Raw genomic sequence first — 57,671 nt, 5'->3', positions numbered from 1 at the left:
ACGCTCTACCGCCACTTCCCCAACCGCGACGCGCTCATCGAGGCCGTCTATCGCTCCAGCATCGAGACGCTGGCCGCGCGCGCTCACGAACTCATCGAAACCCTCTCCCCCGCAGAGGCTTTGGCGGAATGGTTCCGCATGCAGGTCGAGTTCGTCATGGACAAGCGCAGTCTCGCGGCCACCCTGAAGGCCGCGATCGACCGCGGCTCGGAGACCTTCCTGCTCTGCTCGACGCTGATCACCGAGGCGGCGGCGGCCGTGCTGGAGACCGCGCGGGGCGCGGGACTGGCCGGCGCGGATATCGAACCGCGGGACCTGCTGCGCCTGGGCCACGGCATCGGCGTCGCGTGCGAGAAGGCGCCGGACGCCGCCCCGCGCCTGATCGCGGTGGCCTTGGCCGGTCTGCGCGCCACACCCACCTGAGGCCCGACACGAACGCGCTCCTGCCGCGGGCATGGGGCCTGCTCTGAGCGGCGGCCCGCGCCGCTCGACAAGCATGCGCACTCGGCAGCATGGCAGTATCGAGTTGCTGATCGTTAACCCTTCCAGTCCGCCGAGCAACTCGCACAGGATGGTGACAGTGGAGCCCATCGACCAGCCGCGCTCGGACGCCGCCGAGATGTGGGGCATGCCCGACCTGCTGATCTGCGCTATCTGCGCGGCCGCCTTCGGGATCACCCTGGCCTGGTTTCTGCTCTGGGCGGCGCACCTGGTGGTGATGATCGCGGCCACCTTCCTGTGGGTGTGGCGATCGCGGCGGCGGCAACCCGCCCGACCTACGGTCGCGTGATGACCTCCGACACCGACGACGAGAACACCGAGATCGACTATCGCTTCACCCTGGCCGACGAGCGGACGTTCCTGGCCTGGATACGCACCGCGCTGGGGCTGCTCGCGGGCGGCGTCGCGGTGCACACGCTGGTGCAGCCGTTCCATCACACCGGACTGCGGCGGGCCCTGGCACTGAGCTGCATCGTGCTCGCGGTGGTGCTGTCGGTCGGCGCCTACACGCACTGGCGCGACGTCCAGCGCCGGATGCGGCGCGGCGAGCCCCTCGCCAACACCGTGATGGTGCCCTTGCTCGCCGTGGGCATCGCGGCCGTGTCCGTGCTGGCCGCGGTGGCGGTGCTGTACCGATGACCGCGCCGACACTCGCCGCCGAGCGTACGGCCCTGGCGTGGCGCCGCACCGCCGTCGGCGCAATGGGCACGGCCGCCCTGTTCATCCACGCGGCCGTCGAGAACGGCTGGCGGGCCGGGGCGGTGGCGCCGATGGCAGCGGCGGTCACGCTGCTCGTGGTCGCCGCGGTGAGCTTTCTGCGCAATCGTTCACTGCAACACGGACATGGGGCCCACGGCCGCCAGGTGGTCACGATCACGACGGCGGCCGTCATCGCCGTCGCACTGGTGGCGACGGCGATCGCGAGCACCGATCCCATTATCTGACAGGCGATTCCAGGTTTTCCGGCACACGGTTCGCCGCCCCAGGTAGAAGGTAGTAAGTGGGTACGACGACAGACCCAGCAGCTACTTCGTCGAACAGCAGCAGCGGGTGACCGCCGAGCGGCCGTTCTCCGACACCACCGATCGGGCCGACGCGGACCGCGGGTCTATCGCGGCGCTGGAGCCGGGCGTGGTGACCGACGCCGACGGAAACATGTTGTGGGACAGCGATTCCTACTCGTTCCGGGGGGCGGTTGTCCGGCGACGGTGAATCCCAGCCGGTGGCGGTATCCGGGGCGATCACCATCGACGGCGACGCGCAGAGCTTCACGCGCCTGGTGGGCCTGTTCGACGAGCCGGACCCGGACTTCGCCATCGTCACGCCCTGATCACGCCCGCGCACCCCCGCACGAGCTACAGCGGGTGCGTGAACATGCAGGGGTGCGTGGGCTGGGGGTGACGGGCCACGAAGTCCGCGCACTCGCCGCACTCGGCGATTATGGGGTGGGCGCAGGTGAGGATGTGGGCCAGGAAGCGGTCGGTGGCCCGCAGGAGGTCCATGTGCTCGTGGATCTCGGAACGTTTGCGGGCGATCAGCGCGACGCGGACGTCGTGGCCGCTCTGTGCGAGGTCGCGGATCTGGCTCAGCGACAGCCCGGTGTGCTGCAGGGTCCGGATCATTCGCGCGAAATTCAAGGTCTGCTCGTCGTAGGTGCGGTGGCCCGAGGGGCTGCGGGGCGGGGCGAGCAGGCCCACCGATTCCCAGTGCCGCAGCACGTGCGCGGCGATGCCCAAGGCGGCTGCGGCGTCGCCGATCTTCAGGCCTGCCACGGTTGTCACGAATCTCCCCTTTACTTCACGTGGACATGAAGTTCTACGGTGCCACCGATGCTAGCGGCGCACGGGCCGCCGGGCGAATCGGGAACGGAGTACTACGTGTCAGATCCGGTGCGGACACCGAGCGTGTTCGAATGCTGCTCCGCGGCAGTGGGTTTCGTGTACGGCCTGGCTCGCCCGCGGCGGCGTGACGAGCGGCTGCTGCGGTCGATCACGGATGCGGGCCTACCCACCCCGTGCCGCACGGTGACCGTGACCGCGCTGCCGCAGGTCCCGCGGCCGGTGCCGACCGTGGCGATCGTGGAGGGCGCCTTCGCGCCCCGGCGGATCGCCAGTGCCATGACGTCGTTCGTGGTCGAACATCCGGAGGCGACGTTCCTCGTCGACCCGAGCGTCTGCGCCGATGTCGAACACCGCGCGATCGCGCAGCTCCCCGCGGTGCTGCGGGCCGCCGTGCGCCCGTCCGCGGCCACCCTCGCCACGATCGACGCGCTGCGGGCGGGGCCGGACCTGCCGCGCCCGGACTTCGCGCTGCCCACGCACGCGCACTGGGACCACGTGTGCGGACTGCTTGACATGCCCGGCATGCCGGTGCACCTGCATCGCGTCGAGCGCCAGTGGGTGACCGCCGGACCGATCGCGCCCGTGGGCGGGGTCCGGGATTCGCTGCGCGACCGCCCGACCGTCGAATACGAGCTGGACGGACCGCCAGTACTCACCTTCACCCGCAGCCGCGACCTGTTCGGCGACGGCTCGGTGATACTGGTGGATCTCGCTGGGCACACCCCGGGCAGCGTCGGGATTCTCCTGCATACGCGGCAGGGCTGGGTGCTGCTGGCCGGTGACGCCGCCTGGCATCATCGCCAGATCGACACCATTCGCCAGAAGGCAAGCTTCCCAGGTAATTTCGCCGATACCGACCGCGACGCCACCTTCCGGACGCTGCACCGCCTGCACCTGGCCCGGCACACCGTGAGGATCGTCCCGACCCACGATCACGACGCGAGCAGCCGGTTGGGTGCGAGCCACGAGCGGATCACTCCTGAGACGCCCGAAGCCTATTGAGAAAAGCCTGGGGCACAGCGCCGTTCACCGCGTGGTCGCCGAGTACCGCGGCCTTGTAGACCGCCGGGTTGTGCGAGGAGACGGTGCGGGCGTTGCGCCAGTGGCGATCCAGGCCGAGTCGTGTCCGCAAGGCGCTGGCGCTGCCCGCGTCGAAGAACCGCCAGGCGGCCGCGCCGACCAGTTCGGTATTCGCCACCTGTGTCGCGGCCGAGTCCAACAACGCCCGTTCCGCGCGCTCCGGCGAGGACTCGTCGTGGAACGCGTCGAGGGCGTCGGCCAGCAGCAGCACGTTCGCCCGCGTCGAGTACGCCTTGCTCCGCACCTCCCCCACGATCTGCAACACCTGGGGGTCCGCGGTCGGCTCCGGCGTGGACGCCAGCGGATACGAGCGGGTGCGTCCCCGGACCAGCTCGGCGACGTCGTGGGCGACGGCGCGGGCGATCCCGGCCTGGGTGGCCGAGTGCACGAACTGATAGAAGGCCTCCATGTAGTCGTTGGTCAGCGAATTGCGATGGTGCAGTAGGTAATCCGGATCGACGCGCACGGATTCGAAGATCGCGGTGCCGCTCGCGGTCAGCCGCTGCCCGAAGCCGTCCCAGTCATCGATGACCGTCACGCCCTCGCTGCGCCGGGGAACGATCGCCGAGACGGGTTCGCCGTCCACGGACACCAGCACATTGAGCCAATCCGCGTAGAGGCTGCCGGTGGTGTAGTACTTGCGGCCCGACAGCAGATAGTGGTCACCTTCGCGCGCGAGCGAGGTGGCCAGTGTCGTCAGGTTCGGGGTGGTCAGCTCGGCCCCGGCCGGGCCGAAGAAAGCCCCGGCCGCGGCCGCGCGCAGCAGGGCGTCGCGGGCGGTGCCCGGCGCCGCGAACCGCAGGATCTCGGTGAGCCCGAGGTGGCCTCGGAATATCTGCGCCAGATTGGAATCACCGGCCGCGATGTCGATGAGGGCCTCGGCCAGGGTGCGCACCGACGCGCCGGAACCACCGTACTCGACCGGCACCCGCAGCGCACCGACCCCGGCGGACAGCAGTTGCGACCGCGGCGATGGCCTCCCGGCGGCCCCGGATATCGTCCACTGCGACCATCGGCACTCCGTTCCTCGGCGACGCTGTACTCGAACCGCTGTATTCGAAACCGCCGCCCCACGGCACAACAGGTATCCGCTCGCGCTGGTCGAAATTGTTTACAGCCCAGCCACTCTCCCGCACCATGGCCTGCGGACCACGGGGGTCTTTCGCCCATTTTTCTCCTCTACGAACGGATGTCGTTCGAATGTCTGATGTCGTTGCACCGGCCGCGTCGCTGTTTCGCCGCTCCGACGAGGTGCGTGATGCGCTCGCCCGGGGACGGCCGGTCGTCGCGCTCGAATCCAATGTGGTGGCGCACGGATTCCGCCGACCCGACAACGTCGCGATCGCCCACGAGGTCGAGCGCGCGGTGCGCGCCGGTGGCGCGGTGCCCGCCACCATCGCCATCCTGGACGGCCGGATCGTGGTCGGCACCGACGACCACGGTATCGAAGACTGGGTACCGCAACCGATGTCGCGAAGGTGACGGCGCGCGACATCGCGGTGGCGCTGGCGCGCGGCGGGCACAGGGCGACCTGACCGTCGGCGGTGTCCCGAAAAAGACTGTGAACAAGCGATTCTCGGCCGACAACGGGAGGCATACCCTATGACGACGAAGGTTCTCGAGAACGTATCGGACCTGCTCGACGATCGCACCCACCACATCGAGTTCAACGGCCACCTGACCAACCACGTCAAACACGCGGTGGTGGCACTGGCCGCGATCGGGGCCTCCGAGCAGTGGCCGGAATCCACTGTGGATCCCGGCCAAGAACGCGCCGGGATGACGAGGGCCGGTGCGCCGGGATGACGGGAGAGCCGATGTGCCGATTCGAGCGAGAACAGGATTCCTTGTGACCGAAGTGATTTCGAACGTACTGCAGGAGCAGTTGGACAAGCGGTACGGCGCCGGTGCGCTGTCCGCCGACGGCGTGGGCAACCCGACGCTCGAGGTGCTGCTGCGGCATCGCACTGTCCGCCATTACCTGCCGGGGACGGTGAGCGACACCGAGCTGCGGCTGATCCTCGCCGCGGCGCAGTCCGCCTCGACCTCGGCCAATTTCCAGTTCACCAGCGTGGTCGTCGTCGATGATCCGGCACTGCGAGACAGACTGGCCGAGCTGGCCGGTGGGCAGCAGCTGATCCGGGACGCCGCGGTGTTCCTGGTCTGGATCGCCGACTGGTCGCGCAATGTCGCGATCGCCACCGAACACGGCCACACCATCGAGGCCACCTCGTATCTCGACAGTGCGATCTCCAGCATCGTCGACGTCACCCTGTCGGCGCAGAACGCCGCCGTCGCCGCCGAATCGCTGGGCTACGGAATAACTTTCGTCGGCGCGCTGCGCAACAAAATCGACGCGGTCATCGAGGCGCTGGAGCTGCCCGAGTGGACCTTCCCCGTCTACGGGCTGGCCATCGGCGTCCCCGATCCGGCCGACCCCGCCGATATCAAGCCTCGCTACGGCCAGAGCGTGGTCGTGCATCGCAACACCTACACCCCGCCCACCGCCGCGGACGTCGACGACTACCTGGCCCGCATCAACACCTACTACCGCGAACAGGAACTCCCCGCCGACTGGGTGAAGAACCGCCTGGCGGGCCGCATCTCCACCAAGGAAAGCCTGCACGGACGGCAGCACATCCGAAAGACGTTCAACAACCAGGGCTTCCAGCTGCGGTAGGCGCGCGAGCCCCTACTTCCGCAGCCAGGTGTCGTGGAACTGCAGTCGGCCCGACGCCTCGAACTTCAAGTCCTGCACCGTATTCGATACGCCGATAGCCTGGGACAGCTCGATGGTCGGGATGTACAAACCGTTGTCGATGACCAGCTGCTGGGCCCGGCCGATCAGCTGCGCCCGGACCGCCGGATCAACCGCCTGCAGCTGGTCCGAGAGGGCCTGGTCCAGCGCGGGGATGGGGCCGCGCGCATTGAGATTGCGGTCGGCGAGCCCGAACTGGGTGCGCAGGATGTCGCCGTCGGCGCGGGTGAGATTGTAGTACAGCGAGTCGTAGTCCTTGCTGTTCTGCCGGGCCGTGTACTCCGCGTCGGCCGCCACTTCGAGCCGGGCGTCGACCCCGACCTTGCGCAGCTGCTGCTGAATCAACTCCAGGATCGCCTGATTTCCGGCGAACGCCCGCGAGAACAGCACCCCGAACGACAACCGGACACCGTCCTTGGCCCGAATGCCGTCGCTCCCCGGCGCCCATCCGGCTTGATCCAGGAGTCGGTTCGCCGCATCAGCGTCGTATCCGAGTTTGCCCGAGAGATCCACGTGCGCAGGAGTTTTCGACGACAGCGCGCTGTCGGCCGCCCGGAACTGCGGCCCGAGAACGGTATCCACCAGTTCCTGGCGGTCGACCGCCGTCTCCAGGGCGGCCCGCACGACCGGGTCCCGGAGCGGCCCGCGCGTGACATTGGGCTGAATCCCGAACGGCAGCCCCGGATTCGACGTGACCTGGACGGACCCGCCGGTGGCCTCGATCTGCGGGACATCCTGCGGCAGTGCGTCACTGATCGCGTCCAGCTGATCCGACGACAGGGTCCCGGACCGCACGCCGGACTCCGGAACCACCCGGAACTCGATTCGGTCCAGGTACGCCTCGCCCGGCTGCGCGAAAACAGCTGAGCCCCACGAGTATCCGGCACGTTTCGCCAGCGTGGCGGAGGCTCCCTGCCGGTATTCGGCGTAGGTGAACGGGCCGCTTCCGATATTGTCGCCCAGGCAGCGCTCGTCGGCCGATTTCGCCGTCGTGGCAGCGGCGAGGATGCCCAGTTGCGGGGTCGAGGTGGCCTGCAGGAACTGGGCGTTCGGGCGGTCGAACTCCACCCGCGCGGTCAGCGGGTCCGGTGTCGCCGTGCCGAGGTATCCCGCCAGGTAGCTGGCCGCCAGCGGCGACTTCGCCCCCGTGAGCGTGCGGACGATCGCGTCGAAATTCTGCCGCACCGACACGGCGGTCAGCGGCGTGCCGTCGCTGAAGGTCACGCCCGGCCGCAGGTGGAAGGTGAATGCCTTCGCGTCCGGACTCACCTCCCAGCTCTGCGCCAGCCACGGCGTGATCTCGCCGGTGTCCGGATGCTGATCGGTCAGCGAGTCGACGATCTGCCTTGTGACATACAGAGTCTGGTTGGTTCCCGCCTGGGCCGGATCGGAGCAGGTCGGTGCGAGCGACAGGCCGTAGCGCAGCGTGCCGCCCGGCCGCGGCGGTCCGGCCGGGCCCTCGGCGCCCGTGCCGGAGCCGCACGCGGCGAGCGTCGCGGCCGCCGCGACGGCGCCGAGCAGGGCCACTGGTCGTTTCATCGTGTTCTCCCGGTAGGTCACGGCTGTTTCTTCGGCAGGCCCGGCGGATTGATCTGCGGCGCCCGCACCGCCTCGCCCTGCAGGCCCCAGCGCGCGAGCAACTTCTGGTAGAGGCCCTGCTCGACGGCGTGCAGCAGCGCCTCGTGGACGGGCCCGATCAAGCCGTTGCCCTTGCGGGTCAGCACCGCGATCTCGGCCTGCAGCGCGTCACCGGCGCCGGAGTAGGTGGTGAGGATCTTCGTCTGCCCCGCGGTCGCGACGTGGTACACCGCGACCGGGTTGGGACCGAGGAAGCCGTCGATGCGGTGCGACGAGAGCGCCAGGTAGTAGTCGGTGGTCTGCTGGTAGTAGGCGATGTCGATCTTCGGCAGGCCCTCGGCGGCGTTCAGCTCGTTCCAATGCACCAGCAGCTGTTCCTGATTGGTACCGCTGCCGACGCCGATCCGCTTGCCCGCCAGCGATTTCCGGTCCTTGTATGCCCAATCGCTGTCCTTGGGCACCTCCAGCGCGACATTGTCGAGCCGGTAGGTGGCGAAGTCGTACTTCTCCTTGCGCTCCTCGGTGACGGTGACATTGGAGATGAACGCGTCCACCGCGCCGGAGTCGACGGCGACGAAGTTCTGCGCCCAGTCGGCGGAGCGCAGTTCCAGCCGCAGCCCGAGGATATCGGCGATCAGGGCGGCGAAGTCGACCTCGGAACCGATGTAGGTCCGGTCGTCGGAGGCGGTGAACCGCAATGGCGGCCCGGTGGTCGCGGACCCCGTGACGACCAGCGTGCCGCGGTCCCGGACGGCCTGCGGCAGCTTGGCCGCGATGGCGTCCACCTTCTCTGCGTGCACCCGGCCGGTCTGCTCGGGCGACAGGTCGAAGCTCCGGCCGTCGGCGGTGCGCACCTCGTTCTCGGGATCGTCGGTGCCGCACGCGCCCGCGAGCAGTGTGACGGTGAGCAGCGCGGCGGTCACCGCGCGGACACGTCCGCGACGACCGTTGCGGGCGAACAACATTGGATTTCCTTACTTCCGAACCGAGAGGCGCGAGCGGATACGCTCCGAGCGCACGAGCCAGGAGGCTGTGGTGACCGTAGGCGGAATCGATTGCGGTGTCTGCCCTCTCGATCGGGCTGAGCGCAATGCTTGCCGGAAGCGGACCGCCGCCGAACAATGAGTTTCGCTCACGCTGATCCTGTCCGATGGCACCGACGCCGCGGTGACGGACAATCCGATCATGACCACATCACTCCCGGTGAACTTCAAGCATGCCAAGGACATTCACGCCGGTGTCGATGTGCCGTTACTGCACGAGGCCGTGCACCCGGAGCGAACGCTGTGGTCCCCCGCCGAACTGCGCGAGCTGACCGGCACGGTCGCCGTCGAGCTGGCCACACCGCTGCTGGACCTCGTCCGGTTCGACACCGGGCAGCGCTGGTGGGCCCGGCTGGCCCTGACCATGGGCGTGGAACTCTGGCTGCTGTCGTGGGGGCCGGGGCAGGGCACCGAACCGCACGACCACGGCGGGGCGTCGGGCTCGTTCACCGTCACCATCGGCGAGCTGGACGAGGAGTTCCGGCATGCGGGCGGCCCGGTACGGCAGGCGCACTGGACGGCGGGCGACACGGTCGCGTTCGGCCCGCAGCGCGCACACTACCTGCGCAATCGCAGCAACCGCCCGGCCGCGTCGGTCCACGCCTACTCCCCACCGCTGCGCCCGGTCCGCGAATACCGGGACCTCACGGACTTCGCGGGCATATGAGAGGATGCACACGTCATGAGCGCCATCGATGACCGGCTGGCACAGGCCCGGTCCCAACTGATCCGCATCGACCCCCAGGACGCGGCGACGCTGCAGGCCGACGGCGCGCTCATCGTGGACATCCGCCCGCATGCCAACCGGGCGGACGAGGGCGAGATCCCCGGCTCGGTGGTGATGGAACGCATCCACCTGGACTGGCGACTGGACCCTACCGGCGACCACCGACTACCCGGCCTCACCCCGGAAACCCAGGTGATCATCGTCTGCAACGAGGGCTACGCATCCAGCCTGGCCGCCGCCGACGCCCACGGCCTCGGCCTCGCACACGCGACCGACCTCGTCGGCGGCTTCCGAGCATGGAAGGCAGCGGGCCTCCCCGTAGCCCCGGGCGGTTCCCCAGCCGTGCCGTAGATGACGAAACCCGTTGTTATATAAACGAACTACTAGTCGGTCGGCACAATGCCGAGGATGTGATCGTGAGATTCGTTGCCGCACTGAGGCAACGGGAGCCGTGCTGCCGCATCGTCGCGGTGATCATATGGACGAGACGGCGAGTGTTGAAATGACGGTCCACCCGGGCGGTTGTCGAATTATGTTCGATACTGTGGGTGTTGTGCGAAGATCCGACAGGGCAGATCAGTCGGGGCGATCGGTGCCGGAACCGGTCGTTCCGCTTGACGACGTCGATCGGGTGCTGCTGGACGAGTTGGCGCGGGACGGGCGGATGACGAACAATGCGCTGGCCGCCGCGGCGGGGATCGCGCCGTCGACCTGCTTGGGGCGGGTGCGAGCGCTGGTGGAGCGCGGGGTTATCCGGGGCTTTCACGCGGATATCGATCCGGCGGCGCTGGGCCGGAGCCTGCAGGCGATGGTGTCGGTGCGGGTGCAGGCCAATGCGCGCAAGCACCTCGCCGAGTTCGGCGAACAGCTGGCCGCCCTGGGCGAGGTGCTCAACGTATATTTCATCGCCGGGGCCGACGATTTTCTCGTGCACGTCGCCACCGCCGACACCGAGGGCCTGCGCATGTTCGTGCTGGAGAACCTGAGCGCCCATCCCGCCGTCGCCCGCACCGAGACGATCCTCATCTTCGAGCACGTGCGGCCCCGCATTCGTACCTCCGACCGAGGGCGCCCCGGGCCGCCGAGGCGGGCGGAGCGACAGGCGTAGGACGCCGATCGCCCGCGCCGCCCTTCGGCACGCTGCGATCAGAAGGCGCTGCCGGTACCGGGCAACCGGAAGCCGTTCCAGCCAGGGCCTCGGTCCCAGCCACGGTCCCGGTCCCAGCCACGGTCCCGATCCCAGTCACGGCCACGGTCACGGCCACGGTCGTTGCCCTTCCCGCGATCTCGCCCATGCCCCTTGCCGTGCACCTGTTCCACCTGCACGGAACCGGACTGCGCGACCGGCGCGACGTCCGCGGACGCGGGCCCGGCGAAGACAACGGCCGCACCGGCCGCCACCGCGACCGCCGTAACCGCACGTACCGCGACTCGCCGCGACCAGAACTCGGATTTCGTCATGGTGCACGCCCTTTCGATCTTTCTACTGTCTACGTACGTAGATAGTAGATAAGTCGACCGCGAGGAGCAACCGCGAGGGCGCCCGGATCTATGCCGCGGTCAACGCGCGGGCCGTGTAGCCGTGTGCGGCAGCGACGCTTTCGCTGAGCAGCATGCCCTGGTGGGTGCTGAGACCTTGCGCCAGGCCGGTATCGGCGGCCACGGCCTCCCGCCAGCCGCGGTCGGCCAGCGAAATCGCGTACGGCAGTGTGGCATTGGTGAGGGCGACGGTCGAGGTGTAGGGCACCGCGCCGGGCATGTTGGCGACGCAGTAGAACACCGACTCGTGCACCCGGTAGGTGGGTTCGGCGTGCGTGGTGGGACGCGAGTCGGCGAAACACCCGCCCTGGTCGATCGCGATGTCGACCAGCACCGAACCCGGCTTCATCTGTGCCACGAGGTCGTTGGAGATCAGCTTGGGCGCCTTCGCTCCCGGCACCAGGACCGCGCCGACCACCAGGTCGGCCTCCCGCACCGAGTTCTCCACCTCGTGCGCATTGGAGATGACCGTGCGCACCCGGCCCTGGTACTGCGCGTCCAGTTCGCGCAGCGGGGCGACGTTCAGATCCAGCACCGTGACGTCGGCGTGCATCCCGACCGCGATCGCGGCGGCGTTGCGGCCCGCCACCCCCGCGCCGATCACGACCACCTTCGCCGGGCGGGTGCCGGGCACCCCGCCCATCAGCACGCCGCGCCCGCCGCCGCTGCGCATCAGGTGATACGCCCCGGCCTGCGGCGCCAACCGGCCCGCGACCTCACTCATCGGCGCCAGCAGCGGCAGCGAGCCGTCGCGCCCGGTGACGGTCTCGTAGGCGATCGAGGTGATGCCCGAGCGCAGCAGCGCGTCGGTGCACTCCGCCGACGCGGCCAGGTGCAGATAGGTGAACAGCACCTGGTCCGCCCGCAGGCGCGAATACTCCTCGGCCACCGGCTCTTTCACCTTCAGCACGAGGTCGGCCACGCCCCAGACCTCGTCGGCCGAATCCAGCACGCGCGCACCGGCGAGGGTGTAGGCGTCGTCGTCGAAGGCCGATCCGGCGCCCGCGCCCGCCTCGACGAACACCTCGTGGCCGCGCGACACCAGCTCGCGCACCCCGGCGGGGGTGCCCGCCACCCGGTACTCGTGGTTCTTGACCTCGCGGGGAATTCCGATCTTCACCTGCACTCCTGTGGTTGCTGGTCGCGGTCGCGTCTGCTGGTCGCGGCCGTGGTTGCCGGTAGTGGCGATCCATGCCGATCGGGCCGGATCACTGGATGTAGAAAGTATGAAGAAACTTCGACCACTATTCTATTCCATTGAATATAATTCTCTATTGCGCCGGTATTTCCCTCGTATGGTCGAGATTCAGCGCCGAGAGCGTAGCGGCGCCGAAGGATCTTCGAACCGCGACGGCACGGCGTCGCTGGGCGCCAGCACGCGCCTACGCTTGGATGGTGCACCTCGACGGCCTGCGCGAGCGCCACAGTCACTACGGGAGACGATCCGCGCCGCCGGCGGCCGCGCCGAAGCAGCCAGCTACCGTCCGGCGATCGGCGTTTCGGACCCGGCGCCGGTCCTGTCCCGGGTAGCTTTGCGCGGTGCGGCGCATCCACATCGGGGTGGACACGATCACGGCCTTCCTGGCGACCATGGTCGCCGGGCTGTCGCTGGCGCTGCCGATCGACTTCCGCTGGACCAGCGAATCCACACCGCTGCAGTTGCACCTGCTCGCCTACAGCCAGCCGCGAGCGGTGGCGGCGGGCGCGATCGTGGCGGTGGTGGTGGCGACCGTCGTCGCGGCCGCCGACAGCGAACTGGTCGCCTGGTGCACCGCGCTGTGCGGCATCGCGGTGATGACGCTCAATCACGTATTCGGGCATTCGGCCGCGCCCTCGGCCTCGCTCACGACGATGAACTTCCTCGACGCGACCGCCGGTGGGGTGGTGCTGGGGGCCGTGGGCGCCGCGATCGCGCGACACCTGGCGCCCACCGTCGGCTGGATCCTCGGAACCGTGGCCAGCATCTGCATCGCCGAGGCGCTGCCCGTCCCGCACTGGTCCGATACGTCCGCCCAGCACTTCCAATCGAATTGGACCGCCACCGATTCGCCGCCGACCTGGTTGATCGGCGCGGCACTCGTCCTGGTCTCGGTGAGCACCTACCTGAACCGGCGGCGCTCACCGACCCAGCGGATGTCGGTGGAACTGCCGATGATGCCGATCGTGGCGGTGCTGGTGCTGGTCTCGGCGTGGCTGGTGATCGCGGGCTGGCTGACGCGCAGCGGTGACCGGATCGTGGTGGTCGTCGTCGCCGTCGGCGTCGCGGCGCTGATCACCGGCTTCGTCGCCCTGCTGCTGCCCGGGCGCGACGGCATCTTCGTGCTGCTGTGCGTGGCCGTCGCCGCGACCGGCAACGCGACGGTCTCGGCCGATCTGCCCATGGTGGCCGTGCCGATCTTCGCGGTAGGTGCCGGGGTCGGGCTACTGGCCGGAATCCGATGGGCGACACCGAATCTCGGTCTCGCCGCGCTCGGGGCCCTCGCGGTGGCCGCGGCGCTGCTCGGCCACGTGCACGGTCAGCCGCTGGTCGAGGACGTCGCCGACTTCGTGCTGGCGGCGATCACCGGCTACTGCCTCGGCACCGCCCTGCCGCGGCGCGCCTCGACCCGGGTGCTCGGCATCGTGCTGCTGCTCGCCCCGTCGGCCGTGCTGGCGCTGCGCACCCGAATGAGCTACGGCACCTGCACCCCGGAGGTAGGCGCGGGTGGCGAGGTGCTGTGCGAGTTCGACGATCGCGACACCGCGTCCCCGGGGTGGGCCGCCGTCGCCACCATCGTGTGCTGCGCGGTGTACGTCCATTTCCTGCGCCGACGACCGGCCGAAAGCGCCTCGGAGACCGAGTGAACCCGGTAGCGAGGCCGCGGGCGAACGCGCGGACCCGCGCATTCGTTGACAAGGTCTCGACGGGCGCTTAGGTTTGCCGGACCACGGGGCCAAGATCATGTCGCACAGGGAGCCGCCCATGCCCGCCGTCTTGACGCGCAGAGGGTTGCTGCGTTCGGCTGGTCTGGGCGCGGCCGCGTTCACCGCCGCCTGCACCGGCTTCACCACCAGCGGCGCGGGCGGAATGGTGTTCCTGTCCACCCAGTTCCGGCCCGCCGACGAGGCCGAGCGATTCCGGTCGCTGCTGGGCCGGACGGCGCCCGGCGTCGGTTACGTGACCATCGAGGAGAGCCCGTTCGCGGGTCAGGTGCGCACCCAGGTCGATGCCGGGGCCACGAAGATCGGCCTGCTCGGCGGGCTGCACGGCGATCTCGCGCCGCTGGCCGACGGGTATCTCGAGGACCTGACCGGACTGCTCGCCGACCTCGGCGCGCGCGGCTGGTCCGCCGACTATCTGCGACTCGCTCGGTTGGGGACCGAGCGCACCTGGTACATCCCTTGGGCGACAGCGAGTTACGTGCTCGCCGCGCACGCCGAGGCGCTCGCGCACCTGCCCTCCGGCGCGGACGCGCACGCGCTGAGCTACGACCAGTTCCTCGACTGGGCGGTCGCCGCCCGCCGCGCCAACGGCAACCGTCCGATGCTCGGCTTCCCGGCCGGGCCGAAGGGACTGCTGCACCGGTTCGTGCAGGGATTTCTGCTGCCCTCGTTCACCGGCGGTCAGATCACCACGTTCCGCTCCCCCGAGGCCGTGACGGCCTGGCAGTACTTCCGCGAGCTGTGGGCCAACTGCGTGCCGTCGAGCACCGGCTACGACTTCATGCAGGACGCGCTGGAGAGCGGCGAGGTGCGAATGGCGTGGGACCATGTGGTCCGACTCGCCCAGGCGCCCGCTCGGGATCCGCAGGACTGGCGCATGGTGCCCGCACCCCGCGGCCCGCGCGGACTCGGCTACATGGCCGTGGTGACGGGGCTCGCCGTGCCCAGGCACGGCCCGGATCCCGAACTGGCCCAGCGCACCATCTCGACGCTCACCGACCCGGCCACGCAGATCGAGTTGCTGCGCTCCAACGGATTCTTCCCGTCGATCGATACGGCGATACCCGACGACCTGCCCCCGGCGGCGCGGCTCGAGGCCGAGGCGCTGCGCCGCCAGCAGCGGGCGCCGGACGCCCTGCTGTCGCTGCCACCGGTGGGGCTCGGCAAGCGCGAAGGCGAGGTGAGCAAGGTGTTCCAGGACAGTTTCCGTGCGATCGTGCTGGGCGGGGCCGACATTCGGGCCACACTGGACCAGCAGGCCCGGGGGCTGCAGGGCATCCTCGACGAACTGCGGGTGCCGTGCTGGGCCCCGGACCCCGCCGCCGAGTTGTGCCGGGTGGGGTGACGATGACCGTGACACGCCGATCTCCGTGGGTGCTGCTGCTGCCCTCCCTCGTGCTGCTGGCCGCGTTGTTCGGCTGGCCGCTGGTGCAGGCCGTGCTGGCGGCGTTCCGCGACGACCACGGCTTCACCCTCGCGCATTGGCACCGGCTGTTCGATGACCCGTATTTCTTTACGGCACTGCGCAATACGCTGCTGCTGATCGTCATCGTGGTGCCGATACAGCTGGTGCTGGCCATCGGCATGGCGCTGCTGCTGCAGGCGCGGCCGCGGTTCGCCGGTGCGCACTTCTATCTGTGGTGTGTGCCGCTCGCGGTGTCCGAGCTGGCCGCCGGGTTGGTCTGGCTGTCGGTGTTCGGCAATCGCGGCTATCTGAATTCGCTGCTGGTGTGGCTCGGGCTGACGGAGGACGGGGTGCAGTGGCTGGGGTATCAGCACACCGGCACCATGCTGCTGGCCGTGGTGGTCGCCGAGATCTGGCGCGCCACCTCCCTGGTGTTCGTGATTGTCATCGCCGGGGTGCAGCTGATCCCGCGCGACTTCGACGAGGCCGCACAGGTATTCGGGGCGAACCTGTGGCAGCGGCTGCGGCACGTCACGCTGCCGCTGCTCGGGCCCAGCCTGCAGGTGGCGCTGATCCTGCGCACCATCCTGGCGCTGCAGGCCTTCGCCGTCGCGCAGGCGCTCACCGGCCGCGACTTCCCGCTGCTGGTCGGCGAGACCTACCAGTGGTATTCGAACCTGCAGAATCCCGCGGTGGCGAGCTGCGTATCGCTGGTGGTGCTGGCGATCTCGCTGGGCACGGCGGTGTTGTACCTGCGAACCGTTCGGGAGCCGGAGGGCGCACGATGAGCGAGCCCGTGCGCACCGACCTTCCTCCGATCGACCGAGCCCCGCTGCGTCGACGCCGATGGCGTTCAGCCGGTGTGCAATTCGCCTGTGTCGTCGTCACTCTCTTCATGGCGGTGCCCATAGTGCTCATCGCCTCGGCCGCCGTCTCCTCTCGCGATGATCTCAACCGCTTTCCGAAGCCGCTGCTGCCCGGCGAATTCTCCACCGAGACGCTGTCGTCGTTCTTCCGTGCCACCGGAACCATTCCCGCCCTGGGTAATTCGGTGCTGGTCGGGCTCTACACCGTGTTCTGGTCGCTGGTCGTCGGCGCGCCCGCGGGATATGCCCTGGCGCGCTACGCCTTTCGCGGACAGGACGCCTACCGGGTGTTCATCCTGCTCGTGCGCGCGCTGCCGATCGTGGTGCTTTCCGTGCCGCTGGCGACGATGTTCCTGCATCTGCGCATCGACGACACGGTGCTGGCGGTGACCCTCGTGCATACGGTGCTGGCGCTGCCGACCACCGTGCTCATCACCGCCAGCATCTTCGTCGCGGTGCCCGCCGACCTCGAGGAGGCAGCCCGGGTATTCGGCTGCACCCGCTGGCAGGCCGCGCGCAGAGTCGTTGTGCCGCTCGCGCTTCCGGGTCTCGCGGCGTCGTCGATCTTCACCTTCGCGCTCTCGTGGAACGAGATCCTGGGCGCGACCATCGTGACGCTCGGCCATCGCACGCTACCCGCCCAGGTGCTCACCGCCCTCGCCGAGGCGTCCACGCCGTACCGGTTCGCGGGCGGGTTCGCGCTGATCCTTCCGGCGCTGCTGTTCATCCTCGTGATGCGGCGCTATCTGGTGAACATGTGGGGAACGACGCTGCGATGACAGAGGTGTGCGATGGCTGAGGTGATCCTGCGCGAGCTGGTGAAGACCTATCCCGGTGGCACCGTGCGCACCACCGACGAGGTCTCGCTGACCGTCGACGACGGCGAATTCCTGGTGCTGCTGGGACCTTCCGGCTGCGGCAAGACGACCCTGCTGCGCATGATCGCCGGGCTGGACCTGCCCGACTCCGGGCAGATCGTGATCGGCGGGCGCGACGTCACCTATCTCGAACCCCGCAGGCGCAACCTGTCGATGGTGTTCCAGTCCTACGCGGTCTTCCCCAACAAGAAGGTCGCCGAGAACATCGGTTTCGGCCTGCGCGTGCACGGCGTGCCCGCCGACGAGATCCGGCACAAGGTCGCGTGGGCCGCGGACCTGCTGCAGCTGACGCCCTACCTCGACCGCTATCCCGCGAAGCTGTCCGGCGGACAGCGCCAGCGGGTCGCGGTGGCCCGGGCCATCGTCATGGACGCCGACGTGCTGCTCATGGACGAGCCGCTGTCCAATCTGGATGCGCTGCTGCGCCTCTCGTTCCGGGCCGAGCTGAAGAAGCTGGTCGGCGAGCTCGGCACCACCACCATCTACGTTACCCACGACCAGGTGGAGGCGCTGTCGCTGGGCCATCGCGTGGCGGTGCTGCGGGACGGGCGAATCGCGCAGGTGGGGGCTCCGGGCGACGTCTACGACAACCCCGCGACCGAATTCGTCGGCGGCTTCCTCGGCAGCCCGCCGATGAACTTCCTCACCGGCACCGTCGAGGACGGACGACTCGATCTGGGCGGGCAGACCCTGGCCGTGCCCGCCGCACTGTCGTCGTTCGACGGACGCACACTTCGACTCGGCGTTCGACCCGAAGCCGTCGCGGTGGACGGTGATTCGACGCCCGAGGGACTCCGCGCCGAACTCCAGGTCCTGGAACCGCTCGGTTCCGCCACCCTGCTCACCACCGATATCGGCGGGCAGACGGTGAAAATCCAAGCGGCAGCGGGCTTCCGGGCCGAGCCGGGCGAAACGCTGACCGTCCGAATCCCCACCGAATCGACCCGCTGGTACGACCCCGACACCGGACTGCTCCTGGAGTCGGCAACCCACTGACGGGACTCCACCCTCTCCACGCGCTCGGGGCGGTTCACCATCACCCCGCGCTCGGCACGTCCACCACGGCCCCAACCGTTGCGGGCGCCCTGGCGGCGGCCGCGGCCGTCGCCGCCGGGGTAGCGTGGATGCCTGGCAACCGTCCTATGAGATTCAGCAAGGAGCCGCGCGTGGCCGTCGATCGCCTGCTGCCCACCGCCGAAGCGCGTGATCTGATTCAGCTCACGCGCGATATCTCCGACAAGGTGCTCGCGCCGATCGTGGACGCGCACGAGAAGTCCGAGACCTATCCGGAGGGTGTGTTCGCCACGCTCGGCGAGGCCGGGCTGCTGAGCCTGCCGTATCCGGTGGAGCAGGGCGGCGGCGGGCAACCGTACGAGGTGTATCTGCAGGTGCTCGAGGAGATCGCGGCCCGGTGGGCGGCGGTGGCCGTGGCGGTCAGCGTGCACAGCCTGTCGTGCTACCCGCTGCTCGCCTTCGGCACCGAGGAGCAGCGACAGCGGTGGCTACCGGAGATGTTGGGCGGCAGCACGATCGGCGCCTACAGCCTGTCCGAACCGCAGGCCGGATCCGACGCCGCCGCCCTGGCGTGCAAAGCCGCCGCCACCGCGGACGGCTACCGGATCACCGGCACCAAGGCGTGGATCACCCACGGCGGCCGCGCCGATTTCTACACCCTGTTCGCCCGGACCGGCGAGGGCTCGCGCGGCATCTCGTGCTTCCTCGTCGACTCCGCCACTCCCGGATTGAGTTTCGGCAAGCCCGAGGAGAAGATGGGCCTGGCCGCCATCCCGACCACCACCGCCCACTACGACGACGCCCTCGTCCCCGCCGAGCGCCGCATCGGCGCCGAGGGCCAGGGGTTGCAGATCGCGTTCAGCGCACTGGATTCCGGACGACTCGGCATCGCGGCGGTCGCGGTCGGGCTGGCGCAGGCCGCCTTGGACGAGGCCGTCACCTACGCGCAGCAGCGCACGGCATTCGGCCGCAAGATCATCGACCACCAGGGCCTGGGTTTCCTGCTCGCCGATATGGCCGCCGCCGTGGACTCCGCCCGCGCCGCCTACCTCGACGCCGCCCGCCGCCGCGACGCCGGACTTCCCTACTCCCGCAACGCTTCCGTCGCCAAGCTGGTCGCGACCGACTCCGCCATGAAGGTCACCACCGATGCCGTCCAGGTGCTCGGCGGCTACGGCTACACCCGCGACTTCCGCGTCGAACGCTATATGCGCGAAGCCAAGATCACGCAGATCTTCGAGGGCACCAACCAGATCCAGCGGCTGGTCATCGCGCGTTCACTGGCGGGCAACTGAGCGCGTCGGCCCGGGCCTGGTCAGCACCCGCGACGGCGCCCTGTTCTCGATCATGAGCTTCACCGTCGCCGACGCCCGCATCACCGCCATCGACATCCTCGCGGACCCTCGTCGCATGGCCGGGATCGACGCGACGACCATCATCGGCGGGGCGACCCCGGCCTGAACTCCCGCCCCTTCGGCCAGCCCGCACCCACGGCCCCGGGACCGCCCAGCTTCAAGGAGGCCAGCTCACGGCGCTCGCATCGACACGCACCCCGAACCCCCGTAACATCCGGCGCGGCAGCCGACTCGCCGACAGTTGCAGGGGAGCCATTGGGAACCAGCGTCGTCTATCGCAGCGCGACCGTCTACGAACTGCTCATGCGGGGTTTGTACGGGCGGCACTACGGTGCGCGGTATCGGGCGGTGGCGGAACAGATTCCCGAGGGAGCCGATGTCGTGGACGTGTGCTGCGGTCCGGCGACGCTGTATACGCGTTATCTCCGTGGGCGGGCGGGCTCCTATACCGGGCTGGATCTCAATGCCGGTTTCGTCGCCCGGCTCAACGACGCGGGCGGGCGCGGAACGGTGTGGAATGTGCATTCCGATGCGGCGCTGCCACCGGCGGACTATCTGGTCATGCAGGCGAGCCTGTATCACTTTCTGCCCGAACCGGCGCCCGTGGTCGAGCGGATGCTGGCCGCGGCGCGTAAGCAGGTGATCATCTCCGAACCGGTCCGGAACCTGGCGACCAGCGACAACCGCTTGCTCGCGGCAATCGCCCGCCGATATACGAACGCCGGTGAGGGTGCGCAGCAGCATCGGTTCACGGAGGAATCCCTGGACGACCTGTTCCGGCCCTACGAATCTCGCGTCCTGGAGCGATCGTTGATCGCCGGTGGGCGCGAGAAGCTCTACGTGATCGCCGCGTGAGCGAGAACAGGCGACAGCGATCCACAGAAAGGCCCTGTAGGGTGAGGAACTCGTGACGGACAGTGCGGTGTCGGAGGTGGCGCTGGCCGAGCCTGCGCGGCGAGACGTGTATCGGTGGGGAGCGCTCACGGCGGCCGGTGTGGCCCTCGGATATGTCGCGGTTCTGCTGGCGAATATCCGCCATTTCTTCACCGACGACACCGAGTCCCAGTACACCGGCCTGTGGGTCGCCCTGGGCCGCGCCATGCGCAACGGGGAGTTCCCGGTGCTGTGGCCGGACCGGTGGATGTCGGGCAACAACACCATCGACGACGCGGGACTGTTCAATCCGCCGCAGTTGCTGATCGACCTGATCGCGCCCTCGGTCGACAACATGGCGCTGTACGCGACCATCGTCAAGCTGATCTTCGCGATCATCGCCGCGCTCGGCGTCTACCGGATCTGCCTGGCCTACGGCGGACGCCCGGCGTGGTCGGCGGTGGCCGGTATCGCGTTCCCGTTCTCGGGCTTCTTCCTGTTCTTCGACGAGGCCAGCTGGATGACCGCGCTCACCGGCACGGCCTGGCTGGTGCACGCGTGGGCCGCGTCGGTGCGCTACACGCGCGGCAAGGCGGGGCCCGTCCCCGTCTTCGTCTACCTGTACCTCACCATCTCGACGCAGTACATCTTCCCGGCGGTCGAGGCGGCGCTGATGCTGCTCGCGGTCGCGATCGGCGAGATCGTGTACCGCCGCGCGTGGAAACCGGTGCTGCGCCTCACGATCGCGGCGGCCTGTGCCGGTCTCGCCGGACTGCTCACCTTCCTGCCGAGCATGCTGGCGGCGAAGGTGACCTGGCGCGGCACCTCGCAGATCATGAACGACCAGTTCCTCACGGTGCCCTGGTCGGAATCGCTGAACGCCAGCCTGCCGAGCACACTGCCCGCGTTCACCTCCTGGTGGGGCTACATCCAGCCGATGCCGGTCACCTATATCGCCTGGTTCCTGATCCCCGCCCTGGCGTTCATCGATTGGCGCCGGGCGCGCGAGGCGTGGCGGGAGCTGTCCGCGGTCGCGCTGTTCACGATCATCATGCTGATGTGGACCGCCGGGCCGGGCACGATCGGCCCGCTGCGCTGGCCGGTACGCGTACTGCCGATGCTGGCGATCGGCCTGCTGGTGTTGGTGGCCGTGCTGCTCGGACGCTATGGCACCGTCCGGAATTGGCGCCATCGCGCCATCGCCGCCGGGGTGCTGGTGCTGGCACTGTGGGTGCGGTCGTTCTCCGCGGATCCGCACAATGTGTTCCGGCACATCGCCGCGGCGCTGGCGATCGCCGCGCTCGGCGCGGGCGTGGTGTGGCTGGGCCTGCGCAAGGGCGCGGCCGCCGCGGCCGTGCTGACCATCGTCGCGACGTTCCCGATCGCCTACTACCAGGTCAACGCCGCCCAGCCGACGCCCATGGGATGGAACCTGCCAGCGAATCGCGCCCAGGCCCGGGCCGCCTTCCCCGATTTCACCGGCACCACGCTGCAACTCGGCGAGCGCGGGCTGCTGCAGCCGGGCGACAAGAACCTCGAAGGCGCCTACGGCTCATTGGTTTTCGGTAATTACGCCGAGGGCATGGAGCTGAAGTACGTCAACGGCTACACCCCGACCGGTCACTTCTATTTCGGCGAAATGCTCTGCATGCGCTGGGATTCCAGCGTCTGCCCCGATGCCTACCGCCGCATGTTCGCCCCCGAGCCCAGCACCGGGCGCCCACTGGTCGACCTGATGCTCATCGATCGCGTGGTCCTGCAGCGCGCACTGTTCCCCGACGTTCCCAGCCAACCGGCGCCCGAGGGCTGGAAGTGGGTCGACTATCCGGGCCACGAACGCTACATCGCGGTCCTGGAACGGACCGGCGGACCGGTCTCCACGGTGAACGGCCGCGTCGCCGACACCCGGAACGCCACCGCCACTTCGGTTTCCGAGTCCGATACCGGCAGCCGCGTGCGGGTCTCGTCGGAGAGCGGCGGCCGCGTGGTGTTCGCCCGCCTGGGCTGGCCCGGCTATCGCGTCACCCTCGACGGCAAGCCGGTCCCGTTCACGACCGTGGCGAAATCCTTTGTCGCCGTGGACATCCCCGCGGGCACGAAGGACGCCGAACTGGAACTGACCTGGCGCCCGCCGGGGTGGAAGATCGGCGCGGCCACCTTCGCGGCCGGACTGGCCGGTATCGGGGTGCTGCAGTGGCTGTACATCCGTTCCCGGCGCAAGGACGAACCCGCGCCGGGAGATCGGGAACTCAGCGAGACCGACCGCGAGCTGGCCGATATCGTGGCCGCGGGACAGGGAAAATAGCTCAGTACATCGTGGTCGCGTGGGGATCGGCCGCGATGGCGCCGCGCAGCAGGCGATGGAAGGCGGCGCCGAACCGCAGCATCCAGGCCGTGTCCACGTTGCGGCGGTAGCGCGTTCCCGGTCCCCCGGTGCCCCAGCCGTTCACAATCTCCATCGGAATCGCGGGCGACCATTCGAGCAGCCGCCGGGATACTCGTTCCGACAGTGCCACAACGGTTTCCACGCGCTCGGGCGAGGTGCCGAGATACTTGTCGAGAGAGGGATTCACGCAGCCCGCGAACCCGGCGGTGGCCTGCTGCCGCCAGGCCGCGCCGGCCTCCGCGAGCCAGCCCGGCCGGTCCGCGAGGGCGTCGACCTCCTCGGCCAGCAGGTAGAGCCACAGCTCCGCCGAGCCGTCACGACACCAGAACCCGCCTTCGCGATAGTCGATGTAGGAGCTGCCCATGGCCGGTAGTCCACCACGGACCGCACGACCCTCCCATCGGTGGCGACACCTACCGCCAGCGCAGGGTTCGATGCCGTAGGCCGCCGCGCAACTGCCCGATCAGGATGCCCAGCAGCAGACCGCGCTCCTCCCCCACCAGCCCGCGGGCCGTCCCGACCCGGAACAAGTCACGCAGCACGATCGGCAGGCGGATCTCGGGCAGCCCGTTCCCCGGAAATTCGGCATTCAACCGGGCAAGACCCAGTCCGCGGGCGCGCCCCTGCCGCAGGCCCGCGCGAAAGCCGGGGCGATACCGGTAGGCGACCAGCGCGGCGGGCAGATATCCCACCCGGAAACCGTGACGATGCACACGCCACCCGAATTCGACGTCCTCATTGGCAGGATAGGTGACATCCAGGCCGCCGACCTTCCGATAAACCTCCGCCCGGCAGGCCATACTGCCGCCCAGCACGATCGGGACCACCACTCCCGGCGGCTGAAAAGCGTCCGGTTCGGCCATCTCCGCCACCGTGCGCGGATTGTCCCGATTCAGCGAACGGCCCTCGACCGCGCAGCTCACCAGGTCGTATCCGGTGTCGAGGAATTCGACCAGGCGGCTTATCCACTCCGGATATACCCGATCGTCGTGATCGCAGCAGAGCAGGACCGCGCCGTTGGCCGCGCCGGCGCCGATATTGCGGGCGTACGCGGCGCCCCGCTCCGCCGAGGCGTCGACATATCGCAGGCTCAGCCGCTGTTTCAACGCGTGACCGGCGATATGCTCGCGCAGGGCGATCGGCGATCTGTTGTCGGCGATGATCACCTCGAACGGCCCGGCATAATCCTGCTCCGCCAACGCCGCGAGCTGCACGTCCAGAAATCCCAGACTCTCGGCCGTCGGCACATGGGCCGGGATGACGACCGACACCGATGGCACCGTCACAGCGCTCCCTTCAGCTAATGCGCGGATAACCATACAAAAGAATGCCGGATTATTCAGGACGTCGGAATTGGGGGATATACACGAGAGGCCGGGGGTTTACCCCGGCCTCTCGGTGAGCACTTGCGCTGGCAATCGTCAGCGTTCGTCCCTGCGACGATTCTTCTCGGTCTCGACGCCCTCCGCCTCGATCCGCTCCTTTCGGACGGTGTCGGAGACGGTGCGCTGGTCCTCGACCTCATCGACCTCGAGGCGGACCCGCTCGACCGGGACCGATTCCTTGTGCACGGTCACCCGGTCCTCATGCAGCGTCACCTCGCGCTCCTGCTCACCGATCTCCGGCGAACGCAGCTGCGCCGGATCGGTGATGGGCTCGCGCTCGAGGCGCGCCTCCTCGTGGGTGGTGGGCACGTCGACGGTCTGATCCTCGCTGACCACGTACTTGCGCAGCCGCGCGGTCCCGGCCTCCTGGCGTTCGGTGCCCACCTGGAGCCGCTCCTCCGAGCGGATCATCTCGTCGTTGCCGTGACCGTGCGTCATCGGCTCATCGTTTCCGGGCCGAATCTGCTGACGGCCGTAGGCGGTCCACCCGGCACGCCGCGAGTCGATGCCGTAGTGGGCGAACAACTCCTGCTCGGACTCCCGGGTGATATGGCCGTCATCGTCCAGGTACGGCGCGGACTTCACGTGGTCCTTATCCACCTGGACCTGCAGTGTCTCGGCATCGGGCCGGTGTTGCGCCCCGGCCAGCGGGACCATCGAATCACTGCTGAACAGTCCCGTCGACACCGCCGCCCACGTCGGCTCGCCCGTGGCGTTGTCGAGATAGATCTTCTTGACCTTGCCGATCTTCTCGCCGGCGGAATCATATGCGGTAGTTCCGATTACGGATTCAAGCGTTGCGTTGGTCATGACCCTCCTCCTGTACGCCGGTGCCGGGCCACGCCCACGGCGAGGCGGCGCGGCGCGCACCGCATGGTTCGGAGATGTGTCCATTCGGTTGACGAGGCGCCGCCCGGTTGACGCACCGGGTCGGCACACTCCTGTCTGCGACCACCGATCCGAGCCTTCGGCCCGTACCGGCTACATTCTGGCAAGTACCCGGTATGACCCTCCGCAAACTATTGCCACGCTACTTGCCCAGCGCCGACGCCAGCTGGCGTTTGGTCATCTTGGAGCGGCCCTTGATGCCGCGCTGTCGCGCCTCGTTGTAGAGCTGGTCGCGCGTGGGCCCCTGGGAGCCCGAATGCGACCGCTTGCCGCCGCGCTGCTGCGGCGACATGTCACGCACCGAGGTCTTGCTCGCGGTCTTCGACTGTCCCGACTGCGCGCGGTTCTTGTTCACGGTGCGGGCGCCGATTTCCTTGGCTCGGCCCTCGCTCGCTCCGCGGTCTCGCGCGGATTCCTTCACGTGTTCGTACTGTCGCTCCTGTTTCGCGGTCCATTCCTTGGGCATGTCGCGCCTCCTCACTTGTCGCGGAATTTGTCACGGAATGAATTCCTGTGCCTTGGTTTTCGCGCCCTGGTACATCACGCGCCCGGCGTCCGGGTCGCCGCGCAGCAGCGCCGCGGCGGTGTCCTTCATCTGCTCCCAGGTGGCGTGCGGCGGGATCGGCGGCAGCTCCGGATCGCACCGGACGTCGAGCAGCACCGGTTCGTCGGCGGCCAGGGCCCGATCCCAGGCGGGACCGAGGTCGTCGGGTGTGTCCACGACGATGGCGGACAGGCCCGCGCAGCGCGCGACGTCGGCGTAGGAGATGTCCGGAAGCGACTGGGACTCTTCGAATTTCGGCGCCCCGCCCATCGCGCGCAGCTCCCAGGTGACCTGGTTGAGGTCGTTGTTGTGGAAGACGCAGACGATCAGCCGCGGATCGGTCCACCGGCTCCGGTAGCGGGCGATGGTGAGCAGTTCGGCCATGCCGTTCATCTGCATGGCGCCGTCGCCGACGAGGGCGATCGCCGGGCGGTCGGGATGGGCGAACTTCGCCCCGATCGCGTAGGGCACCCCCGGCCCCATGGTGGCCAGCGTGCCCGAGAGCGAACCCCGCATATCCCCGCGCATCCGCAGGCACCGGGCATACCAGTTGGTGGACGATCCGGAGTCCGCGGTCACGATGGCGTTGCCGGGGACGCGCTGCGAAAGCTCCCACACGACCCGCATCGGGTTGACCGGATGGGCGTCGAGCATCGACTGCCGCTCGACGACCTGCCACCAGCGCTCCACGTTCTTCTCGACCGTCTCCCGCCAGGACCGGTCCTGCTTGCGTTGCACCAGTGGAATCAATTCGGCGAGAGTGGCTTTGGCGTCGCCGACGAGGTTCACCTCCGTCGGGTAGCGCATCCCGATGAAGGCCCCGTCGATATCGATCTCGACGGCCCTCGCCTGCCGGAAGTCGGGCAGGAACTGGCTGTAGGGGAAGTTCGACCCGACGATGAGCAGGGTGTCGCAGTCGCGCATCAGCTCGTAGCTGGGGCGGCTGCCGAGCAGTCCGATCGGGCCGGTGACGAACGGCAGGTCGTCGGGCAGCACATCCATGCCGAGCAGGGCCTTGGCGACACCCGCGCCGGTGCGGTCGGCGATTTCGGCGATCTCCTCCGCGGCGCCCCGGGCCCCCTGGCCGACCAGCACGGCCACTTTGGATCCGGCGTCGAGAATCTCTGCCGCACGGCGGATCTCACCGGCCGGGGGCACCAGCGTCGCGGTCCGGACGGGCCCGGGCGGGCTCGACGGAACCTGTTTGAACTCGTGCCCCGGCGGCTCGTACGGCTCCTCCTGCAGGTCCGCGGGAATGATCACCGCCGTGGGCGCGCGCCGCGTGAGCGCGACACGGATCGCCCGGTCCAGCGCGTTCGGCAGCTGCGCGGAGACGTTCACCTCCACCAGGTAGTCGGAGGCGACGTCTTTGTACAGGCTCTGCAGGTCGACCTCCTGCTGATAGCTGCCGCCCATGGCGCTGCGGGCTGTCTGCCCGACGATCGCCACCACCGGAACGTGGTCGAGCTTGGCGTCGTACAACCCGTTCAGCAGGTGGATGGCGCCGGGCCCCGAGGTGGCGGTGCATACGCCGACCCGGCCGCTGAACTTCGCGTACCCGGTGGCCTGGAACGCGGACATCTCCTCATGTCTGGCCTGGATGAACGCCGGGCCGTCGTCGGCCCGACCGAACGCCGCCACCAGGCCGTTGATCCCGTCGCCGGGATATCCGAAGACCTGGTCGACATCCCATTCCCGCAACCGCCGCACGACGAAATCGCCCACCTGTTGCTGAGCCATGGCCCCTCCTCTCCGATTCGAGTGGTCCCGCGCGCATTTGCGCGGATACCCTGGAATCGGAGGGCCAATCAGGGCGTTCTCAGCGCGGACCGCTGCCGGGCCACCGCCGCCGCGCGCAGCCGGGCGACGAGACGTGCCGCCAGATCCGGTAAGGTCGTCGGTTACCCAGGACTCCGCGTCCCGCTCGGACATCGGCGACGTTCCCAACTCTAGGAATAACTTTCGACACACACCGCGGGGATCGGTTCACGCAGGTCACTCTCGGGCGACGCCGGGATCGCGGTACCGGGCCGATTTCTCCGCCATTTCCGGCCCGTTAACCTGTTGATCATGGTTCGCTGTCGCAGAATCTGAAGGAGCGTCCGTGCAACAGGTCCGTGTGCCCGCGTCCCCGGGCACCCCGCGACGGGCCGCGCCCACGGCCGACGAATGCCCGGCGTTGCGATGACCATCGAAACATGCTTGCTTGCATACGGTTTCACCGTGGCGGTGCTGGCGCCCCGAATGCTGGTCCGGCTCACGCACACCGGAGTGGCGCCGAGGTTCGGCCTCACCGCGTGGGTGTGCGTGCTGGGTTCGGTGCTGGCGGCCTGGATCGGCGCGGTGGTGACCCTGATCGCCTCCGTCGTCATCCACACGGTCATGTCCGAGCCGCTGGTCCTGGAGGCCTGCTACGCCGATCTGCACAACGAGATCACCGGGCGCTACGGACCCGTGGCGCAGGGCGGGGTCATCGGCCTGGCCGGATTCGCCGGGGTGGCGACGATCGTGCTGGTGGCGCGTCTGATCGGGCTACTGGTCCGAGCGCGCAGCAGCACGCACGAGCACGCGTGGCTGGCGCGCGCGGCGGGACGGCACGATCCCGCGCTCGACGCCGTCGTCGTCGACGTCGGTGAACCGGCCGCCTACTCGGTGGCGGGGCGGCCGCACGCCGTCGTCGTCACCACGGGGGCGCTGGAGGCCCTCGACAATCGACAGCTGGACGCCGTCCTAGCGCACGAACGCGCGCACCTGCTCGGCCGCCATCACGTGCTGCTGTCGCTGACCCGCGGCCTCACGGCCATCCTTCCCCGTCTGGAGGTGTTCCGCATCGGCGCCGTGGAGGTCGCCCGACTCCTGGAGATGTGTGCCGACGACCACGCGGTCCGCACCTACGGCCGCCACGCGCTGATCAACGCGCTGGTGACCATGGCACCGGGCCGGATGCGCGAAGATCGGATCGCCACGGCCGCCGATATCGGTCTCGTCACCCGTGTCGAGCGGCTCGCCGCTCCGGCCGCCCGGGCCCACAAGATTCGGATTCGCGTCCTGCTGCTCGCCGCCGTCGCCGCCTCGGCGCTCGGCCCCTCCGCCGCCGTCCTGGCCGCCGTCACCGGCCTCGGGGTGGCGGGCAGCTGCTGATTCGATACACCTTGCCCTGAATACAGAAATCGCTGTACTTTTGGTCCGTGGATACCTTGACGCACAGCGACGCACTGTCCCGGTTCGGCTATGCCCTGTCGGATTCGACGCGCACGCGGATCCTGCTCAGCCTGCGGGCCGCGCCCGGATACCCGTCCGAGCTGGCCGACAAGATCGGCGTCTCGCGCCAGATCCTCTCCAATCACCTCGCCTGCCTGCGCGGCTGCGGGCTCGTGGTCGCGGTCCCGGAGGGTCGCCGCGCCCGGTACGAACTGGCGGACGCGCGCATCGGCCGCGCCCTCGACGACTTGGTGGGCCTGGTGCTCGCCGTGGACCCGGCCTGCTGCCCCACCGCCGATGCCGAGGGCTGCTGCTGATGCCCGCGCTCGGGATGCCGCTCGCGCCGACGGGTCCGACCCGCGAGCGACGAGCCGTGCTGTCCCGGCGGATCCGCTGGTTGGTGGCCGCGACGATCTCCTACAACGTGCTCGAGGCCAGCGTCGCCCTCATCGAGGGCGCCCGGGTGTCGTCGGCGGCGCTGATCGGTTTCGGGCTGGACTCGGTCATCGAGGTGTCCTCGGCCGCGGCGGTGGCGTGGCAGTTCGCCGCGCGCGATCCCGAGGCGCGGGAGAAGATCGCGGTGCGCGTCATCGCCTTCTCCTTCTTCGCACTGGCCGCCTATGTGGCCGTCGACGCGATCCGGTCGCTGCTCGGCCTCGGCGGGGCGCGGCACTCCCCGCTCGGCATCGGGCTGGCCGCGGCGAGCCTGGCGGTCATGCCGGTGCTGTCGTGGGCGCAGCGGCGCGCCGGGCGCGAGCTGGGATCGGCGTCGGCGGTCGCCGACTCCAAACAGACCCTGCTGTGCACCTACCTGTCCGCGGTCGTGCTGATCGGCCTGCTGCTGAACTCGTTGTTCGGCTGGTCGTGGGCGGATCCGGTCGCAGCGTTGCTGATCGCGGTCATCGCCGTCAAGGAGGGCGTCGATGCCTGGCGGGGCGAGACCTGCTGCGCCCCAACAGCTTCCCCTCGGGCCACGGCCCACACCTGCGACTGCCCGCCCGGCTCAGCCCGGTGGCCGGAGCGGCCGGAGGAAGCCGGGTGAGATGACGGCGAGGCGCAAGGTGTCGTCGCGGTGGGTCAGGGTGAGTTCGAACCAGTCCGGGGTGCGGGCCTCCACGATGATGCCGTCGGGATCGGTCGACAGCGTCACGTCCCAGCCGCCGCGTTCCCAGATGCGGACGATCACGGGCGGGTAGATTTCCGCCCGGTCCGGGGGCGGGGGCTCGAGCAGATAGCGGGCCTCCAGCCGCTCGCCCGGGTAGACGGTGCCCGCGTCGTCGTCCAGCGGCAGCAGCACCTCGCCGTCGCGGCCGTCCCGCGGGTGTATCCGCACCTGGCCGCCCAGGGCGTCGAGCAGTTCCGCGACGATATCGCGGATGCGTTCGCGTGCGGCGTCCTCGGTGAGTTCCCTGCTCCACACCACCGCTCGCGCGACGCGCGGCAACGACGCGATCCGCTGCCGCAGTTCCTCCGATGTCGGCGGCTCCGCGGGCGCCTCGGGCTCCGGCGGGCGGTCGCGCTCCAGTTCGAAGCCGTAGCTCAGCAGATCGTCGAACGTCTGCGCGAAATCCAGTGGCCGTTCCATATCTCCGCCGTACTCCCAGCCGACGGTTCCCTCCGGCAGGTCCGGAGAGGCGAAATAGCACGTATGTCCCAGCCCTTTGGCGATGAGCATCGCCCGGTCGCCCGGAATACCCTCGTCCGTTTCCCAATTGCGCACCGGCTCGGCGAGTTTCAGTTCGCGATAGGTCCGCATGTCCCGGGGCCTGGTGGGGCCGAAGGAGATTCCGTCGAGGTCGGTGAATCCCGCGTGCACCGTGTCGAGAAATACGCGCAGCGCCGCGGGCAGCGCGTCCCAGTGCGGCGGCCGGTCCGCCCCGAATGTCTCGGGATCCCAGCCGATTCGAAACTCGTGCGGCTGGTACGGTTTCCGCAGCGCGTACAGCAGCACCCAGTCCCCGCGCAGCAGACAGACGCGCACGTCGTCGAGGCATTCGTTCAGCACCTCGCCGAACCGCCGGGCCACGTCCACGAACATGTCGAGGTTCCACAGCGCCACCGCGGCGGCGCGCCGGGCACGCGCATCGGGGCCGCCCGCGACACCGGCCCACCGCGCCGGAACATGGGCCGCGGCCGTCGACCCCGGCTCGACGAGCAGCGCCGACCCGGGACCGAATTCGGCCACGACACGGGCGAAGTCCACAGTGTCCACGACCGCCATCCAACCGCATTCCCACAGCTGAGGCGGCCCGCGCGGATCTGCCCGACGATCGGACACCGCCAGCGACTCCGGAACGGAGCCCGAAAATCGGCCACGCTGGGTCGGGCACCGAGTACGGTGGCTGTGCGCTTGCAGAAAGAGCGCCGCGGCGATGCCCGGGTGGTCGCTGCCGGGAACCGGGTGGGTGCCGAAAGGGAATGCAGATGGTTGTGACGAACTTGTTTGCCGTGATCCAAACTCTGTTCCTGGCAGTGTGGTTCGGCTCCATGGTCTATTCGGTCGTGGTGGTCCAGCGGTTCCAGTTCGACGCCGGGGATCCCGAAGAACTCGAGGAGATGGGCCAGATGATGGCCGACGGTTCGCGGCAACGGATACTGCGCCTGGCGATCATCGCGGGCATCTGCGGTGTCGTGGCGGCGATCAGCCGGGCGGCGCACACTCCCGCACCCGGCGGCGCGTGGATCTGGCTCATGATCGCCAAGCTGGCGCTGTTCCTGGTCGCCTGCGCCGCGTTCGCGTTCCAGTCGTGGTGGGTGTGGCCGAAACGGATCTTCGCCCGGACCGAGGAGATGCCGGAAATCCGGCGCACCTTCTTCGCGCTGTCGCTGACGATGGCGGTGACGCTGGGCGCGATCCTGGCCATCGATGTCGTCGCGCAGTCGCTCTGAGCGTCGTGCGGCGGTCAGCCGCCCGCCATCGCCGACAGGATCGTCACAGTGGCGCCGTCACGGACCTCGGTGTCGAGCCCGTGCCCGTGCCGCACATCGGTGTCATCGACGTAGATGTTGACGAACCGCCGCAACTTGCCGTCGGTAAGCAGGCGGCCCGACAGTCGCTCGTACCTGTTTTCCAGGTCGGCAAGCACCGCGGCCACGGTCGCGCCGGTCGCCTCGACCCGCTTGGCCCCGTCGGTGTGCGGACGGAGCACAGTCGGGATCGTCACGGTAACCGTCAACAGGCCGCCTCCATTCTCGGTCGCAGCTGGATGATTGCCCGGATATTACCCTGAAACCCGCTGACACCTGCCGGGTTCGGCGGGAACTCCTCCCCAGCCCCGGCAACTCCCCTACGATCGAGCCGACGATGCGGGTGAACGGGAGAACCTCGTGGTGAACAACGACTACGACGTCGTAGTCGCGGGCGGCAGCTTGGCTGGTTGTGCTACGGCAATCCACTTGGGCCGCCGTGGCCTGCGCGTCGCGATTCTGGAAAGCCATCGCGACAGGGATTTCTACAAGCGGGTGTGTACACATCTGATCCAGCCGACGGCATTGCCGACGATGCGACGACTCGGCCTGGATACCGCGATCGAAGCGGCCGGCGGCGTGCGAATGCACACCTCGATGTGGACCCCGGCCGGCTGGGCCGACGAGCGCGGTGCGGGCCATCCCGACCGGCACGGATACACGGTCCGCAGGTCGGTGCTGGATCCGCTGATCCGGGAAATGGCCGCCACGACGCCGGGCGTGGATCTCGTGCTCGGTGCGAAAGTGGTGGGTCTGCATCGCGACGGCGGTGGCCGTGTCGAAGGAGCGGTGGCACGCGTCGACGGCACGGACACCACGGTCCGCGCTCGCCTGGTCGTGGGGGCCGACGGCGCGAGTTCACGGGTGGCGTCCGAGGCGGGCCTGCCCGCGGTCTCGTCGCCGAATCGCCGATCGAGCTACTTCGCCTACTTCCGCGATGTGCCGGTCGAGGAGGGAAACTTCCGGGTCTGGTTGCGCCCGCCCGACGCGCTGGGACTGATCGCCGCCGACGACGGCCTCGTCCTGATCTCGATGCTGCTCGACGCCCCGCATGTCCCGGAGTTTCTCGCCGACAAGGAGAACTACCTCCGGCGCCGGTTCGCCGACGTCCCCGATCCACCGGATCTGGCCGCGGCCGTGCGAGTTTCGGAGTTCGTCGGCGCCCGGGACAAGCCGAATCTGACCCGGCGCCGGATCGTGCGGCCCGGCCTGGCATTGGTCGGAGACGCGGCGCTGGTCGCCGATCCGCTGCGCGGTGTCGGCTGCGGGTGGGCGCTGGAAGGCGCAGAGTGGCTGGCCGCGGCCGTCGCCGATGCTCTTGCCGCCGGTGACGCCCGCGGGGTGGACCGGGCACTGCGCCGCTATCAGCGGCAGCATCGCCGCGAACTGTGGCCACAGCAGCTGATGTTCAACCGTAACGCTCGGTTGGCGATACCGCCGTGGGGGTTCCGCAAGGTGATCACCACGATGGCATCGGATCCGCAAGTGGCCGAACGGTTCTGGCCGGTGATCCAGCGAGCCGCGCCCGCGTCGAGCATCTTCGCGCCACATGTCCTCACCGCGCTGCGACGGTCCTCCGGGGCGAACCGCGACGCGTGGTACCACCCACCGACCGCCGAGTCCGTCGTGAGCGAGGATGGCCCGGGTCGAGGCGACCGATAGCGAGCGCGCGGGTCGCCCGGGCCATCGCCGGGCCGGACGTGGTCACAGCGGCCCGAATTCCTCGTCGACCAGGCTGAACAGTTCATCGTCGGTGGCCTCGTCCAGTTCGGATGCCGTATCCGGGCGGCTGTCGAGGCGGGCTCGCGCGGCGGCCTCGAAACGGCTCAGCGTCCGGCGCGCGGCCTCCCGGTCGGCCTCGTCGTCCAGGGTGTCGAGCAGTGACTCGATCTGTTCGAGAGCGCCGCCGAGCCGCGACAGCGGCGACAGCGCGGGCGCGGGGACGAGCCGGGAGGCCAGGTACTCGGCCACCGCACGCGGTGTCGGATAGTCGAACACGACCGTGGACCGCAACGACAGCCCGGTCAGCCGGCTGAGCCGGTTGCGCAGTTCGACCGCGCCGAGCGAGTCGACGCCCAGATCGGAGAAGGAGTCGTCCGGGCCGACGGACGCGGCGTTCGCCACCACCGCGACATTCTCACGCACCAGTTCCCCGATGACCTCGACACGCTCCTCGGCCGCACATCCGGCCAGCCGCTCCGGCAACTCGGAATCCGACCGCTGCGTCCCCGTTCGCGCGGTCACCAGCCCCCGCAGCATGGGGTGGATCTCGGCAGCGGCGGAATGCGCATCGAACCTGATCGGCGCCAGGACCGCGGAGTCGGTGGTCAACGCGAGATCGAACAGCGCGAGCGCGGTCGCGGGCTCCAGCGTGGCGATGCCGAGGCGGCGCCAGCGCGCCAGGTCCGCCTCCCGCAGCCGACTCACCATTCCGTCCTCGACCGCCCACGGACCCCAGGCGAGCGACAGGGCGGATGATCCGGCCGCCCGCCGCCGCCGCACTACCGCATCCAATCCCGCGCTGGCGGTCGCATAACCGGCCTGACCGGCCGGACCCAGCAGCCCGGCCACCGAGGAGAACACCACGAAGGCCGGAAGGTTCAGTTCGCGGGTGAGTTCGTCCAGCATCATCGCGCCGGTGACCTTCGGCGCCCAGGCCCGCTCGAGGTGTTCCGGGGTGAGCGAGGCGAGGACGGAGTCGTCGAGTACACCGGCGGCATGCACGACAGCCGAAAGCGGTCGGCGCGCCGCGATGTCGCGAAGCACCGACCGCATCGAATCCCGATCGGTGACGTCGACAGCCGGAGTCGTGACCTCGCACCCGGCGCTGGACAATTCCTCGACCAGTTCCCGCGCACCCGGGGCGGCGGCCCCCGCTCGGCTCGTGAGCACCAGGTGCCGCACACCGTGCGCCGAGACGAGATGCCGGGCCAGAGTCTTCCCCAATCCGCCTGTGCCGCCGGTGATCAGCACCGTACCGGAGTTCCAGCCCTCGGGGGCGCGGCCGCCCTCCCGGGTCGCGCGGACCAGATGTGGCGCCAGGGCCGTGTTCCGACCCTCGTCACCCGGCCGCCAGGCGAGTTGCGGATATTCCGCGCCGGTCACCACGTGCCACTCGATTCGGCCCGGATCGTCGGCATCGACGAGGAGGAAGCGGTCCGGATACTCGGACTGTGCCGATCGCACCAAACCCCATACGGCCGCGCTCATTACATCGACCGACTCGCCCGGTCCGCAGGCGACCGCCCCGGAGGTGACCACGACCAGCCGCGTCGCCGCGAACCGCTCGTCACCGACGAATTCCTGGACCTGACCCAGGATTCGCGCCGCGCCCTGTGCACCGTCGACCACCACGAAGTCCGGGGCTTCCCCGATGTCGTCGAGGGCCGCGTACCCGCCATCGAATACGTTGTTGCCCTGTACTTTTCGGGAGGCGACAGCCGCCTGGAAAGTGGGATCGCCCACCACCGCCACCGACCCCGTCGAGGTGTCGGCACGCGGTTCGATGGGCCGCCAGATCATTTCGTACAGCGATCGCTGCCCCGCTCCGCGATGCGCGAGCAGCTGCGCGGCCTCGACGGGACGGAAACTGATCGCATCGGCCGTGAGGACGGGCCGCCCGCGGTCGTCCACCGCGGCAACGGTCCACGCCGAATCGCCCGCCGCGGCGACCCGTGCGCGCAGTGTGGTGGTTCCGGACCGGTAGCGCCGGATACCGCGCCAGTCGAAAAGCATTCGGCCGGTTCCGGTCGTACCGAACCCGACCACGGCGCCGCCGTGCAGTACCGCGTCGAACAGGCCGGGGTGCAATCCGTAGGCGGCGGCACCCGCGCGCTGCTCCGGCTCGGCCACGACCACGGTGTACAGCACGCCGTCGCGCTGCCAGGCCGCCCGCACACCGCGAAAGGCGGGACCGTAGTCGAAGCCGTAACCCGCCAGCCGCGCGTATACCTCGCCCGTCTCGATGACCTGCGCCCCGGGAGGCGGCCACGGCCCGTGACCGAGCTCAGCGAGCGCGGCCGCGGCATCCGGCTCGGCCTTCGCCGGGGCTACCGACCCGGCAGCATGCCGGGTCCAGTCGGCCGCATCGTCGTCGGGCCGGGAGAGAATCGCGACCGACCGGGCGCCGGTGTCGTCGGGTGTGCCCACACTCACCTGAATCTGCGCGGTCGCACCATCGCTGAGCAGCAGCGGCACCTCCAGGGTGAGATCGCGCAGCAGTCCGCACCGCACATTTTCCCCTGCCCAGGTCGCCATTTCGATGAACGCGGTGGCCGGAACGACCACCTCGCCCAGCAGAACGTGGTCGTCGACCCACGCGTGGGTCCGCGGGGAAAGCCGTCCGGCGAAGACGACCTGCCCGGTGTCGGCGACCGACAGCCGGCTGGTGAGGATCGGATGGCCGGTGCCCGCGCCGGTGTCGGCGGGCGCCGAGTCGAGCCAGTACCGCCGATGCTGGAACGGGTAGGTCGGCAGGTCGACCCGCCGCCCGCCCCGCCCGGCGAAGAACCGCGTCCAGTCCACCGGCACGCCCGTACAGTGGGCGTCCGCGACAGCGCGTACCAGCGTGGTGACCTCGCCGGACCCGGAACGCTGCGCGGCCACGACCGGAACCTCGCCGAGCGTCCGTGCGACCATGCCCGCCAGCACGCTGTCCGGCCCGATCTCCATGAACCGGACCGCCCCGGCGGCACGGACCGCGGTGAGTCCCGCCGCGAACAACACCGTCCGGCGGACCTGCCGCGCCCAGTATCGAGGGTCGGTGAACAGTTCCGATTCGATGCGCCCGGTGACCGTGGAGGCCATCGGGATGCGTGGCGGATGCCAGGTCAGCTCCCGGCACACCGCTTCGAACTCCGCGAGCATCGGTTCCATCAGTTCGGAATGGAAGGCGTGCGAGACCTGCAGCCGCCGGGTGCGGCGATGCCGCCACTGCCCGGCCAGCGTGTCGATGCCGATCGCCGGGCCCGAAACCACCACCGCGCCCGGGGCATTCACCGCGGCCAGTCCCACTCCCGGTGGCAGATCCGTGATCTCGTCCGGATCGGCGTCGATCGCCAGCATGGCGCCGCCCGTCGGCAGCTTCGCCATCATTTGCCCGCGTGCCCGCACCAGCCGCACCGCGTCGGGCAGGTCGAGCACCCCGGCAAGGTGTGCGGCGGCGATCTCCCCGATCGAGTGCCCCACGACCAGATCCGGTGTGACACCCCAGGAATCGAGCAGTCGTGCCAGGGCGACCTCCACCGCGAACACGCCCAGCTGCGTATTGTCGGTGCGGTCCAGATCCGTCTCCGCGGCGAACAACCAACTCGGATCACAGATCTCTCGGATCGCCGCGGCGAAGACGGGAAAGGTGTCGAACAGCTCGCGGCCCATACCTGGTCGCTGGGAGCCCTGGCCGGAGAATATCCACGCTGTCCGCCCCGCTGTCGCGGGCACCGGCACGATCCGGTCCAGCTCCGCCTCATCCAGCACGGCGGCGCGCCAGCCGAGATGGGCGCGGGCAGTGGCCAATTCCCATCCCACGTCCACCGGCCGCAATCCGCTACTGCCGCCGCGCAGGCGCTCCGCCGCGGCGCGCACCGCGTGTGCACTCCGCCCGGACACCAGCCACGGCACCGGAAGCGGCGAATTCTCCTCTCCCGCAGGGGGTTCCGGCTCAGCCGGAGCCTGTTCGAGGATGACGTGGGCGTTCGTCCCGCTGATGCCGTAGGAGGACACCGCCGCGCGACGCACCCGACCGGGCTCCTCCCACCGCCGCGGCTCGGTCAGCAGTTCCACCGCCCCGGCGGACCAATCCACGTGCGGGGTCGGGTTGTCCGCGTGCAACGTGCGCGGCATCGTCCGGCGGCGGATGGCCTCCACCATCTTGATCACCCCGGCGATGCCGGCCGCGCCGACGGTGTGTCCGATATTCGATTTCACCGAGCCGAGCCGGGCGGGCCGACCGCGATCCTGTCCGTAGGTCGCCAGCAGGGCGCGGGCCTCGACCGGATCGCCCAGCGGTGTCCCGGTGCCGTGCGCCTCCAGCAAGTCCACGGCCGCGGGCGCGAGACCGGCGTCGGACAGCGCGGCGCGGATCACTCGCTCCTGCGCGGCCCCGCTGGGCGCGGTCAACCCGTTCGAGGCCCCGTCCTGGTTGGTGGCGCTGCCCCGCAGCACCGCCAGCACCCGATGGCCGCGGGCGCGCGCCTGCGACAAGGGTTCCACCGCAACCAGTCCCGCGCCCTCCGCGAAGGCCACGCCGTCGGCATCGGCGCCGAACGATTTGCAGCGGCCGTCCGGCGACAACCCGCGCCGGCGCGCGAAATCCACGAACAGATAGGGCGACCCCCAGACCGATACGCCACCGGCGAGGGCGAGCGAACATTCGCCCGAGCGCACGGACCGGGCGGCGAGATGCAGCGCCACCAGCGACGACGAGCACGCCGTATCGACAGTGACCGCGGGGCCGGAGAACCCGAACACATACGCGAGGCGTCCCGACAGCACGCTCTGCGTGGTGCCGGTCAGCCGGAAGCCCTCGAGTTCGCCGGACACCCGCGGATGGTAGTCCGCGATCGTCGCGCCGACGAAGACGCCGACCGCGCTGTCGCGCAACGACTCCGGGTCGATTCCGGCATCCTCGAGCGCCTCCCAGGCCACCTCCAGCAGCAGTCGCTGCTGCGGATCCATGGCCGCCGCCTCGCCCGGCCCGATGCCGAAGAATTCCGCGTCGAATCCGGCGACGTCGTCGAGGAACCCACCGGTTCGCGCGTAGACGGTGCCCGGGGTGTCCGGGTCGGGATCGTAGAGTCGTTCGAGATCCCAACCCCGATCGTCCGGGAATTCGGACATGGCGTCGACACCGGCGGCGACCAGGTCCCACAGATCGTGTCGTGAGGCCACTCCGCCGGGGAATCGGCAGCCGATGCCGACGATCGCGACCGGTTCGCCGGTGGCGTTCGCGGCGGGCAGCGCCGGGATGGTCGCGGGTGCGGTGGTGTGTCCGGAACTCCGGAGCATGAACCGGGTCAATGCCGCGGGTGTGGGGTGGTCGAATACCAGTGTGGCGGGCAGGCGCAGTCCCGTGGCCCGCGCGAGGCGGTTGCGCAGTTCGACGCCGCCGAGCGAGTCCAGATCCAGATCGGTGAAGGCGACCGACGGATCGATGTCCGCCGCATCGGATCCGGTGACCAGTGCGACCTGCTCGCGCACCAGTTTGTCGACCGCGTCCGCGCGGGCCGGGGCCGGGAGACCGGCCAGGCGGGCACCCAGCGGCGAACGGTGCGCGGGATCCGGTCGCGCCGGATCCCGGAACAGTGCGTGTCGGGCCTGCGGGTGCCGCGCGGTGTCCACCATCCGCAACGGGATCAGCACGGTCGCACCGGAACTCGGGGCACTGTCCGCGACTCGCAGGGCGGGCTCACGGTCGAGGGGCGCGATACCCGAGCGTCGCCACCGCGCCGTGTCGGCGTCGGCGAGCCGACCGGCCATACCGTCGGACACATCCCACGGGCCCCAGGCGAGCGAGACCGCGGGGTACCCGGCGGCGCGACGGCGCCGGGCCAGGGCGTCGAGTGCGGCGTTGGCCGCCGCGTAGGCGGCCTGCCCGGCCGTGCCGAGAATTCCCGCCGCCGAGGAGAACAGCACGAACGCCGTCAGCTCGAGTTCGCGGGTGAGCTGGTCCAGGACCAGCGCGCCGTCCACCTTGGGCGCCCGCACACGTCGCAGCTGGTCGCGAGTCGTGGACAGGACGGTGGCGTCGTCGAGCACCCCTGCCGCATGCACAACCGCCGACAGCGGGGTGGCGGCGGGAATCGCGGCCAGCACGGCCGCGACCGCGTCCCGGTCGGTCACATCACACGCCGAGATCGTGACGGCGCATCCGGCCGCCGCCAGCTCCTCGGCCAGTTGGTCCGCGCCGGGTGCGTCGGGGCCGCGCCGACTCAGCAGGATCAGATGCGGAACGCCGCGCGCGGCCAGTTGCCGGGCGAGCAGCGCGCCGAGCCCGCCGGTTCCTCCGGTGATCAGCACCGCTCCGGTGCCCCAGGGGGCTTCACCCCCGGCCGAGTCGACCGGGGCCGCGGTCAGGCGCGGCGCGGTGGGCGTCCCGTTCCGCCAGCTCAGCTGCGGGTATCCGGCTTCCAGTACCGCAGCCCAGTCGGTACCGTCCGGGTCGTCGGTATCGACCAGCAGCACCCGCCCCGGATGTTCCGACTGCGTCGCGCGCACCAGGCCGTGGACACCCGCGGCCTCCGGGTCGGTATCGGCGGCGCGGGTGTGCACGATCAGGCGCTGCTGCGCGAAGCGTTCATCACGCAGGAAACCTTGTAGGCGGTCGAGCACGTCCGCGACTCCGGCCGCGCCATCCATCCGTACGGCGTCGGTGACCGGATCGGCCGACGGGTCGAACTCCGCGACCGTGCGCGCGGCGGCTCCGGACGGCAATTCGACCGGGACCCAGGTCAATTCGAACACGGTCACGGCCGGGTCCGGGGTGCGGTCGCGAGCATCCGGATCGAAGGTCCGGAAGACGACGCGGTCGACCGAGAGCACCGGACGGCCGTCCGGATCGATGACGGCCACGCGGAATCCGTCGGCGCCCACCGGCGCCGAGCGCACCCGCAGCCGCGTCGCGCCGGTCGCGTAGCAGCGCACACCCGAGAATCCGAACAGCAGCCGCCCCTGCCGCCGCGGCAGTTCTTCGGCCAGTGCGTACTGCGCGAACCCGGCCTGCAGCGCGAGGTCGAACAGCGCCGGGTGAACGACGTAGCGGTCTGCCTCGGCGGCGATGTCGGCGGCGGGTGCGATCTCGGCGAACACCTCGCCCGGGCGGCGCCACACCGCCTCGACGCCCAGGAACGTCGGGCCGTAGGTCAGGCCCGCGACATCGGAGATCCGCTCGACAACCCGTTCCGGCGGTACGGATTCCGTCCCGGCGGGCGGCCACTGCTCCTCGGCCAGGCGCGCGAGCGCCGGATCGGAATCCGGATCGGCGTCGACACCGGAATAGGCGCCCGAGCCCGAGTGCACCCATTCGGCATGGTCGCCCACCCGGAATCCCACCGTGAACGGTCGTCGGCCGTCGCCGTCGGGCGGGTCGATCAGGATCTGAATCGCCACGGCGCCCTGAGCGGGCGGCAGGATCGGGGCCGACAGCGTCAGCTCCTCCAGCGCCCCACACCCGGCCTCCGCGCCCGCCCGCAGCAGCAGCTCGACGACGCCGGTGCCCGGGAATACCGGTGCGCCGAAGGAGCGATGGTCGCCGACCCACGGATGGGTACGCAGTGCGAATCGACCGGAGAACAGCTGTTCCCCGGCGCGGGCGAGGGTTTCGGAGCCGGTCAGCACCGGATGTTCGAGCGAGGCGCCGAGCTGTGGGGCCGCGGGGGCGATCCAGTAGCGGCGGTGCTGGAACGGGTATCCCGGCAGATCCACGCGGCGCGCGCCCTGCCCGTCGAAGAACCGCGTCCAGTCGACCGCGACCCCCGCGCAATGCGCGTCCGCCACCGCCCGCACCAGCGTCTCGACCTCGCCGCGGCCACGTCGCTGCAGTGCCAGCACCGCATCGGCGTCGATGACACCGGCGAGAGCCGCGTCGGGACCGATCTCGAGATACCGGGTACCGCCCGCCTCCCGCGCCGCGGCGATGGCATCGGCGAACCGGACCGGCGCACGAACCTGCCCGACCCAATACTCGGGATCGGCGAGCAGGTCGGACTCGATGCGTCCGGTCACGCCCGACGCTATCGCGAGTCGTGGTGTGTTCCAGGTCAGTTCGCGACAGACCGCGGCGAATTCGGGCAGCATGGGTTGCACGAGTTCGGAGTGGAACGCGTGTCCGACGCGCAGTCGTCGCGTCCGGTACCGCGTGCGCTGCTCGAAGAGCGCGATACCCGCCACCGGTCCGGACAGCACCACCGACCGCGGACCGTTGACCGCGGCCACCGAGACGCCGGTGGGTAGCTCGCCGATCTGGTTCCGCGCGGCCGCGACCGCGAGCATGGCGCCGCCGGTCGCCAGCGCGGCCATCAACGTACCGCGCGCGGTGACGAGCCGAACCGCGTCGTCGAGGGACAACACCCCCGCGATATGGGCCGCGGTGATCTCACCGATGGAGTGCCCCACCACCAGATCCGGTGTGACGCCCCAGGATCCGAGCAGCCGGGTCAATGCGACCTCGAACGCGAACAAGCCCACTTGCGTGTTGTCCGTGCGATCCAGGTCGGCGTCGTCGGCGAACAGCCGATCCGGATCACAGATGCGGCGGATGGTGTCGCGGAACACCGGAAAGGTCTCGAACAGTTCCCGACCCATCTGCGGTCGTTGCGACCCCTGGCCGCTGTAGACGAACACCGTCCGGCCGGGTACCACTCGCATCGGCGCCACCCCGGGCCCGTCCGCGTCGATGATCTGGGCGCGATACTCGAGATGTGTCCGGGCACAGGCCAATTCGAACCCGATATCGACCGGTCGGCGGCCCGCGAGGTGACGGCGCAACCGCTCGGCGGCCGCCCGTGCGGCCTGTTCGGTCCGGCCCGACACCAGCCACGGCGCCACCGGGATCGGGATTCCCGCCGGTTCCGGCGCCGGGGGCGCCTCCTCGACGATCACATGCGCGTTGGTGCCGCTGATTCCGAACGACGACACCCCGGCCCGCCGCGGCCGCCCCGCCACCGGTTCCCACGCACGTGCCTCGGTGAGCAGTTCCACCGCGCCGGCGGCCCAGTCCACATGCGGCGACGGTGCTTCGGCGTGCAGGGTGCGGGGCGCGATGCCGTGCCGCATCGCCTGCACCATCTTGATCACCCCGGCGATTCCGGCCGCGGCCACGGTGTGCCCGATATTCGACTTCACCGAGCCGAGCCACAGCGGCCGGTCCCGGTCCCGGCCGTAGGTCGCCAACACCGCCTGCGCCTCGATCGGGTCGCCCAGCCGGGTACCGGTGCCGTGTGCTTCCACCACATCCACATCCGCCGGGCCCAGCCCCGCATTCGCCAGGGCGGCCCGGATCACCCGCTGCTGCGCGGGACCGTTCGGCGCGGTCAGTCCGTTCGACGCACCGTCCTGGTTGATCGCCGAACCGCGGATCACCCCCAGCACGCGATGTCCCTTCGCCCGCGCCTCGGACAGCCGTTCCACCAGCACCAGCCCGGCGCCTTCGGCCCATCCGACGCCGTCCGCGTCCGCGCCGAACGATTTGCAGCGCCCATCCGGGGCCAACCCGCGCTGACGGGCGAATTCGACGAACAGGAACGGCGACGCGAGTACGGTCACCCCGCCCGCCAACGCCGCCGAACATTCCCCCGACCGCACCGCCGCGGCCGCCAGATGCAGCGCGACCAGCGACGACGAGCACGCCGTGTCCACGGTCAGCGCCGGACCCTCGAGCCCGAAGACGTAGGCCAGGCGACCGGAGATCACACTGGTGTGCTGCCCGGTGAGCCGCAGCCCTTCCGTGCTCGCATCGTCACCCCCGTAGTCGACGTCACCGGCGCCGATGAAGACGCCGATCGTGCTGCCGCGGCACGACTCGGGATCGATTCCGGCGTCCTGCAACGCATCCCAGGCCACCTCCAGCAGAATTCGCTGCTGTGGGTCCATGGCCGCGGCCTCGCCGGGGCCGATGCCGAACAGTTCGGCATCGAAACCCGCGACGTCGTCGAGGAACCCCCCGCCGGTGGCATAGGTGCTGCCCGAGCGGTCCGGATCGGGATCCAGCAACCGGTCCAGGTCCCACCCCCGATCCGTCGGCATCGGCGATATGGCGTCGCCGCCGCGAACCAGCAACTCCCACAGTTCTTCCCGGGAACTCACCCCGCCCGGAAACCGGCAGCCGACGCCGACGATCGCCACCGGCTCGTCGGTGTGCGCAGTCGCGCGCGGGGGTTCGTCGGTCGGCGCGTCTCCGGCGACGCGGGTGCGGACGAAGCGCGCGACGGCGTCGGGTGTCGGGTGGTCGAAGACCAGCGTCGCGGGCAGCGCCAGCCCGGTCGCGTGCATCAGCCTGTCCCGGAACTGGATTCCCCCCGCCGAGTCGAGCCCGAGTTCGCGGAATGTACGCGCGGTGTCCAGCTCCGCCGCCGAGGCGTACCCCAACACCGCCGCGATCTGTTCGGCGACAAGCGCTTTCACCGCGGCCGGGTCGGCGACCTGCCGAACGGGCCGATCCGCGAGACCCGGCGCCTCCGCGCCCGTCGCACGACCCTGGCCCGAGTCCCCCGCCGCGGATACGCCGGGCATCGGCTCCGTGGCGTCGGCCGCCAGCCAGTAGCGCTGGCGTTGGAACGCGTAGGTGGGCAGATCGACGATCCGCGGATCGCGATCGCGCCACCAGACGCGCCAATCCACCGGTAGACCGTGGGCGAACGCGGCGGACAGCGCCGCGGTGAACCGGTCGGCGGAGCCGTCACCACGCCGCAGGGTGTCCAGCGCGGGCGTGGGCGCGTCCGCGGTGATCTGCTGCAGGGCCACGATCAGTCCGGGATGCGGCGAGACCTCGAGGAATACGCAAGGCCCCTGGGACAGCAGGTTCGTGACGGTTTCGGCGAAACGCACCGGTTCACGCAGCCCGCGATACCAGTAGTCGCCGTTGAGTTCGCCGGTGTCGATGAACTCGCCCGTCACCGTCGACATCATCGCGACCGTGCCGGACGTCGGCGACAGCCGCGCCAGATCGCTCACGATCTGCTCGCGCAGCCCGGCGACCTGCGTCGAATGCGACGCGTAGTCGACCGGAATCACGCGGGCCCAGATTCCGTCGCGGGTACAGTCGGCGACGACCTGCCGGACCCGCTCCGGGGGTCCGCTGATCACCACCGATTCCGGCGCGTTCACCGCCGCGACAGTCACTCCCTCCGGCAGGCGAGAACGGACAACGTCGTCTCCCAGGCCGATCGAAGCCATGGCGCCGCGACCGGCCAGTCCGTGCGCTACCGCCCGCGAGCGCAGCGCTACCACGCGGGCGCCATCGGCGATACTCAGCCCCCCGGCCACCGTGGCGGCCGCGATCTCCCCTTGCGAATGCCCCACCACGACATCGGGCTCGACGCCGAACGCCCGCCACGCCGCGGCGAGCGACACCATCACCGCCCACAGTGCGGGCTGAACGACATCGGCTCGGGCGAGCAGCTCCTCGTCACCCAGCGCCCGCCGCAGCGACCAATCCACGCCGGGCACGGCCGCCAACGCGTCGGCGCACTCCCGCATGACCGAGCCGAATTCCGGGACCGTATCCCATAGTTCGAGACCCATCCCGGCCCACTGACCGCCCTGGCCCGGAAAGACGAACACCGTGCGCGCGGTCGCGGCCCTCCCGTAGATCGGCCCCGGGCGACCGTCCGCCACGGCGGCCAGCCCGTCCAGCAAAGATTCGCGATCGTCGGCCAGCACCACGGCCCGATCCGGGAGCGCGGCCCGCGTCGAGTACAGCGAGTACCCGATATCCGCCTGCACCGCACCGGGATCGGCGGTCAACCAGCCGTGCAATCGGGCCGCCTGGGCCGCTACGCCCGCCGCACCGACGGCCGAGACGACGAACGGCAGCGCCCTGCCGGGCGCCGCCCGCACCGGTTGCGGCCGGACCGGCTCGGCCCCCGGAGCGGGCGCCTGTTCCAGGATGAGGTGGACGTTCGCCCCGCCCATCCCGAACGACGAGACCCCCGCTCGCCGAACCCCCGCCTGTCGGGGCCAGGGCTCCAGGCGATCGACGATCCGTAATCCCAGCTCCGCCAGGGGGATTCGCGGGTGGGGTGACTCGAAGTTCAGGCTCGGCGCCAGCCTGCCCCGGTACAGGCAGAGAACGGCCTCGAGCAGTCCCGCGATACCGGCGGCCGCCTCGAGGTGACCGATATTGGTCTTGATCGATCCCACCGCCAAGGCGGCGGCGCGGTCCGCGGCACCGTAGACCGCACCGAGTGCCCGGGCCTCAACCGGATCACCCGCGATGGTCCCGGTGCCGTGCAACTCCACGTAGTCGATGTCGGCCGGGGTGAGTGCGGAGCGAGCGAGTGCGCCGCGAATCGCCGCAGCCTGCCCGGCGCTGCTCGGAGCGGTCAGACCGCTGTCTCCGGAGCCGGTCGCGATCGCGCTGCCCTTGACGACGCCGTAGATTCGCCGCCGGTGCGCCACGGCGTCCGCGAGCCGTTCCAAAACGACGATCGCGCCGCCCTCACCGCGGACATGACCGTTCGCGCGGGCATCGAAGGCGTAGCACCGACCGTCGGGCGACAGCGCGCCGAATTCCGCGGCCAGCGCGTTCCCGAAGGGCGACAGGATGAGATGCACACCACCGGCGAGGGCGAGTCCCGACTCACCCGAATGCAGACTCTCGCAAGCCAGGTGGACCGCGGCCAGCGAGGACGACTGGCCGGTGTCGACGGCCAGGCTCGGTGCGTCGAACCCGAAGACCCGCGAGATCCGGTTCGCGACCACCGATCGACCGAGCCCGGACAAGCTGTGCCGGGTGATCGCCGTCGACCCCTGCCGCGCCACCAGATCGCCGTAGTCGCCTCCGGCGACGCCGAGAAAGACCCCGGTTCGGTCGGGCGCGCGATCGGGTGCGATCCGCGCGTCCTCGAGCGCCTCCCAGGCCAGCTCCAACGCCAACCGCTGCTGGGGATCCATGGCCGCCGCCTCGGTGGGCGCGATCCCGAACGCCGCGGGATCGAACAGGTCGACACCGTCGATGAAGCCACCGCGCGGCAGCCCCCCAGGTCGGCCGGGCGGCACCGCGCCGACGGTCTCGATGCCGTCGCGCAGTATCGACCACAGCTCCTCGGATCCGGACGCGCCCGGCAGCCGGCATGCCATCCCGACTATCGCGATATCGGTGCGGGAATCAACCATCGGACTGCCACCTCCACAGCATTCGGGGTCGTGCACTACCGTGTCCGCGCCTCCGCGGACGCGGCGCCCGCGACGGCGCCGACGCGGACCGCCATGTTGCCGCTGGGGTGCACGTTGTCGTGCATCAACTGGTGCAGCTCGCCGATCTCGTCGAAATCGCCGCATCGAGACAGGCACGGCCGCAGCAGCCCGGCATCGACCAGGCTGATCACCTCGCGGTAATCGCGCAGGTTGGACCCGTGCGAACCCTGCAGCCGCTTCGATCGCATCCACAGGTGGCGCAGATCGACATCCCCGTTGTAGCCGGTCGTGCCGCCGCAGATCACCACCATGCCGCCGTTGTCGCAGACATACATGGAGGTGGGCAGGGTGTCCTGGCCCGTGTGCTCGAGCACCACATTCGGAAACCGGCGCTCGCCGAGGATATCCCAGATGGCCTTGCCGAATTTTCTTGCGCCCTGCAGGAATTCACCCATCGCGATATCGTCGGTCGCATCCGGCAGCCGTCCCCAGTGGTCGAATTTCGTCCGATCGATCACCCCGACAGCGCCGAGCTCGCGACAGAATTCGGCGCGCTGTTCGCTGGAGGCCACCGCGACCGGGAGCGCGCCGACCGCTTTGGCCAGCTGAATCGCCATCGAGCCCACGCCGCCCGCACCGCCCCAGATCAGCACCACGTCTCCCGGGCGCACCTCGTTGCCGCGCCACCCGAACAGCTGCCGATAGGCCGTCGGCCCGGTGAGCATGAACGAGGCCGCCTCCTCCCAGCTCAGCCGGGCCGGTTTGGGATGGCACTGGAAGTCCGACACCAGGCAGAACTGGGCGAAGGCCCCGTAATTGGTCTCATATCCCCACGCCCGCATACTCTTCGACACCGGGTGGTCGGTGCCCGCCCGGATGTCGTCGGCCGATTCGTCCCATTGGGCGCCTGCCAGCACCACGTGGTCGCCGACCGCCACACTGGTGACCCCGGCACCGACGGCCCACACGATGCCCGAGCCTTCCGACCCTCCGATATGGAAGTCCTCCGGCTCCCCTTGCTTCTGCCGCGACGAGATCACGTCTACCGGGCTACCGAGTGCGGCCCAGACATTGTTGTAGTTGATCCCGGCCGCCATCACCCGGACCAGCACCTGCCCCCGGCCGGGCGGCGGTGTCGGGACGACCTCGGTCGCGAACGCCTGCGCGGGCTCACCGAAACGCTCGCGTCTGATCAAGGACGCGTACATGTGCGGCGGGACTTCCCCCAGCGGGGGAACCTCACCGAGCTCGTACAGTTCGCGCACCTCACAACTCCATTCTGTCGGCGGGCAGCGCGCCCGTTTCGGTGTTCCGGCCGCCCAACTCGGCCAGGAGGTGGTCGGCCAGCTCGACCGGGGTCGGGTGTTCGAGAATCATGCGAATCGGGAGATCCATCCCGGTGGCGGCGGCGAGGCGTTTGCGAATCTGCAGGCCGGAGATGGAGTCCAGGCCGAGTTCGAGGAACGGTGCGGTCGTTTCGATATCGTCCACCGAGTCGTACCGCAGCACCGCGGCGATCTCACCGCGGATCAGCTCCACGACGATGCGCTGCTGTTCGGCTTCCGATCTCCCGGTCAGCTGGGCGAGTAGGGAACCGTGATCGGTGGCCGCCTGCTCGTGGTGGGTTCGCACGCGGCGGAACTCGGGCAGGTCGGCGAAGACCGCCCCGGCGCGGGTACCGGCGAAATCCGGTCGGTCCCAGTCGATATCGGCGATCAGCGCGTCCTCGTCGCCGGATAGCACCGTCTGCCACAGCGCCTCGAGGGCCACCTCGGGTTCGAGTCGTCGCGCCCCCGCGACCTCTCCGTCCGGCCAGCCGACCGCGGTCGCGGCCAGGCCCCGCCGGCGGCGGCGCTGTGCCAACGCGGCCAGCGTCGCGCTGGTTTCGGCCTCCTGTCCGCCGCCCGGTACGCCCCAGGCGCCGGACGCGGGTGAGAGCAGCACGAACGCCTCCAGTTCCCGATCGGACAGCAGGTCGTCCAGCTGGCGAGCGGTCACCAGATGCGCGGCGTCGTACCCGGTGTCCGCACCGGCGGCATGAACGACCGCGCTGAGCGGAGGGTCCCCGGCGTTGTCGGCGAGGACTCCGGCCAGCGCCGCGTGGTCACCGGGTTCGCAGCCCGCGATGGTCACGGCGGTGCCCGCCGCGCGCAGCTCCCGCCCCAATTCGTCGGCCGCGGCGCAGTCCTTCGCGGTGACGAGCACCAGATGCGGGACGCCCTCCTCGGCGAATCGACGTGCCAGGCGCCCAGCGACTCCGTCGGGCGCGCCGGTGATCAGCACCGTGCCCGAGGGCCGGAACGCGTTGTCGCCAGCGACCGGTCGCGCGCGCCGAATCCGCCGGGCGAATGTCCCATTCGCTCGAACCGCGACCTGATCGTCCGCGCCGCTGCCGAGCACAGCGCACAACTCGCTCAGCACCGCGGAATCCGGTGATTCGGGCACATCGACCACGCCGCCCCAGAGCACCGGAGCCTCGACAGCGGCAACACGGCTCCCGGCCCAGTGCCGGGCCGCACCGGGATCGGGCGCGGCGTCGCGCGGGCCGACCGCGACCGCCGAGGTGGTCACCCACCACACCGGACGATCGAAACCGATCTCGCCCAGTGCGCGCGCCAGCTCCACCGGACCGACGGCGGTGTGGTCGCCGAGAGCCGCCAGCATTCCGGCGGCATCGGCGGAAGCGGGCAGGTGCCGGAGCCGGTCGGCGAGCTCGTCCGCGGCGGATACGCCGACGACGTGCACCGACCCGAAGCGTGCCCGGACGGCATCGACGATCCGTGCGGACCGCTCATCGGTCTCGTCCTCCGGCACGAGCACGTACCAGCTCCCCTTGCCCGCGGTGGCCGGACGTCGGGCCAACCGTTCGAAGGTCGCGCGATAGCGGACCCGATCGGCCGCGCCCGCCCGCTCGGACCGCCGCCACCAGGACGACAGGCTCGGCAGCACGGCCGCCAGCGGTTCCGGATCGCCGCCGATCAGCCTCCCCAGGCCCGCGGCGTCACCGTGCTGGACCAGCTGCCAGAACTCGCCGTCGGCCGCGGCGGTCGTCCGAGCTGGAGCGGCCGCGAATTCGTCGGGGAGCCAATACCTTTGGCGCTGGAACGGATACGTCGGCAGGTCCGCCCGATAGCGCGCGGCCGAGTCGGTGAAGGCCGCTCGCCAGTCGACCGGCACGCCCTCGACGAACAGTTCGGCGGCCGAGCGATAGAAGCGGGCCAGATCGCCCTGTTCCCGCTGCAGCGTGCCACCGGTGAGCACCCGGACCGATTGATCGTTCGCGATCCGGTCGACCGACGGCAGCAGCACCGGATGCGGCCCGGGCTCGACGAAGGTTCGCCACCGTGCCCGCAGCGCCGCCCGCAGCGCGGCATCGAACTGCACTGTCCGGCGCATGTTCCGGAACCAGTAGTCGGCGTCGAGCGTGGCGGTGTCGACTTCGTCACCCACGACAGTGGAGAAGAACGGAATCTGCGCGGCGCGGGGGGTGATGGAGGCGAACGCGCTCAGGATCTCCTCACGGAATCGATCGACGTCGGCGGAGTGACCGGCGCCCGTCGCGCCCGGCACGCGCCGTACTCGCGCACCGGCCGTGGCGAGTTCGTCGGTGAGTTCGGTCAGTGCGTCCGGATCGCCCGACAGGGTCAGCGCCTCCGGGGAGTTCACCGCCGCTACCGAGACGACGCCGCCGAATCGGACGATGCGCTGCTCGATGTCGGCGGCCGGAAGCCCGAGCACCGAGATCATGGTGCCGCCGGTCAGCGTGGCGAGCAGCCGGCTGCGCACCCCGACGATCCGCGCGGCATCCGCCAGGGAGAGCGCCCCGGCGACGTAGGCAGCCGCCACCTCGCCCTGCGAATGTCCGATCACCGCGCCGGGCCGCACCCCCATCGATCGCCACAGCTCGGTGAGCGCGACCATGACCGCGAACAGGGTGGGCTGGATGATGTCGACGGTATCCATGGCCGGGGCCCCGCGATCCTGGCGCAGGATCATGCCGACCGGCCGGTCCGTCCACGGCGCCAGGGCGCGTTCGCAGTCCTCGATCGCCTGCGCGAAAACCGGAGACTCGATGAGCAGTTCACGCCCCATGCCGAGCCACTGGCCGCCCTGGCCGGGATAGACGAATACCGGCGCACCCGGATTCCGGGACACTCCGGTCGACACGTCGGGATCGACGGTGTGCCCGGCGATCGCACCGAGTCCGCGCGCCAGGTCCGCGGTCGTGGCGCCGACGATCACCGCCCGATTCTTGAAGGCGGCCCGCTTCGCGAGGGAGTACCCGATATCGGCGGGTTCGGCGGCGTTGCCGGACAACCACTCTCGCAAGCGACCGGCCTGCTCGTCCAGGGCCTTCGCGGTGCGGGCCGACAGCACCCAGGGCACGGGCCGGGCGGCGCTGAGGTCGGTGTCACCGTTATCCGTTGCGGCCGAACGGTTTTCGGCGAAGTCGGGAGCCGCGATCAGGACGTGCCCGTTCGTACCGCTCACCCCGAACGACGACACGGCGCCGACCAGCGGCCGGTCCTCGGTCCAGACGACGGGTTCGGTGAGCAGCCGCATGGCCCCCGACGACCAGTCCACATGCGAGGTCGGCGCCGTGACGTGCATGGTAGGCGGCAGCACGCCGTGCTGGATCGCCATGACGAGTTTGATCACGCCCGCGACGCCGGCGGCCGGGCCCGCGTGACCGATATTGGATTTGATCGAGCCGAGCCACAACGGCCGATCCGGGTCCCGGTCGGCTCCGTAGGTGGCCAGCAGGGCGCCCGCCTCGATCGGATCGCCGATCGCGGTCCCGGTGCCGTGCGCCTCCACCACGTCGATCCGCGCGCCGGTCAGTCGAGCGCTGGCCAGTGCGGCCCGGATCACCTGCTGTTGCGCCGCGCCGTTCGGCGCGGCCATCCCATTGGACGCTCCGTCCTGGTTGATCGCGCTGCCCGGAATGACCGCGGCGATCGGATGGCCGTTACGCCGCGCATCCGACAGGCGCTCCAGCACGATCACGCCGATGCCCTCACCCCAGCCGGTGCCGTCGGCGTCGTCGGAGAAGGACTTGCAGCGCCCATCCGGAGCCGCCGCCAGGCGTGTCATGCCGAGCAGCATGGGGGTCGACATGAGCATGACGCCGCCGGCGACGGCCAGATCGGATTCCTCGGCGCGCAGCGACTGACAGGCCTGGTGGATCGCGACCAGCGACGACGAGCAGGCGGTATCCACGGTGATGGCCGGACCGGCGAAGCCGAACGCGTAGGCCAGGCGACCGGACAACACGCTCGACATGCTGCCGGTCATCATGTGCGTCGCATCGCTGTCGTCCGGGATGTACGGGACGGCCGTGCTCTGATCCCCGTGTACGTGCGTCTCGTCCCCCGCGGCCCCCGGCTCGTCCCCGTCGCCGTTCCGGTAGCCGACGTCGGCCTGCACCAGGGAGGCCATGTAGTCGCCGCCGGTGGACCCGAGGAAGACGCCGGTGCGCGAACCCCGCAGCGCGCTGGGCACGATACCGGCCCGTTCGATCGCCTCCCAGGTCACCTCGAGCGCGAGCCGCTGCTGCGGATCCATCAGCATCGCTTCCCGCGGCGAGATGCCGAAGAACTGGGCGTCGAAACCCGCGATGTCGGTGAGGAATCCGGCCGATTGGGCATATCCCTCCTCGAGGTCACTCGATTTGGTGGAGATGACCTCCCGCATCAATTCCCAGCCGCGGTCGTTGGGATAGGTCCCGATGGCGTCGACGCGGGCGCAGACAAGGTCCCACAGCTGTTCGGGGGTATTCGCTCCGCCCGGATAGCGACAGGCCATAGCGACCACCGCGATGGGTTCGCGGGTGCGATTCTCGACCTCGGCGAGCCGTCGACGGGACTCGTTCAACTCCTGCGTGACCTTCTTGAGGTAATGCCGCAGGCGATCCTCGGTGGTAGTCATGATGTCCTTCACTCCTCCGGATCGGCCAGGCCGAGATCGCTGTCGATATAGGCGAACAGTGCGTCGTCGCCGGTCGGCACCGTCGAGTCGAGGGCGGTATCGAATCGTGCGACGATCTGACGAATTCGGCGCACGGCCGCGGCCCGGTCGGCGCTGTTACCGTCGAGGTCGGCCAGTGCGGCCTCGAGTGCGTCCACTTGCCGCGTCAGATCGGGCGCCGCGGCGGATTCGGCCACCGGGAGGCAGCCGTCGAGGTATTCGGCCACCGACTGCGGTGTCGGATGGTCGTAGGCGACCGTGGCCGGTAACCCCACTCCGGTGGCGCCCGCCAGACGGTTGCGCAGCTCCATCGCCGCCAGCGAATCGAAACCCAGATCCAGGAAGCTGGCCTGGGCATCGACGGGTTCGCCGGGGCCGAAGCCCAGCACGGCGCCGACATGCGAGCAGACCAACTCGCGCAACGTCTTCCGGCGGTCGTCGGCGGACAGTCCCGCCAATCGCGACACCAGCTCCGCAGAGACGCCGCCACCGTCGACCGGGCCAGCTCCCGCGTTCGACCCACGGACCAGGCCTCGCATCATGGAGGGCGCCACACCGCCCAATCCGGTCAGCTCTCCGGCCAATCGCGCGGGATCGAAACGCGCGGCGACCACCCGCGTCTGGTCCCCCGACACCACTCGATCCCACAATTCGAGCGCTTCCGCGACGCTCAATCCCACCAGTCCGCCGCGGCCCATCCGGGCTCGATCGGCCGCGCGCACTCCTCCGGCCATGCCGCCGGACACATTCCACAGTCCCCAGCCGATCGACCGCGCCGTCGAGCCGGTCCCGCGTCGATACTGGGCGAGCGCATCGAGAAACGCGTTGCCCGCCGCGTAATTCGCCTGTCCCGGCGCGCCGACGGTCCCCGCCACGGACGAGAACAGCACGAACTCGTCCAGCTCCAGCCCCCGCGTCGCCTCGTGCAGATGCCAGGCGCCGTCCACCTTCGATCGCAATACCGTCGCCATACGCTCCGGCGACAGCGCGGCGACCATGTCGTCGTCCAGGACTCCGGCCGTATACACCACCGCCGAGAGCTTTCCGCCTTCCGAACCCGCCCACCGCACCAGGCGCCGCACGTCCCCGCGCACGGACACATCGCAGACCGCGCCCCGTATCCGTGCGCCCGCCGCGGCCAATTCCTCGGCCAGAGCCGTGACCGCCCCGGCGCCGGACCGCGACGCCACCACCACATCCCGGACCCCGCGCTCCACGACGAGATGCCGCACCACGATGCTCGCCAGCTCGCCACCGCCGACCACCAGCACCACGCCATCGGATATCCCGTTCGATCGTGGCACGTCGCCCGGCGTGGCCGCGTCCCCTGCGGCGCTCTCGTCCGCGAGCATCAGCCGCGGTGCCCACGCTCCCGAAACACGCACCACCACTTCGGATTCCGTTCCGGCGGCCACCGCGGACACCGCCGCGCGCAGGTCGCCGCCCGCGAAGTCCACCAGCGCCGATCGTCCGGGATACTCAAGTTGCGCCGTCCGCGCCAAACCGGCCACAGCCGACTGGACCAGACCGGCCACGTCCAAGGCGCCGTCGCCCGCGACGGGCACCGCCACCGCGCCGGAGGTCATCAGCACCAGGCGCACCGAGCCCAGCCCGCCGCTCACCACCCACTTCTGCACGAGGTCCAGGGCACTCACCGCGGCGCGCAGCGCACCACCGGCGACGTCGATGTCGCCGCTCATATCGGCCGGTGTCCAGCATGGCGCCACCACGGCCACCGGTGCTCGAACGCCGGCGCCCAGCGCCTCCACCACGTCGTCGACATTCGCGAACCATCGGTCGGCGGCTCCGGATACCTTGTCCCCCAGGGCATTCGGATCACCGATACCCCACACCACCCCGGACGATCCCGATACTTCAGGCAGTCGGACCCAGGTGGTCTCGAACAGCGCGGCCCGGCCGCTCAGCGCGGCCAACTGCCGCCGCGACACCGGAAGCAGCGCCACCGCGTCCACGGAGGCCACCGGCGCACCGGTCGAATCCGCGATCGATATCGAGACCCGGTCGTGGTCCCGGCGCAACCGGACCCGCAAGCTTGTCGGCCGGGTCTCCCGCAGCGACACTCCCGTGAACGACACCGGGAGCCACAGCCGATCGGTATCCAGTTCGGCCGGTGCGCCCGGCTCGTCCGAACCGGCGACCGACACGGCCCAGGCATGCAATGCGGCATCGAACAGCGCCGGGTGCACGCCGAATCCCGATACGTCCAGTCCGGCGGCCTCGATCTCGGCGCACACTTCGTCCGGGCCGCACCGCCAGACCCGCCGCACCCCTTGGAAGGACGGTCCGTACCCGTATCCGAGCGCCGCCAGGCGGCGGTAGCCGCGCGCGACGTCGGCGGCGACAGCTCGCTCCGGTGGCCAGGCGCCGTCCAGCCGTTCCGGGGCCGCCCCGCCGGTGGCCACGACTCCCGAGCAATGCCGTGTCCATCCCGACGCGCCGCCGGGGCGGTCCTCGGCGCGGCCGTCATCGGGTCGGAAATAGATCGTCACCGGACGCCGCGTCGCACCCGCGCCGACCACCACCCGGACCAGGACGCCGCGATCCGCCACGGTCAGCGGCTCCTCGAGCAACAGTTCCTCGAGACGGGGGAAGCCAACCAAACCACCTGCGGCAGAAGCCAATTCGACGAATGCGGTGCCGGGCAGCAGTACGGACCCGAAGACCGAGTGGTCGGCCAGCCACGGTTGGGCTGTCGTCGACACGTACCCGGTGAACACGGTATCGCCACCAGGGATGTCCACAACCGTGCGCAGGATCGAATGCGCAACCCCGTGCAGACCGAGATCCGACGGTTCCGGTGCGCCGCTTTCGTGAACGGCGGGGTACAGCCAGAACCGCCGCCGCTGGAAGGCATACGTCGGTAGATCGACCGCGCGGGCGCCGGTTCCGGCATAGAATTCCGTCCAATCCACCCCGACGCCGTGGCAATGGGCCCGAGCGAGACAGCGCACCAGCGCCTCGACCTGATTCCGGTCTCGCCGCTGCGTGGCCAGCACGACCGCTTCGTCACCCACGGTCCGTGAGATCATCGGCGCCAGCGCGGCATCCGGGCCGACCTCCAGGAATCGCACGCCGGTACCCTGTCCGGCGAGCCGGATTCCGTCGGCGAATCGTACGGGTTGGCGGACCTGTCGCACCCAGTACGCCGGGTCGGTGAACAGTTCCGATTCGATCTGGCCGGTGACAGTGGAGACGATCGGTATCCGGGGCAGACTAAAGGTAAGGCTGCGGCACACCGCCTCGAACTCGGTGAGCATCGGCTCGATCATGCTCGAGTGGAAGGCGTGTGACACCCGCAGTCGCCGTACCCGAGTACGCGTACCCCACAGTCGCTGAACATCCTCGATCGCCTCGACAGGACCGGACACCACCACCGAGCCCGGCGCGTTTACCGCGGCCACCGACACGCCCACCGGAAGCGTCTGCGCCACAGTCGATTCCGCGGCCTCGACCGCCAACATCGCCCCACCGGGCAATTCCGACATCAACCGCGCCCGCTCCGACACCAACCGCACCGCATCTTCGACCGACAACACCCCCGCCACATGCGCGGCAGCGATCTCCCCCACCGAATGGCCCACCAGGAGATCCGGTGCCACCCCCCACGACTCCAACAGCCGGAACAACCCCACCTCGACCGCGAACAACGCCACCTGCGTATTCCCCGTCGCGTCCAAATCCGTTCCAGAATCAAACAACCACCCCGGATCACAAATCTCACGCACCGCGTCGGCGAATACCGGAAAAGCCTCGAACAACTCCCGGCCCATCCCCGACCATTGCGCACCCTGACCGGAAAACACCACCACCGATTTACCCGCCGACACCCGAACCGGCTCGGAGACATCCTCGGAAACGGCTCCGTCGGCACCCGCGACAATGACCGACCGCCACGGCAGCTGCGCCCGGGTCACCGCCGCCGACCAACCCACGTCCACAGCGGTGGCATCGGGATTGTTCTCGACCCATTTCCGTAACCGTTCACCTTGCGCCACAACAGCTTCCGCCGACCGCCCCGACACCAGCCACGGCACCACCGGCAGCCGCGCCTCCTGTAGCGGTGTATCGGGCCGAACTGCTCGAGACCTCGCTCGTGGTGCTCGGGCATCGGTGTCGGTGGCCTGCTCCAGAATGAGGTGCGCGTTGGTGCCGCTGATTCCGAACGACGACACCCCCGCGCGGCGTGGCCGTCCCTCCTCCGGGATCCACGGCTGCTGCTCGATCAGCAACCGCACATCACCCGCCGACCAATCCACATGCGGGCTCGGCGTCTCCGCATACAACGTCGGCGGCAGAATGCCGTGCCGCATTGCTTCGATCATCTTGATCACCCCGGCAACACCCGCCGCCGCCTGCGTATGACCCATATTCGACTTCACCGACCCCAACCACAACCCACGATCACGACCCTGCCCATACGCCGCCAACAACGCCTGCGCCTCAATCGGATCACCCAACGCAGTCCCCGTCCCATGACCCTCCACCACATCCACCTCATGCGGCGCCACCCCCGCATTCGCCAACGCCGCCCGAATCACCCGCACCTGCGACGGACCATTCGGCGCCGTCAAACCATTCGACGCACCATCCTGATTCACCGCCGAACCCCGCACCACACCCAACACCCGACGACCCCCAGCCACCGCATCCGACAACCGCTCCAACACCACCAACCCCGCACCCTCACCCCACCCCACACCATCAGCACCCGCCCCGAACGACCGACACCGACCATCCGGCGACAAACCACGCTGCCGAGAAAACTCGACGAATACCGAGGGCGTGGCCAATACCGTCACGCCACCGGCCAGCGCCATATCGCATTCCCCGGCCCGCAACGCCTGACACGCCTGATGAATCGCCACCAACGACGACGAACACGCGGTATCCACCGACACCGCCGGACCCTCCAGCCCCAGCGCATACGCCACCCGACCGGAGACCACACTGGCCATTCCGCCCGAACTCAGATAGCCCTCCAATTCGTGCCGTTGTGCGCTGGTGGCCGCGACGAATCCGTAGTCGTGGTACATGACGCCCGCGAAAACACCCGTACCACTCCCACGCAACGACAACGGATCA

43 protein-coding genes (1 of these 43 running past the window's edge) are annotated in these 57,671 nt (G+C 69.8%); 26 read left to right on the top strand and 17 right to left on the bottom strand.

Annotated elements, in window-relative coordinates:
* The 6 genes from ACYVLQ_RS01050 to ACYVLQ_RS01025 all read left to right on the top strand — a co-directional run.
* A protein-coding gene (locus ACYVLQ_RS01050) for a TetR/AcrR family transcriptional regulator (RefSeq protein ID WP_460695433.1) crosses the window boundary here: on the top strand, positions 1-423 show its 3' portion. It extends 162 nt beyond the left edge of the window; the window shows 423 of its 585 coding nt (coding positions 163-585); its start codon lies beyond the left edge, outside the window; its stop codon occupies positions 421-423.
* 157 nt (positions 424-580) lie between these two features.
* Positions 581-790 (top strand): hypothetical protein, encoded by a 210-nt coding sequence (locus ACYVLQ_RS01045; RefSeq protein ID WP_460695432.1) that lies wholly within the window; start codon positions 581-583, stop codon positions 788-790.
* Entirely contained in the window at positions 790-1,140 is a 351-nt protein-coding gene (locus tag ACYVLQ_RS01040) for a YidH family protein (protein WP_460695431.1), read from the top strand. Before ACYVLQ_RS01045 ends, ACYVLQ_RS01040 begins: the two co-directional genes overlap by 1 nt.
* Entirely contained in the window at positions 1,137-1,445 is a 309-nt protein-coding gene (locus tag ACYVLQ_RS01035) for a DUF202 domain-containing protein (protein ID WP_460695430.1), read from the top strand. Before ACYVLQ_RS01040 ends, ACYVLQ_RS01035 begins: the two co-directional genes overlap by 4 nt.
* Positions 1,446-1,551: 106 nt before the next feature.
* The gene (locus tag ACYVLQ_RS01030; protein WP_460695429.1) at positions 1,552-1,713 is read left to right on the top strand and encodes a hypothetical protein; all 162 of its coding nucleotides are present in this window, start codon (positions 1,552-1,554) and stop codon (positions 1,711-1,713) included.
* A gap of 10 nt (positions 1,714-1,723) precedes the next feature.
* Positions 1,724-1,831: an alkyl sulfatase C-terminal domain-containing protein gene (locus ACYVLQ_RS01025; RefSeq protein ID WP_460695428.1), complete on the top strand. Its 108-nt coding sequence runs from the start codon at positions 1,724-1,726 to the stop codon at positions 1,829-1,831.
* Between the two features lie 25 nt (positions 1,832-1,856).
* Here the strand turns inward: ACYVLQ_RS01025 and ACYVLQ_RS01020 are convergent, their stop codons facing one another.
* On the bottom strand, positions 1,857-2,282 hold the full coding sequence (locus ACYVLQ_RS01020; RefSeq protein ID WP_460695427.1) for a MerR family transcriptional regulator: 426 nt from the start codon (positions 2,280-2,282) through the stop codon (positions 1,857-1,859).
* A gap of 96 nt (positions 2,283-2,378) precedes the next feature.
* On the opposite strand from ACYVLQ_RS01020, the gene ACYVLQ_RS01015 reads away from it, so the two are divergent.
* On the top strand, positions 2,379-3,344 hold the full coding sequence (locus ACYVLQ_RS01015) for an MBL fold metallo-hydrolase (RefSeq protein WP_460695426.1): 966 nt from the start codon (positions 2,379-2,381) through the stop codon (positions 3,342-3,344).
* Here ACYVLQ_RS01015 and ACYVLQ_RS01010 read toward each other — a convergent pair.
* A complete protein-coding gene (locus ACYVLQ_RS01010; RefSeq protein WP_460695425.1) occupies positions 3,316-4,350 on the bottom strand; it encodes an acyl-CoA dehydrogenase family protein in 1,035 nt (344 codons plus the stop codon). The two genes, ACYVLQ_RS01015 and ACYVLQ_RS01010, sit on opposite strands and share 29 nt — an antisense overlap.
* Before the next feature lie 272 nt (positions 4,351-4,622).
* Here ACYVLQ_RS01010 and ACYVLQ_RS01005 point away from each other — a divergent pair, with 272 nt between their 5' ends.
* The 3 genes from ACYVLQ_RS01005 (at position 4,623) to ACYVLQ_RS00995 (ending at position 6,102) form a co-directional block, all read left to right on the top strand.
* On the top strand, positions 4,623-4,904 hold the full coding sequence (locus ACYVLQ_RS01005) for a pseudouridine-5'-phosphate glycosidase (RefSeq protein WP_460695424.1): 282 nt from the start codon (positions 4,623-4,625) through the stop codon (positions 4,902-4,904).
* A 120-nt stretch (positions 4,905-5,024) separates the two neighbouring features.
* Positions 5,025-5,228 carry a hypothetical protein gene (locus tag ACYVLQ_RS01000; RefSeq protein ID WP_460695423.1) on the top strand — a complete coding sequence of 68 codons (204 nt, stop codon included), beginning with the start codon at positions 5,025-5,027 and terminating at the stop codon, positions 5,226-5,228.
* Positions 5,229-5,271: 43 nt separating this feature from the next.
* A complete protein-coding gene (locus tag ACYVLQ_RS00995; RefSeq protein WP_460695422.1) occupies positions 5,272-6,102 on the top strand; it encodes a nitroreductase family protein in 831 nt (276 codons plus the stop codon).
* 12 nt (positions 6,103-6,114) lie between these two features.
* Here ACYVLQ_RS00995 and ACYVLQ_RS00990 read toward each other — a convergent pair whose 3' ends face one another.
* Positions 6,115-7,719: an ABC transporter substrate-binding protein gene (locus ACYVLQ_RS00990; RefSeq protein ID WP_460695421.1), complete on the bottom strand. Its 1,605-nt coding sequence runs from the start codon at positions 7,717-7,719 to the stop codon at positions 6,115-6,117.
* A gap of 17 nt (positions 7,720-7,736) precedes the next feature.
* A complete protein-coding gene (locus ACYVLQ_RS00985; protein WP_460695420.1) occupies positions 7,737-8,723 on the bottom strand; it encodes an ABC transporter substrate-binding protein in 987 nt (328 codons plus the stop codon).
* Between the two features lie 220 nt (positions 8,724-8,943).
* On the opposite strand from ACYVLQ_RS00985, the gene ACYVLQ_RS00980 reads away from it, so the two are divergent.
* From ACYVLQ_RS00980 to ACYVLQ_RS00970, 3 genes are all read left to right on the top strand, one after another.
* Positions 8,944-9,468: a cysteine dioxygenase gene (locus ACYVLQ_RS00980; RefSeq protein WP_460695419.1), complete on the top strand. Its 525-nt coding sequence runs from the start codon at positions 8,944-8,946 to the stop codon at positions 9,466-9,468.
* Between the two features lie 15 nt (positions 9,469-9,483).
* Positions 9,484-9,879 (top strand): rhodanese-like domain-containing protein, encoded by a 396-nt coding sequence (locus tag ACYVLQ_RS00975; RefSeq protein WP_460695418.1) that lies wholly within the window; start codon positions 9,484-9,486, stop codon positions 9,877-9,879.
* Between the two features lie 181 nt (positions 9,880-10,060).
* Entirely contained in the window at positions 10,061-10,636 is a 576-nt protein-coding gene (locus tag ACYVLQ_RS00970) for an Lrp/AsnC family transcriptional regulator (RefSeq protein ID WP_460695417.1), read from the top strand.
* 38 nt (positions 10,637-10,674) lie between these two features.
* Here ACYVLQ_RS00970 and ACYVLQ_RS00965 read toward each other — a convergent pair whose 3' ends face one another.
* Together ACYVLQ_RS00965 and ald are read right to left on the bottom strand one after the other, a co-directional pair.
* Positions 10,675-10,989 carry a hypothetical protein gene (locus tag ACYVLQ_RS00965; RefSeq protein WP_460695416.1) on the bottom strand — a complete coding sequence of 105 codons (315 nt, stop codon included), beginning with the start codon at positions 10,987-10,989 and terminating at the stop codon, positions 10,675-10,677.
* Between the two features lie 88 nt (positions 10,990-11,077).
* The gene (ald, locus tag ACYVLQ_RS00960) at positions 11,078-12,187 is read right to left on the bottom strand and encodes an alanine dehydrogenase (RefSeq protein WP_460695415.1); all 1,110 of its coding nucleotides are present in this window, start codon (positions 12,185-12,187) and stop codon (positions 11,078-11,080) included.
* Between the two features lie 419 nt (positions 12,188-12,606).
* Here ald and ACYVLQ_RS00955 point away from each other — a divergent pair, with 419 nt between their 5' ends.
* The 8 genes from ACYVLQ_RS00955 to ACYVLQ_RS00920 all read left to right on the top strand — a co-directional run bounded on the left by ACYVLQ_RS00955 (position 12,607) and on the right by ACYVLQ_RS00920 (position 22,685).
* The gene (locus ACYVLQ_RS00955; protein ID WP_460695414.1) at positions 12,607-13,911 is read left to right on the top strand and encodes a hypothetical protein; all 1,305 of its coding nucleotides are present in this window, start codon (positions 12,607-12,609) and stop codon (positions 13,909-13,911) included.
* A 118-nt stretch (positions 13,912-14,029) separates the two neighbouring features.
* Positions 14,030-15,334, top strand: a complete 1,305-nt coding sequence (locus ACYVLQ_RS00950) for an extracellular solute-binding protein (protein WP_460695413.1) — start codon at positions 14,030-14,032, stop codon at positions 15,332-15,334.
* A 2-nt stretch (positions 15,335-15,336) separates the two neighbouring features.
* The gene (locus tag ACYVLQ_RS00945) at positions 15,337-16,182 is read left to right on the top strand and encodes a carbohydrate ABC transporter permease (protein ID WP_460695412.1); all 846 of its coding nucleotides are present in this window, start codon (positions 15,337-15,339) and stop codon (positions 16,180-16,182) included.
* A 107-nt stretch (positions 16,183-16,289) separates the two neighbouring features.
* Positions 16,290-17,039, top strand: coding sequence for a carbohydrate ABC transporter permease (locus ACYVLQ_RS00940; RefSeq protein ID WP_460695411.1), 750 nt, complete (start codon positions 16,290-16,292; stop codon positions 17,037-17,039).
* Between the two features lie 12 nt (positions 17,040-17,051).
* Positions 17,052-18,134, top strand: a complete 1,083-nt coding sequence (locus ACYVLQ_RS00935; RefSeq protein WP_460695410.1) for an ABC transporter ATP-binding protein — start codon at positions 17,052-17,054, stop codon at positions 18,132-18,134.
* 170 nt (positions 18,135-18,304) lie between these two features.
* The gene (locus ACYVLQ_RS00930) at positions 18,305-19,447 is read left to right on the top strand and encodes an acyl-CoA dehydrogenase family protein (protein ID WP_460695409.1); all 1,143 of its coding nucleotides are present in this window, start codon (positions 18,305-18,307) and stop codon (positions 19,445-19,447) included.
* Positions 19,448-19,762: 315 nt separating this feature from the next.
* A complete protein-coding gene (locus ACYVLQ_RS00925) occupies positions 19,763-20,362 on the top strand; it encodes a class I SAM-dependent methyltransferase (protein WP_460695408.1) in 600 nt (199 codons plus the stop codon).
* Positions 20,363-20,468: 106 nt separating this feature from the next.
* Complete coding sequence (locus ACYVLQ_RS00920; protein ID WP_460695601.1) at positions 20,469-22,685, top strand: hypothetical protein; 2,217 nt, start codon at positions 20,469-20,471, stop codon at positions 22,683-22,685.
* A 1-nt stretch (position 22,686) separates the two neighbouring features.
* Here ACYVLQ_RS00920 and ACYVLQ_RS00915 read toward each other — a convergent pair whose 3' ends face one another.
* The 5 genes from ACYVLQ_RS00915 to ACYVLQ_RS00895 form a co-directional block, all read right to left on the bottom strand.
* Positions 22,687-23,130, bottom strand: coding sequence for a hypothetical protein (locus tag ACYVLQ_RS00915; RefSeq protein WP_460695407.1), 444 nt, complete (start codon positions 23,128-23,130; stop codon positions 22,687-22,689).
* Positions 23,131-23,179: 49 nt separating this feature from the next.
* Complete coding sequence (locus ACYVLQ_RS00910) at positions 23,180-24,052, bottom strand: glycosyltransferase family 2 protein (protein WP_460695406.1); 873 nt, start codon at positions 24,050-24,052, stop codon at positions 23,180-23,182.
* A 135-nt stretch (positions 24,053-24,187) separates the two neighbouring features.
* Complete coding sequence (locus tag ACYVLQ_RS00905; protein WP_460695405.1) at positions 24,188-24,961, bottom strand: PRC and DUF2382 domain-containing protein; 774 nt, start codon at positions 24,959-24,961, stop codon at positions 24,188-24,190.
* A 220-nt stretch (positions 24,962-25,181) separates the two neighbouring features.
* Positions 25,182-25,505, bottom strand: coding sequence for a plasmid stabilization protein (locus ACYVLQ_RS00900; RefSeq protein ID WP_460695404.1), 324 nt, complete (start codon positions 25,503-25,505; stop codon positions 25,182-25,184).
* 30 nt (positions 25,506-25,535) lie between these two features.
* The gene (locus ACYVLQ_RS00895) at positions 25,536-27,323 is read right to left on the bottom strand and encodes a thiamine pyrophosphate-requiring protein (protein ID WP_460695403.1); all 1,788 of its coding nucleotides are present in this window, start codon (positions 27,321-27,323) and stop codon (positions 25,536-25,538) included.
* 483 nt (positions 27,324-27,806) lie between these two features.
* Between ACYVLQ_RS00895 and ACYVLQ_RS00890 the strand changes: the two genes are divergently transcribed.
* Genes ACYVLQ_RS00890 through ACYVLQ_RS00880 form a run of 3 tightly spaced genes read left to right on the top strand, consistent with a single transcriptional unit; the run spans position 27,807 to position 29,826 of the window.
* Positions 27,807-28,724 carry a M56 family metallopeptidase gene (locus ACYVLQ_RS00890; protein WP_460695402.1) on the top strand — a complete coding sequence of 306 codons (918 nt, stop codon included), beginning with the start codon at positions 27,807-27,809 and terminating at the stop codon, positions 28,722-28,724.
* Positions 28,725-28,771: 47 nt separating this feature from the next.
* On the top strand, positions 28,772-29,101 hold the full coding sequence (locus ACYVLQ_RS00885; RefSeq protein ID WP_460695401.1) for an ArsR/SmtB family transcription factor: 330 nt from the start codon (positions 28,772-28,774) through the stop codon (positions 29,099-29,101).
* On the top strand, positions 29,098-29,826 hold the full coding sequence (locus ACYVLQ_RS00880; RefSeq protein WP_460695600.1) for a cation diffusion facilitator family transporter: 729 nt from the start codon (positions 29,098-29,100) through the stop codon (positions 29,824-29,826). Before ACYVLQ_RS00885 ends, ACYVLQ_RS00880 begins: the two co-directional genes overlap by 4 nt.
* Here the strand turns inward: ACYVLQ_RS00880 and ACYVLQ_RS00875 are convergent.
* A complete protein-coding gene (locus tag ACYVLQ_RS00875; protein WP_460695400.1) occupies positions 29,788-30,996 on the bottom strand; it encodes a hypothetical protein in 1,209 nt (402 codons plus the stop codon). The two genes, ACYVLQ_RS00880 and ACYVLQ_RS00875, sit on opposite strands and share 39 nt — an antisense overlap.
* A 218-nt stretch (positions 30,997-31,214) precedes the next feature.
* Here ACYVLQ_RS00875 and ACYVLQ_RS00870 point away from each other — a divergent pair, with 218 nt between their 5' ends.
* Complete coding sequence (locus ACYVLQ_RS00870) at positions 31,215-31,673, top strand: hypothetical protein (RefSeq protein ID WP_460695399.1); 459 nt, start codon at positions 31,215-31,217, stop codon at positions 31,671-31,673.
* A gap of 14 nt (positions 31,674-31,687) precedes the next feature.
* On the opposite strand, the gene ACYVLQ_RS00865 is transcribed toward ACYVLQ_RS00870, so the two are convergent.
* Entirely contained in the window at positions 31,688-31,960 is a 273-nt protein-coding gene (locus ACYVLQ_RS00865; protein WP_460695398.1) for a MoaD/ThiS family protein, read from the bottom strand.
* Between the two features lie 151 nt (positions 31,961-32,111).
* Between ACYVLQ_RS00865 and ACYVLQ_RS00860 the strand changes: the two genes are divergently transcribed.
* Positions 32,112-33,413 (top strand): FAD-dependent oxidoreductase, encoded by a 1,302-nt coding sequence (locus ACYVLQ_RS00860; RefSeq protein WP_460695397.1) that lies wholly within the window; start codon positions 32,112-32,114, stop codon positions 33,411-33,413.
* 42 nt (positions 33,414-33,455) lie between these two features.
* Here the strand turns inward: ACYVLQ_RS00860 and ACYVLQ_RS00855 are convergent, their stop codons facing one another.
* The 4 genes from ACYVLQ_RS00855 to ACYVLQ_RS00840 form a co-directional block, all read right to left on the bottom strand.
* Positions 33,456-46,580, bottom strand: a complete 13,125-nt coding sequence (locus ACYVLQ_RS00855; RefSeq protein WP_460695396.1) for an SDR family NAD(P)-dependent oxidoreductase — start codon at positions 46,578-46,580, stop codon at positions 33,456-33,458.
* 35 nt (positions 46,581-46,615) lie between these two features.
* Positions 46,616-47,866: a crotonyl-CoA carboxylase/reductase gene (gene ccrA, locus ACYVLQ_RS00850; RefSeq protein ID WP_460695395.1), complete on the bottom strand. Its 1,251-nt coding sequence runs from the start codon at positions 47,864-47,866 to the stop codon at positions 46,616-46,618.
* 1 nt (position 47,867) lies between these two features.
* Positions 47,868-52,529: a type I polyketide synthase gene (locus ACYVLQ_RS00845; RefSeq protein WP_460695394.1), complete on the bottom strand. Its 4,662-nt coding sequence runs from the start codon at positions 52,527-52,529 to the stop codon at positions 47,868-47,870.
* Positions 52,530-52,537: 8 nt separating this feature from the next.
* On the bottom strand, positions 52,538-57,671 hold a 5,134-nt coding region (locus tag ACYVLQ_RS00840; protein ID WP_460695393.1), incomplete at its 5' end, for a type I polyketide synthase.

The sequence above is a fragment of the Nocardia thraciensis genome (assembly GCF_054782435.1).
Note: the sequence above shows the minus strand (reverse complement) of the source record. Positions and strands in the feature narration are given on the sequence as shown.

Excerpts from the sequence above, each read along its gene's own strand:
- ACYVLQ_RS00940 (WP_460695411.1), top strand. The coding sequence starts at position 16,290 with ATGGCGGTGCCCATAGTGCTCATCGCCTCGGCCGCCGTCTCCTCTCGC.
- ACYVLQ_RS00975 (WP_460695418.1), top strand. The coding sequence starts at position 9,484 with ATGAGCGCCATCGATGACCGGCTGGCACAGGCCCGGTCCCAACTGATC.
- ACYVLQ_RS00985 (WP_460695420.1), bottom strand. The coding sequence starts at position 8,723 with ATGTTGTTCGCCCGCAACGGTCGTCGCGGACGTGTCCGCGCGGTGACC.
- ACYVLQ_RS00990 (WP_460695421.1), bottom strand. The coding sequence starts at position 7,719 with ATGAAACGACCAGTGGCCCTGCTCGGCGCCGTCGCGGCGGCCGCGACG.
- ACYVLQ_RS01040 (WP_460695431.1), top strand. The coding sequence starts at position 790 with ATGACCTCCGACACCGACGACGAGAACACCGAGATCGACTATCGCTTC.
- ACYVLQ_RS00970 (WP_460695417.1), top strand. The coding sequence starts at position 10,061 with ATGTTCGATACTGTGGGTGTTGTGCGAAGATCCGACAGGGCAGATCAG.
- ACYVLQ_RS00845 (WP_460695394.1), bottom strand. The coding sequence starts at position 52,529 with ATGACTACCACCGAGGATCGCCTGCGGCATTACCTCAAGAAGGTCACG.
- ACYVLQ_RS00945 (WP_460695412.1), top strand. The coding sequence starts at position 15,337 with ATGACCGTGACACGCCGATCTCCGTGGGTGCTGCTGCTGCCCTCCCTC.
- ACYVLQ_RS01005 (WP_460695424.1), top strand. The coding sequence starts at position 4,623 with ATGTCTGATGTCGTTGCACCGGCCGCGTCGCTGTTTCGCCGCTCCGAC.
- ACYVLQ_RS00895 (WP_460695403.1), bottom strand. The coding sequence starts at position 27,323 with ATGGCTCAGCAACAGGTGGGCGATTTCGTCGTGCGGCGGTTGCGGGAA.
- ACYVLQ_RS01000 (WP_460695423.1), top strand. The coding sequence starts at position 5,025 with ATGACGACGAAGGTTCTCGAGAACGTATCGGACCTGCTCGACGATCGC.
- ACYVLQ_RS00980 (WP_460695419.1), top strand. The coding sequence starts at position 8,944 with ATGACCACATCACTCCCGGTGAACTTCAAGCATGCCAAGGACATTCAC.
- ACYVLQ_RS00965 (WP_460695416.1), bottom strand. The coding sequence starts at position 10,989 with ATGACGAAATCCGAGTTCTGGTCGCGGCGAGTCGCGGTACGTGCGGTT.
- ACYVLQ_RS00900 (WP_460695404.1), bottom strand. The coding sequence starts at position 25,505 with ATGCCCAAGGAATGGACCGCGAAACAGGAGCGACAGTACGAACACGTG.
- ACYVLQ_RS00915 (WP_460695407.1), bottom strand. The coding sequence starts at position 23,130 with ATGGGCAGCTCCTACATCGACTATCGCGAAGGCGGGTTCTGGTGTCGT.
- ACYVLQ_RS00950 (WP_460695413.1), top strand. The coding sequence starts at position 14,030 with ATGCCCGCCGTCTTGACGCGCAGAGGGTTGCTGCGTTCGGCTGGTCTG.
- ACYVLQ_RS00855 (WP_460695396.1), bottom strand. The coding sequence starts at position 46,580 with ATGGTTGATTCCCGCACCGATATCGCGATAGTCGGGATGGCATGCCGG.
- ACYVLQ_RS00935 (WP_460695410.1), top strand. The coding sequence starts at position 17,052 with ATGGCTGAGGTGATCCTGCGCGAGCTGGTGAAGACCTATCCCGGTGGC.
- ACYVLQ_RS01035 (WP_460695430.1), top strand. The coding sequence starts at position 1,137 with ATGACCGCGCCGACACTCGCCGCCGAGCGTACGGCCCTGGCGTGGCGC.
- ACYVLQ_RS00905 (WP_460695405.1), bottom strand. The coding sequence starts at position 24,961 with ATGACCAACGCAACGCTTGAATCCGTAATCGGAACTACCGCATATGAT.